General features: G+C 61.8%; 59 protein-coding genes, 1 CRISPR repeat array and 2 riboswitches (2 of these 62 running past the window's edge). Of the genes, 45 read left to right on the top strand and 14 right to left on the bottom strand.

The window, feature by feature from the left end; genetic code table 11:
* The 16 genes from secY to AMA01_RS01850 all read left to right on the top strand — a co-directional run.
* Positions 1-256, top strand: partial view of a preprotein translocase subunit SecY gene (secY, locus tag AMA01_RS01925; RefSeq protein WP_067846468.1) — the final stretch only. 1037 nt of this gene lie to the left of the window's left edge; only the last 256 of its 1293 coding nucleotides appear in the window; the start codon falls outside the window, past its left edge; the stop codon is at positions 254-256.
* A gap of 39 nt (positions 257-295) precedes the next feature.
* The gene (locus AMA01_RS01920; protein ID WP_067846465.1) at positions 296-946 is read left to right on the top strand and encodes an adenylate kinase; all 651 of its coding nucleotides are present in this window, start codon (positions 296-298) and stop codon (positions 944-946) included.
* Between the two features lie 11 nt (positions 947-957).
* A complete protein-coding gene (locus tag AMA01_RS01915; RefSeq protein WP_067846890.1) occupies positions 958-1278 on the top strand; it encodes a KOW domain-containing RNA-binding protein in 321 nt (106 codons plus the stop codon).
* A gap of 1 nt (position 1279) precedes the next feature.
* Entirely contained in the window at positions 1280-1498 is a 219-nt protein-coding gene (gene infA, locus AMA01_RS01910) for a translation initiation factor IF-1 (protein ID WP_006445797.1), read from the top strand.
* Positions 1499-1559: 61 nt separating this feature from the next.
* Positions 1560-1673 carry a 50S ribosomal protein L36 gene (gene rpmJ, locus AMA01_RS01905; protein WP_008339738.1) on the top strand — a complete coding sequence of 38 codons (114 nt, stop codon included), beginning with the start codon at positions 1560-1562 and terminating at the stop codon, positions 1671-1673.
* Between the two features lie 232 nt (positions 1674-1905).
* Positions 1906-2274 carry a 30S ribosomal protein S13 gene (gene rpsM, locus AMA01_RS01900; protein WP_067846462.1) on the top strand — a complete coding sequence of 123 codons (369 nt, stop codon included), beginning with the start codon at positions 1906-1908 and terminating at the stop codon, positions 2272-2274.
* A gap of 18 nt (positions 2275-2292) precedes the next feature.
* The gene (rpsK, locus tag AMA01_RS01895; RefSeq protein ID WP_067846458.1) at positions 2293-2709 is read left to right on the top strand and encodes a 30S ribosomal protein S11; all 417 of its coding nucleotides are present in this window, start codon (positions 2293-2295) and stop codon (positions 2707-2709) included.
* Positions 2710-2771: 62 nt separating this feature from the next.
* Positions 2772-3398, top strand: a complete 627-nt coding sequence (gene rpsD / locus AMA01_RS01890) for a 30S ribosomal protein S4 (RefSeq protein ID WP_067846456.1) — start codon at positions 2772-2774, stop codon at positions 3396-3398.
* A gap of 71 nt (positions 3399-3469) precedes the next feature.
* Positions 3470-4408, top strand: coding sequence for a DNA-directed RNA polymerase subunit alpha (locus AMA01_RS01885; protein WP_067846455.1), 939 nt, complete (start codon positions 3470-3472; stop codon positions 4406-4408).
* A gap of 27 nt (positions 4409-4435) precedes the next feature.
* On the top strand, positions 4436-4801 hold the full coding sequence (gene rplQ / locus AMA01_RS01880; RefSeq protein ID WP_067846452.1) for a 50S ribosomal protein L17: 366 nt from the start codon (positions 4436-4438) through the stop codon (positions 4799-4801).
* An 11-nt stretch (positions 4802-4812) separates the two neighbouring features.
* On the top strand, positions 4813-5601 hold the full coding sequence (truA, locus tag AMA01_RS01875) for a tRNA pseudouridine(38-40) synthase TruA (RefSeq protein WP_067846449.1): 789 nt from the start codon (positions 4813-4815) through the stop codon (positions 5599-5601).
* A gap of 80 nt (positions 5602-5681) precedes the next feature.
* Positions 5682-6128 (top strand): 50S ribosomal protein L13, encoded by a 447-nt coding sequence (gene rplM, locus AMA01_RS01870; RefSeq protein WP_067846448.1) that lies wholly within the window; start codon positions 5682-5684, stop codon positions 6126-6128.
* A gap of 15 nt (positions 6129-6143) precedes the next feature.
* Positions 6144-6536 carry a 30S ribosomal protein S9 gene (rpsI, locus tag AMA01_RS01865; protein WP_067846446.1) on the top strand — a complete coding sequence of 131 codons (393 nt, stop codon included), beginning with the start codon at positions 6144-6146 and terminating at the stop codon, positions 6534-6536.
* Between the two features lie 219 nt (positions 6537-6755).
* Positions 6756-7529: an N-acetylmuramoyl-L-alanine amidase gene (locus tag AMA01_RS01860; RefSeq protein ID WP_067846443.1), complete on the top strand. Its 774-nt coding sequence runs from the start codon at positions 6756-6758 to the stop codon at positions 7527-7529.
* A gap of 21 nt (positions 7530-7550) precedes the next feature.
* Positions 7551-8012 carry a hypothetical protein gene (locus AMA01_RS01855; RefSeq protein WP_231862778.1) on the top strand — a complete coding sequence of 154 codons (462 nt, stop codon included), beginning with the start codon at positions 7551-7553 and terminating at the stop codon, positions 8010-8012.
* Positions 8013-8081: 69 nt separating this feature from the next.
* Entirely contained in the window at positions 8082-9179 is a 1098-nt protein-coding gene (locus AMA01_RS01850; RefSeq protein ID WP_067846440.1) for an Mrp/NBP35 family ATP-binding protein, read from the top strand.
* A gap of 100 nt (positions 9180-9279) precedes the next feature.
* Here the strand turns inward: AMA01_RS01850 and gerD are convergent, their stop codons facing one another.
* Both gerD and pdaB read right to left on the bottom strand, forming a co-directional pair.
* Positions 9280-9954 (bottom strand): spore germination lipoprotein GerD, encoded by a 675-nt coding sequence (gene gerD, locus AMA01_RS01845; RefSeq protein ID WP_067846437.1) that lies wholly within the window; start codon positions 9952-9954, stop codon positions 9280-9282.
* An 88-nt stretch (positions 9955-10042) separates the two neighbouring features.
* Complete coding sequence (gene pdaB / locus AMA01_RS01840) at positions 10043-10795, bottom strand: polysaccharide deacetylase family sporulation protein PdaB (protein WP_067846434.1); 753 nt, start codon at positions 10793-10795, stop codon at positions 10043-10045.
* A 150-nt stretch (positions 10796-10945) separates the two neighbouring features.
* Here pdaB and AMA01_RS01835 point away from each other — a divergent pair, with 150 nt between their 5' ends.
* From AMA01_RS01835 to AMA01_RS01810, 6 genes are all read left to right on the top strand, one after another.
* The gene (locus tag AMA01_RS01835) at positions 10946-11629 is read left to right on the top strand and encodes an SGNH/GDSL hydrolase family protein (protein WP_067846431.1); all 684 of its coding nucleotides are present in this window, start codon (positions 10946-10948) and stop codon (positions 11627-11629) included.
* Between the two features lie 87 nt (positions 11630-11716).
* A complete protein-coding gene (gene cdaA, locus AMA01_RS01830; protein ID WP_067846428.1) occupies positions 11717-12538 on the top strand; it encodes a diadenylate cyclase CdaA in 822 nt (273 codons plus the stop codon).
* Positions 12535-13740: a CdaR family protein gene (locus AMA01_RS01825; RefSeq protein WP_067846425.1), complete on the top strand. Its 1206-nt coding sequence runs from the start codon at positions 12535-12537 to the stop codon at positions 13738-13740. The genes cdaA and AMA01_RS01825 overlap by 4 nt, the downstream gene beginning before the upstream one ends.
* Positions 13741-13817: 77 nt before the next feature.
* A complete protein-coding gene (gene glmM, locus AMA01_RS01820) occupies positions 13818-15158 on the top strand; it encodes a phosphoglucosamine mutase (RefSeq protein ID WP_067846423.1) in 1341 nt (446 codons plus the stop codon).
* A 272-nt stretch (positions 15159-15430) separates the two neighbouring features.
* On the top strand, positions 15431-17260 hold the full coding sequence (gene glmS / locus AMA01_RS01815; protein WP_067846420.1) for a glutamine--fructose-6-phosphate transaminase (isomerizing): 1830 nt from the start codon (positions 15431-15433) through the stop codon (positions 17258-17260).
* A 180-nt stretch (positions 17261-17440) separates the two neighbouring features.
* Positions 17441-18328: a phosphotransferase enzyme family protein gene (locus AMA01_RS01810; RefSeq protein ID WP_067846417.1), complete on the top strand. Its 888-nt coding sequence runs from the start codon at positions 17441-17443 to the stop codon at positions 18326-18328.
* 42 nt (positions 18329-18370) lie between these two features.
* Here AMA01_RS01810 and AMA01_RS01805 read toward each other — a convergent pair whose 3' ends face one another.
* Positions 18371-18940, bottom strand: coding sequence for a hypothetical protein (locus AMA01_RS01805; protein WP_067846414.1), 570 nt, complete (start codon positions 18938-18940; stop codon positions 18371-18373).
* A 222-nt stretch (positions 18941-19162) separates the two neighbouring features.
* Between AMA01_RS01805 and AMA01_RS01800 the strand changes: the two genes are divergently transcribed.
* From AMA01_RS01800 to AMA01_RS01780, 5 genes are read left to right on the top strand one after another with little or no spacing between them, the layout of a single operon-like run.
* Entirely contained in the window at positions 19163-20206 is a 1044-nt protein-coding gene (locus tag AMA01_RS01800; RefSeq protein ID WP_067846411.1) for an XdhC family protein, read from the top strand.
* Positions 20197-20883, top strand: a complete 687-nt coding sequence (locus AMA01_RS01795) for a nucleotidyltransferase family protein (RefSeq protein WP_082743878.1) — start codon at positions 20197-20199, stop codon at positions 20881-20883. Before AMA01_RS01800 ends, AMA01_RS01795 begins: the two co-directional genes overlap by 10 nt.
* Positions 20810-21655 carry an FAD binding domain-containing protein gene (locus AMA01_RS01790; RefSeq protein ID WP_197459965.1) on the top strand — a complete coding sequence of 282 codons (846 nt, stop codon included), beginning with the start codon at positions 20810-20812 and terminating at the stop codon, positions 21653-21655. Before AMA01_RS01795 ends, AMA01_RS01790 begins: the two co-directional genes overlap by 74 nt.
* A 3-nt stretch (positions 21656-21658) precedes the next feature.
* On the top strand, positions 21659-24004 hold the full coding sequence (gene pucD / locus AMA01_RS01785) for a xanthine dehydrogenase subunit D (protein WP_067846402.1): 2346 nt from the start codon (positions 21659-21661) through the stop codon (positions 24002-24004).
* Positions 23926-24456, top strand: coding sequence for a (2Fe-2S)-binding protein (locus AMA01_RS01780; protein WP_197459971.1), 531 nt, complete (start codon positions 23926-23928; stop codon positions 24454-24456). The genes pucD and AMA01_RS01780 overlap by 79 nt, the downstream gene beginning before the upstream one ends.
* A 63-nt stretch (positions 24457-24519) precedes the next feature.
* On the opposite strand, the gene AMA01_RS01775 is transcribed toward AMA01_RS01780, so the two are convergent.
* Positions 24520-25797 carry a Zn-dependent hydrolase gene (locus AMA01_RS01775; RefSeq protein ID WP_067846399.1) on the bottom strand — a complete coding sequence of 426 codons (1278 nt, stop codon included), beginning with the start codon at positions 25795-25797 and terminating at the stop codon, positions 24520-24522.
* Positions 25798-25801: 4 nt separating this feature from the next.
* Positions 25802-27196 carry an allantoinase AllB gene (allB, locus tag AMA01_RS01770; protein WP_067846396.1) on the bottom strand — a complete coding sequence of 465 codons (1395 nt, stop codon included), beginning with the start codon at positions 27194-27196 and terminating at the stop codon, positions 25802-25804.
* Positions 27197-27380: 184 nt separating this feature from the next.
* Here allB and AMA01_RS01765 point away from each other — a divergent pair, with 184 nt between their 5' ends.
* Positions 27381-29030 carry a PucR family transcriptional regulator gene (locus AMA01_RS01765; RefSeq protein ID WP_067846393.1) on the top strand — a complete coding sequence of 550 codons (1650 nt, stop codon included), beginning with the start codon at positions 27381-27383 and terminating at the stop codon, positions 29028-29030.
* Here AMA01_RS01765 and uraH read toward each other — a convergent pair.
* Genes uraH through uraD form a run of 3 tightly spaced genes read right to left on the bottom strand, consistent with a single transcriptional unit; the run spans position 29027 to position 30887 of the window.
* Positions 29027-29386: a hydroxyisourate hydrolase gene (uraH, locus tag AMA01_RS14230; RefSeq protein ID WP_376738329.1), complete on the bottom strand. Its 360-nt coding sequence runs from the start codon at positions 29384-29386 to the stop codon at positions 29027-29029. The two genes, AMA01_RS01765 and uraH, sit on opposite strands and share 4 nt — an antisense overlap.
* Positions 29386-30369 carry a factor-independent urate hydroxylase gene (gene pucL / locus AMA01_RS01755; RefSeq protein WP_067846387.1) on the bottom strand — a complete coding sequence of 328 codons (984 nt, stop codon included), beginning with the start codon at positions 30367-30369 and terminating at the stop codon, positions 29386-29388. Before pucL ends, uraH begins: the two co-directional genes overlap by 1 nt.
* A gap of 14 nt (positions 30370-30383) precedes the next feature.
* Complete coding sequence (uraD, locus tag AMA01_RS01750) at positions 30384-30887, bottom strand: 2-oxo-4-hydroxy-4-carboxy-5-ureidoimidazoline decarboxylase (RefSeq protein ID WP_067846384.1); 504 nt, start codon at positions 30885-30887, stop codon at positions 30384-30386.
* A gap of 196 nt (positions 30888-31083) precedes the next feature.
* On the opposite strand from uraD, the gene AMA01_RS01745 reads away from it, so the two are divergent.
* From AMA01_RS01745 to AMA01_RS01710, 8 genes are all read left to right on the top strand, one after another.
* On the top strand, positions 31084-32445 hold the full coding sequence (locus tag AMA01_RS01745; protein WP_067846381.1) for a 5'-deoxyadenosine deaminase: 1362 nt from the start codon (positions 31084-31086) through the stop codon (positions 32443-32445).
* Positions 32429-33673 carry a M20/M25/M40 family metallo-hydrolase gene (locus AMA01_RS01740; RefSeq protein ID WP_067846379.1) on the top strand — a complete coding sequence of 415 codons (1245 nt, stop codon included), beginning with the start codon at positions 32429-32431 and terminating at the stop codon, positions 33671-33673. The genes AMA01_RS01745 and AMA01_RS01740 overlap by 17 nt, the downstream gene beginning before the upstream one ends.
* Before the next feature lie 176 nt (positions 33674-33849).
* The gene (locus AMA01_RS01735; protein WP_231862776.1) at positions 33850-35325 is read left to right on the top strand and encodes an NCS1 family nucleobase:cation symporter-1; all 1476 of its coding nucleotides are present in this window, start codon (positions 33850-33852) and stop codon (positions 35323-35325) included.
* 16 nt (positions 35326-35341) lie between these two features.
* The gene (gene hydA / locus AMA01_RS01730) at positions 35342-36781 is read left to right on the top strand and encodes a dihydropyrimidinase (RefSeq protein WP_156468396.1); all 1440 of its coding nucleotides are present in this window, start codon (positions 35342-35344) and stop codon (positions 36779-36781) included.
* Positions 36782-36804: 23 nt separating this feature from the next.
* Complete coding sequence (locus tag AMA01_RS01725) at positions 36805-38145, top strand: FAD-dependent oxidoreductase (RefSeq protein WP_156468395.1); 1341 nt, start codon at positions 36805-36807, stop codon at positions 38143-38145.
* On the top strand, positions 38133-39377 hold the full coding sequence (gene preA, locus AMA01_RS01720) for an NAD-dependent dihydropyrimidine dehydrogenase subunit PreA (RefSeq protein WP_067846376.1): 1245 nt from the start codon (positions 38133-38135) through the stop codon (positions 39375-39377). Before AMA01_RS01725 ends, preA begins: the two co-directional genes overlap by 13 nt.
* Before the next feature lie 18 nt (positions 39378-39395).
* A complete protein-coding gene (locus tag AMA01_RS01715) occupies positions 39396-40283 on the top strand; it encodes a nitrilase-related carbon-nitrogen hydrolase (RefSeq protein WP_067846373.1) in 888 nt (295 codons plus the stop codon).
* Between the two features lie 30 nt (positions 40284-40313).
* Positions 40314-41687 (top strand): aspartate aminotransferase family protein, encoded by a 1374-nt coding sequence (locus AMA01_RS01710; RefSeq protein ID WP_067846370.1) that lies wholly within the window; start codon positions 40314-40316, stop codon positions 41685-41687.
* 67 nt (positions 41688-41754) lie between these two features.
* Here the strand turns inward: AMA01_RS01710 and AMA01_RS01705 are convergent, their stop codons facing one another.
* Positions 41755-42372, bottom strand: coding sequence for a TetR/AcrR family transcriptional regulator (locus AMA01_RS01705; protein WP_067846367.1), 618 nt, complete (start codon positions 42370-42372; stop codon positions 41755-41757).
* 204 nt (positions 42373-42576) lie between these two features.
* Here AMA01_RS01705 and AMA01_RS01700 point away from each other — a divergent pair, with 204 nt between their 5' ends.
* Positions 42577-43620, top strand: a complete 1044-nt coding sequence (locus AMA01_RS01700) for an NAD(P)-dependent alcohol dehydrogenase (RefSeq protein ID WP_067846364.1) — start codon at positions 42577-42579, stop codon at positions 43618-43620.
* 108 nt (positions 43621-43728) lie between these two features.
* Positions 43729-45003, top strand: a complete 1275-nt coding sequence (locus AMA01_RS01695; protein WP_307188446.1) for an MFS transporter — start codon at positions 43729-43731, stop codon at positions 45001-45003.
* 95 nt (positions 45004-45098) lie between these two features.
* On the opposite strand, the gene AMA01_RS01690 is transcribed toward AMA01_RS01695, so the two are convergent.
* Both AMA01_RS01690 and AMA01_RS01685 read right to left on the bottom strand, forming a co-directional pair.
* Complete coding sequence (locus tag AMA01_RS01690; RefSeq protein ID WP_067846361.1) at positions 45099-46280, bottom strand: aminotransferase class I/II-fold pyridoxal phosphate-dependent enzyme; 1182 nt, start codon at positions 46278-46280, stop codon at positions 45099-45101.
* Positions 46277-46771: an Lrp/AsnC family transcriptional regulator gene (locus AMA01_RS01685; protein ID WP_067846358.1), complete on the bottom strand. Its 495-nt coding sequence runs from the start codon at positions 46769-46771 to the stop codon at positions 46277-46279. Before AMA01_RS01685 ends, AMA01_RS01690 begins: the two co-directional genes overlap by 4 nt.
* A gap of 189 nt (positions 46772-46960) precedes the next feature.
* On the opposite strand from AMA01_RS01685, the gene AMA01_RS01680 reads away from it, so the two are divergent.
* On the top strand, positions 46961-47335 hold the full coding sequence (locus tag AMA01_RS01680; RefSeq protein ID WP_067846355.1) for an Asp23/Gls24 family envelope stress response protein: 375 nt from the start codon (positions 46961-46963) through the stop codon (positions 47333-47335).
* Between the two features lie 55 nt (positions 47336-47390).
* Here AMA01_RS01680 and AMA01_RS01675 read toward each other — a convergent pair whose 3' ends face one another.
* From AMA01_RS01675 to AMA01_RS01665, 3 genes are read right to left on the bottom strand one after another with little or no spacing between them, the layout of a single operon-like run.
* Entirely contained in the window at positions 47391-47645 is a 255-nt protein-coding gene (locus tag AMA01_RS01675; RefSeq protein ID WP_067846352.1) for a DUF2273 domain-containing protein, read from the bottom strand.
* Positions 47638-48192: an alkaline shock response membrane anchor protein AmaP gene (gene amaP, locus AMA01_RS01670; RefSeq protein ID WP_231862775.1), complete on the bottom strand. Its 555-nt coding sequence runs from the start codon at positions 48190-48192 to the stop codon at positions 47638-47640. The genes AMA01_RS01675 and amaP overlap by 8 nt, the downstream gene beginning before the upstream one ends.
* Positions 48193-48214: 22 nt before the next feature.
* Positions 48215-49177, bottom strand: coding sequence for an Asp23/Gls24 family envelope stress response protein (locus tag AMA01_RS01665; RefSeq protein ID WP_067846349.1), 963 nt, complete (start codon positions 49175-49177; stop codon positions 48215-48217).
* A 631-nt stretch (positions 49178-49808) separates the two neighbouring features.
* On the opposite strand from AMA01_RS01665, the gene AMA01_RS01660 reads away from it, so the two are divergent.
* The 6 genes from AMA01_RS01660 to thiC all read left to right on the top strand — a co-directional run bounded on the left by AMA01_RS01660 (position 49809) and on the right by thiC (position 56175).
* The gene (locus AMA01_RS01660; RefSeq protein WP_067846346.1) at positions 49809-50108 is read left to right on the top strand and encodes a metal-sensitive transcriptional regulator; all 300 of its coding nucleotides are present in this window, start codon (positions 49809-49811) and stop codon (positions 50106-50108) included.
* Between the two features lie 40 nt (positions 50109-50148).
* Complete coding sequence (locus AMA01_RS01655; RefSeq protein ID WP_067846343.1) at positions 50149-50352, top strand: heavy-metal-associated domain-containing protein; 204 nt, start codon at positions 50149-50151, stop codon at positions 50350-50352.
* A gap of 149 nt (positions 50353-50501) precedes the next feature.
* Positions 50502-51314, top strand: coding sequence for a Dam family site-specific DNA-(adenine-N6)-methyltransferase (locus tag AMA01_RS01650; RefSeq protein WP_067846340.1), 813 nt, complete (start codon positions 50502-50504; stop codon positions 51312-51314).
* Positions 51315-51391: 77 nt separating this feature from the next.
* Positions 51392-52183 carry a COG4705 family protein gene (locus AMA01_RS01645; RefSeq protein ID WP_067846337.1) on the top strand — a complete coding sequence of 264 codons (792 nt, stop codon included), beginning with the start codon at positions 51392-51394 and terminating at the stop codon, positions 52181-52183.
* A 78-nt stretch (positions 52184-52261) separates the two neighbouring features.
* Positions 52262-52364, top strand: a riboswitch (purine riboswitch).
* A 163-nt stretch (positions 52365-52527) separates the two neighbouring features.
* The gene (locus tag AMA01_RS01640; protein ID WP_067846333.1) at positions 52528-53997 is read left to right on the top strand and encodes a purine-cytosine permease family protein; all 1470 of its coding nucleotides are present in this window, start codon (positions 52528-52530) and stop codon (positions 53995-53997) included.
* A 171-nt stretch (positions 53998-54168) separates the two neighbouring features.
* A riboswitch (TPP riboswitch) is annotated at positions 54169-54280 on the top strand.
* A gap of 173 nt (positions 54281-54453) precedes the next feature.
* On the top strand, positions 54454-56175 hold the full coding sequence (gene thiC, locus AMA01_RS01635; RefSeq protein WP_067846330.1) for a phosphomethylpyrimidine synthase ThiC: 1722 nt from the start codon (positions 54454-54456) through the stop codon (positions 56173-56175).
* Positions 56176-56261: 86 nt separating this feature from the next.
* Positions 56262-56727: direct repeats of the CRISPR family, unit length 37 nt; unit sequence GCTTCAATGGGGCCGCCGACGATCTCGGCGGATCAAG (it continues 891 nt past the right edge of the window).

The raw sequence follows: 56727 nt of genomic DNA, 5'->3' as shown, positions 1-56727 counted from the left end.
CATTCCGGGCGTGCGGCCGGGACACGAAACCGAGGTGTACATCATCAAGGTCATCAACCGAGTCACGGTGTTCGGGTCCGTGTTTCTGGGTGTGATATCCGTACTGCCGTTCGTTCTTCTGGGCGCCATGAATCTCACCGATTACAACATTCAGGGCACGTCGCTGATCATTCTCGTCGGCGTTGCGCTGCAGACGATGCAGCAGATGGAAGGCCAGTTGCTCCAGCGCCAGTACCGGGGATTCATCCGCGAGTGACCGGGTGCACTGGTCGCTCGCGCAAGGAGGAGGATGTCCGTGCAGGTCATTTTGATTGGATTGCCGGGCGCCGGAAAGGGAACGCAGGCCGCGAAAATTCAAGCGGAGTTCGGCATCCCCCACGTTTCGACGGGAGACATGTTCCGGCAAGCTATTGCTTCAGGGAGCGATCTCGGCCGACAGGTGAAGGCGTATCTCGACTCCGGGCGCTTGGTGCCTGATGAGACCACTGTCGCAGTGGTGCGCGACAGGCTGCTGCAACCGGACGCGGAGAAGGGATTCCTTTTGGACGGCTTTCCGCGTACGGTTCCGCAGGCGCGGGCACTCGATGATTTGCTGCAGGAACTCGGCAAGCCGCTCGACTGCGTCCTGTACATCCACGTCGATCCTTCGGTCCTGAAGGAACGCTTGACAGGACGGCGCATATGTCGTTCGTGTGGGGCGACATACCACGTCAAGTTCCAGCCGCCGAAGGTGGAAGGGGTCTGCGACGTGTGCGGCGGCGAACTGTATCAGCGCGCTGACGACTCCGAGGAGGCGGTCGCGACGCGGCTTGAGCAGTTTAAGCAGACGGAGCCGCTCATTGCGTACTATGAGGAGCGGGGATTGCTCAAGCGGATCGACGGCGAGCAGCCGATTGACAAGGTTCACGAGGACGTCGTCGCGGCCCTGAAGCCGTATCAGAGGTGAAACAGAGCGCGATGGGTGCACCCCGGGAGCTCCCTCCGATTGGTTCGTACGTCGAGGTAATTCAAGGCCGTGATGCAGGGCTCGTCGCGGTGGTTCTGGCCCATGAGGGCGATCGATTCCTGCGCATCGCAGACGGCGATGTGCGCCGTGTCGAGAAGCCGAAGAAGAAGAACGTGGCCCACATTCGGCGAATCCATCGGATGGCTGACGTTGTTGCCCAGAAGCTGGCGGAGGGTGGCCGCGTGACGAATGCGGACCTCCGCCATGCGGTGAGAATGTTGATAGAGGCGCAGACGGCAAACGGAGAAGAACGTGAGCAAGGGGGGACATGAGATGGCAAAGGACGATGTGATTGAGGTCGAAGGCACCGTCATCGAGCCGCTGCCGAACGCGATGTTCCGCGTTGAGTTGGAGAACGGGCACAAGGTGCTGGCACACGTGTCGGGGAAGATCAGGATGCACTACATCAAAATCCTCCCGGGCGATCGCGTCACGGTGGAGCTTTCGCCGTACGACCTGACCCGTGGCAGGATTACGTACCGCTACAAGTAATGGAGTGCTGGCATTTGCGGAGTCGTTGCGGTATGATACCGCAAGTGGAGGAGGGGTAACCGTGAAAGTCCGTCCTTCCGTGAAGCCCATGTGCGAAAAGTGCAAGGTGATTCGCCGCAAGGGCAACGTGATGGTCATCTGCGAGAACCCGAAACACAAACAGCGCCAAGGCTGACCATGTGAGCCGTCACGGCGGGAAACTTGGGGCTTCCACGAAGACAGCGCGGCTGGTCCTTCCACGCGGCCTGCGGCCGCATACGAGATGCGCCCGTGGGTGAGCGTGAAGGGACTGTCTTCGTGTTTGCATACAAATTCATGGATGAAGGCGCTGGTCTCGACGGAGCGCGCGAGGCGCGGTCCTGTACAAGCCCAGCGTGCACGAAGCACATTGGAGGTGTAGTCTCTACATGGCACGTATTGCCGGCGTCGACTTGCCGCGCGAGAAGCGCGTCGAGATCGGACTGACGTACATCTACGGCATCGGCCGCACGACCTCGAACAAGATCCTCGCCGCCACGGGCATTGATCCGAACAAGCGCGTGCGGGATCTGACGGAGGACGAGGTCGTTCGTCTGCGCGACGAAATTGAGCGCAACTACAAGGTCGAGGGTGATCTCCGCCGCGAAGTGGCGATGAACATCAAGCGGCTCATCGATATCGGCTGTTATCGGGGTATCCGGCACCGCCGCGGGCTACCGGTTCGCGGTCAGCGGACGAAGACGAACGCGCGCACGCGGAAGGGTCCCCGCCGCACGGTCGCAGGCAAGAAGAAGTAATCTCTGGAGGTGTCATCGTTGGCAAACAAGGTCACCAAGCGCCGTGGCTCGTCGACGAGTGCACGCCCGCGCCGCCGAGACCGCAAGAACATCGAGGTGGGCGTGGCCCACATCAAGTCGACGTTCAACAATACCATCGTGAGCATCACCGATCCAACCGGAAACGTGATCTCCTGGGCGTCCGCCGGTACCGTGGGCTTCAAAGGATCGCGCAAGAGCACGCCGTACGCGGCGCAGCTCGCGGCTGAGGCCGCCGCGCGTACCGCGATGGAGCACGGCATGAAGTCGGTTGAGGTGCTCGTGAAGGGGCCGGGCGCGGGCCGCGAGGCCGCGATTCGCTCGCTTCAGGCGGCCGGGCTCGAAATCACAGGAATTCGAGACGTAACGCCCATTCCGCACAACGGGTGCCGTCCTCCGAAGCGCCGCCGTGTCTGATGGGGCGTCGGGATTCTTCGGGTTGAACAGGTATAACAACTATTGGAGGTGTCCATCCTAGAATGGCAAGGTATACAGGGCCCGTGTGCCGTCTGTGCCGCCGCGAAGGCATCAAGCTCTACCTGAAGGGTGAGCGGTGCTTCAGCGAGAAATGCGCTGTCGACAAGCGGCCGTACGCGCCGGGACAACATGGACAAGGTCGCAAGCGCACCACGGAGTATGGTATGCAGCTTCGCGAGAAGCAAAAGGCTCGCCGTTACTACGGGGTGCTGGAGAACCAGTTTGAGCGGTATTACGAGGAGGCCGCGCGCCGTCGCGGGGTCACGGGTGAGACGCTGCTCCAGCTCCTTGAGAGCCGCCTGGACAACGTCGTGTATCGCCTGGGCTTGGCGGCGTCCCGCGCAGAGGCTCGCCAGCTGGTGCGCCATGGTCACATTCATGTGAACGGCCATCGCGTGGACATTCCGTCGTTTCTCGTGAAGGAGGGCGACGTGGTGTCGGTTCGAGAGAAGAGCCGCGATAACGCTCGTCTGAAGGAGCTCGCCGAGCTGATTCCGAGCCGCACCATCCCGGCATGGCTTGAACTCGATATCGAAAACTGGACGGCGAAAGTGCTGCGCCGACCTGCACGCGACGAGATCGACGCCCCGGTGCAGGAGCAGCAGATTGTCGAGTTCTACTCGCGTTAATCTGGGGTGAACGCTGGATCGCCTAGCCAGCTCCGAGCGTCGACGAGTACCACTCCCAAGGAGGATTAGGAATGATCGAGATAGAGAAGCCGCGGATCGAGATTGTGGAACAAACCGGCGACTACGGGAAGTTCGTGTGCGAACCGCTGGAGCGCGGCTACGGGACGACGCTCGGCAACTCACTGCGCCGCATTTTGCTGTCCTCCATTCCGGGGGCGGCGGTGCGGTCGGTGAAAATCGAGGGCGTGCTGCACGAGTTCTCCACGATTCCTGGGGTCGTCGAGGATGTCACGGAGATCATTCTCAATCTCAAACGGCTCTCGTTGAAAATTCATTCCGACGAAGAGAAGACGCTGATCATCGACGCCGTGGGCCCGGGAGTGGTGACGGCTGGCGACATCCGCGCGGATTCGGACGTCGACATCATGAATCCTGACCTGCACATCGCGACGCTGACCGAGGGAGCGCGCATCTATATGGAGATGCGCGCAGGCCGGGGGCGCGGATACGTGCCGGCACACCGCAACAAGCTGGAGGAGCAGGAGATTGGGCTTATTCCCATCGACTCGTTGTACTCGCCCATTTCGCGTGTGAATTTCTCTGTCGAGAACACGCGCGTGGGTCAGATCACGGACTACGACAAACTGACGCTCGAGGTGTGGACGGACGGAAGCGTGGCGCCGGACGAGGCCGTCTCGATCGGAGCGAAGATCCTGACGGAACACTTGATGCTGTTTGTCGGTCTGACGGATCGGGCGCGGGACACGGATCTCATGGTCGAGAAGGAGAATGCGCACAACGACAAGATCCTCGACATGCCCATTGAGGAATTGGACCTGTCAGTGCGCTCCTACAACTGCCTCAAGCGCGCGGGCATCAACACGGTGGCGGAGCTCTGCGCGAAGTCGGAAGAAGAGATGATGAAGGTCCGCAACCTCGGACGCAAATCGCTCGAGGAAGTGGTCGAGAAGTTGCATGCACTTGGACTTAGTCTGCGCAAGGACGACTGAGCGATTCGCAGCAAGGGAGGGAGACGTATGGCATATCGCAAGTTGAATCGGACCTCTTCGAGCCGCAAGGCGCTGTTCCGCAGCCTTGTGACGGATCTGTTCCTCTACGAGCGCATTCAGACGACCGAAGCCAAGGCCAAGGAGCTGCGCTCGATTGCGGAGAAGATGATCACGCTGGCGAAGCGGGGCGACCTGCATTCTCGCCGCCTCGTGGCTCGCTATGTGCGGCGCGAACAGCTGTCGCCGCTCGGCGAGGGTCCGGACGCCATTCAGAAGCTGTTTGGGGACATCGCGCTGCGGTACAAAGACCGCAACGGCGGGTACACGCGCATCGTAAAAGTGGGCCCGCGCCGCGGCGACGCCGCGCCGATGGTCGTCATCGAACTCGTGTGAGGGTGGGGCTTGTGAGCCGTGGGCGCCGCATACGACTCGTGTTGGGCTATGACGGGTCGGGCTTCCACGGCTTTGCCCGTCAAGAAGGGCTTCGCACGGTGCAGGGCGTGCTCGAGGCCGAACTGCGCCGTATGCTCGGCGTGGAGATTCCCGTCGAAGGCTCTGGCCGCACGGACAGAGGCGTGCACGCCCGCGCCCAGGTGATTCACTTTGACCTGCCCTATGGCCCGCCTGCGGGCCGCATGGTGCACGTCTTGCGTCGGCGCCTGCCTGTCGATCTGCTGCCCCGCGCGGCAGACGAGGTGGACGAGGGGTTCCATGCCCGCTTTTCCGTCGTTCGAAAGACCTACCGGTATACGCTTGACTTGGCTCCGCACCCGGACCTCTACTGGTATCGGTACAGCTGGCACCTTCCAGAACCGCTCGATCTCGCCGCCATGCAGGACGCGGCGCGCCATCTCCTTGGCGAGCACGATTTCACCTCGTTCTGTGCGGCCGAAGCGCCGCAGCGAGATAAGGTGCGCCGAATCGATCGCGTCGAGTTTCGGCAGGATGGATGGCGCCTTCACATCGAATTCGAGGGAAACGGATTTCTGCAGTACATGGTGCGGATCCTGGTCGGGACGCTGGTGAAGGTCGGTCGCGGGAAGGAGCGGCCGGATCGAATTCCGCTGATTATGGAAGCGCGAGACAGGCGGCTCGCCGGTGAGACGGCACCACCGCACGGCCTGTGCCTGTGGAACGTGGAGTATCCGCCCGAATACGGCGGTAAGGTCATTGATCTGGATGACGATTTATAATAAAATTGTGCAGGTATTTGACCCACTCGATTCCCCCGTTCCATCGGTAGGTCAAATTGCATCGTTCGGAGGGAACGTTGATGCGTACGACATACATGGCGAAGCCCGGCTCCGTCGAGCGCAAGTGGTACGTGATTGATGCCACGGGATGGCGCGTGGGCCGCTTGGCGACGCAGATCGCAATGATACTGCGAGGAAAGAATAAACCCGAGTTCACGCCGCACGTCGACACGGGAGACTTTGTGATCGTCGTCAACGCGGACAAGGTCGTGTTCACGGGTCGCAAACTGGATCAGAAGAAGTACTACCGTCACTCCGGTTACCCGGGTGGTCTCAAGGTGACCACGGCGCGCACCATGCTGAATACGCATCCGGAGCGCGTGCTGTACTATGCCGTGCGCGGCATGTTGCCGCACAACTCGCTCGGCCGTCAGCAGCTGAAGAAGCTCCACATCTACGCAGGGCCCGAGCATCCGCATGCTGCACAAAAACCAATTCCGTTCGTACCCGGCGAGACGCGGGAGTAAAGGAGGGGCTGCAACTTGGCAAGCGTTCAATATTGGGCTGTGGGCCGTCGCAAGACCTCCGTCGCTCGTGTGCGCCTTCTTCCGGGCGACGGCAAAATCGTGGTGAACAAGCGGCCGATGGACGAGTACTTCGGTCTCGAGTCGCTTAAGCTGATTGTCAAGCAACCGCTGCTGCTCACCGACACCGTTGGTCAGTATGATGTGCACGTGAACGTTCGCGGCGGCGGGATCTCCGGGCAGGCGGGAGCTATCCGTCACGGCATTGCGCGTGCCCTGCTGAAGGTGGATCCGAATCTTCGCTCGCCGCTGAAGCGCGCTGGGCTCTTGACGCGCGATGCGCGCATGAAGGAGCGTAAGAAGTACGGACTCAAGGCCGCTCGTCGCGCGCCTCAGTTCTCGAAGCGCTGACTTGTGCGAAACGCGGCGGCGCGTTGTATTGGAGGGCTGTTTCCGCCCAGCTTTCGCTGGGATGGAAACGGCCCTTTTATGCGTTTGGGCGCTCTGGATCCCAGGTCGACGATGGCTGATGCCGGACCGAAATAGCGGACGCCACCAGTGCCGAGGACATGATCTCTCCCTCGTCTGCGCACACTGTGGTCAGCGAGTTGCGCCGGGGGAGGCATGGACATGCACGGGAAACACAGGCACGTGCCGCTCGCCTTCGCCGCAATGGCGATGCTGGTAGGGGCGACGTCGCTGTTCCCGCCTGCTCAGGAGGCGAGGGCGGCATGGTTTCGGCCGCTTCAGCATAAGGTGAATCCAAGCACGCAATCGACCGGTATCCAGGGAAAAGTGATTGTCGTGGACGCCGGCCACGGCGGGCGCGACTCGGGCGCCAGGGGCGTCGGCGGCATCGAGGAGAAGCAAATCACGCTCGCGGTGGCGCAGAAGCTCGCTCGTTACCTGCAGCAGGGCGGCGCCATCGTCATTATGACCAGGACTGCAGACACCGACCTCGCCACAGAGCGCGATCGCGCCATGAAGCAGCGCCACTTGGGCGATCTGCGGGGCAGATTGAACGTGGTCCGCCGCCAGCGAGTCGACGCGTTCGTATCGATACACTGCAACAGCGCGCCTTCTCCGGACTGGCGCGGTGCCCAGGTCCTGTACCTGAAGACCAATCCGCACGCCAAGCAGCTCGCCACGATCATGCAGGAGGCGTTTCGATCCGAGCTTCTGCCGACGCACCGGGACGTACAGTCGAATCGGACACTCTTCCTGCTTAAGCGGATCGAAGGGCCCACGGTACTGGCGGAGATCGGCTTTGTTTCGAATCCTGACGAAGCGCGCGCGCTCACCACGGGCGCCTACCAGGAGCGCGTCGCCTTTGCGATGTATCAGGCGCTGGTTCGCTACTTCAGCGATCCGGCCGCACAGCACGTGGCGGAGGGTGGCGGCTGATCGCATAGGGAGGGAGTCACAGTGCGGCGGCGCGGACGGGCGGGGCTCATGGTCGCTGCACTCGGGGGTCTGGTTCTCATGGCCTGGTCTCCCCTGGTGGCCGACTTTGTAGGGCGACCTGCATCCGCCGCGCGCGCGGAGACGCCCTCGGGCCCCGCGCTGCCGCTTGTCCTTGAACGGGCGCCCTTCGACTGGGAAGGGCGCCCTGTGTACGTCCTGATCAACCGGTCCTCTCTGACGCTCACACACATCGTCATTCAGAGTTGGGAAGGCGATCTCCTCCCTCTGCTCTACATTGGCGAGCGGCCCCCGTCGTCCGTCCCATCGCACCCACTCGCCCATCCGCCATATACGCTCAATCCCGGCTACTCCGTATGGTTCGTGGGGCAGGAGCAGCCGCGGCCCCGCTACGTGATCAACTGGCTGGATCAAGGCGTGAACTCGTACCAGGTGGTCTCCGCGCGTTTGGTTTCCCCCGCCTGATGATGTACACTAAACGCAGTGTCGCCTATGTTTTTCGATGTGTTTGCGGACAAGGGGGTTTTTCGATAGATGGTGACTCGCGAGCAGGTCATCGAGGCGCTCCGGGACGTCAAGGATCCGGAGGTCGGCCGCAGCATCGTGGAATTGGACATGGTGCCGTCGGTCGAGATCGAGGGCGGAAAGGTCACCGTGGACGTGCTGCTCACCATCCGCGGTTGCCCGCTATCGAACGTCATTGAGCGGGAGATCCGGGAGCGCCTGTCGCAACTCGACGGCGTGACCGATATTGAGGTCCGTGTGGGCCACATGACCGACCAACAGCGCGCGCAGTTCGCCGCCAAGGTGCGCGGCATGGGACGTGCGAACGCCGAGGCCCAGCAGGCGGAGCTGCCGCCCATTCTGCGCCAGCAGGGGCGCCAATTCCTCGCCATCGCCTCCGGCAAGGGAGGGGTCGGCAAGTCCACCGTAACGGCCAACTTGGCGGTGGCTCTGGCCCGTAAGGGCTATCGGGTGGCTCTCATCGACGCCGACATCTACGGCTTCAGCATTCCGGTGATCTTCGGCATAGAGGGCGTGAAGCCGGCGACCATCGAAGATTTGATCATGCCCGTGCAGGCTGAGGGCGTGAAGATCATGTCCATGCAGTTCTTCGTGCCTGAGAACACGCCCGTCGTGTGGCGCGGACCCATGCTGGGCAAGACGCTGCGCAGCTTCTTCGGGCAGGTCCACTGGGGCGACGTGGATATCGTGCTGCTGGATCTGCCGCCCGGCACAGGGGACGTGGCACTGGACGTTCACACGCTTCTGCCACAGAGCAAGCAACTTATCGTCACCACGCCACAGGCCGCCGCGGCCGAGGTTGCGGTGCGCGCGGGCCTGATGGGCGTGCGCACGAACCACCAGGTCATCGGCGTGGTCGAAAACATGGCCTACTTCGTGTGCGACTCGTGCGGCGAGACCTCGTATCTGTTTGGCAGGGGCGGTGGCGAGCGCGTCGCCGCGGCGCTCAACACCACGCTCCTCGCCGAGATCCCGATTGCGAATCAGGAGAAGGAGCGCGCCGACATCTTCTCCGCCGACTCGCTGCACGGCCAGGTTTTCGGTAAGCTGGCCGATCGCGTCGCGGAGGCCATGGGCCTCGCACAGAACCGCGAGCTGCGGGCGTGATCGCGTCGCTCCGGATTGAAATGTCAAACGGCACAAGTGCGCCAGGCGAAGACATGGCACGGCGCGCTTGTGCCGCTTTGCTGTATGGCCGGTCCGGCCATCATGAAGAAGACGATCCCGACTCGTCCGACGAGTTGCTCGACTTGTCCTGAGATCCGCCCTTTTCCCCCTGGCCTTGTCCTCCGGCGGTGGCCTGTCCGGCCTGCATCGCTTTCTGCACGGCATCCTGAACCGTCTGCTGGAACTGGACCTGGAACGTCGGCGAGGCGAGGGTCTGGAGAATCACCTTCTGCAGTTCAGAACGAAATTCAGGTCCCTGCATCATCGTCTGCAGGGACTTCATGAACTCGTTGGACTGCAGCAGCACCAACATGTCCTGCTGAAAGTTTGGATCCTTCATCAGGTTCTCGACTGTATCCTTGAGCTCGGGCTGCGCCGCCTTGGCAAGCGCCGCGGCGAATTGCGGGTCCTTGGCGGCCTCCGTCAGGAAGGTCTGGGTCTGCTTCGACTGGATGAAGTCGGTGAGCGCCTGTTTCACCTCGTCCGGCGACGCGACGAGCTGGCTTTTGAATTCCGGATTTTTCAGGGTGTCCAACAGCGCCTGCTGGCCTTCCTTCGAATTGAGGATGTCCACGACCATCTGCTTCGTTTGTGTGTAATTCCCGCCCCCGCCTTCTCCGCTTGCGCTCACGTCAGCCCCGGCGTTCATGCCACAGCCAGTGACGGCGAGAGCCGCGAGCCCGATTGCCACGAGGCGCGCAAGCCTGCTGTTCACGCGAAGCCCCTCCTCAACACCCGGTTTATCGTCAGTATGCGAATCGCTCCGCCGACCTATCCCTGAGCAAAGCGCCGCGCCGCATGGCTCACTGGACCATGGACTTCACCTTTGCGCCCGCGAGGAGTTCGGAGACCGTCACGAACTGATACCCCTGCTGGCGCAGGTTTTCCACGATCCGCGGCAGCGCTTCCACAATCTGCTTCGACGAATCGCTCGCGTGCATCAGCACGATGTCGCCCGGCACGACCCGCTTCGTCACCCGGTTCACAATGGCGTCCACGCCTGGGTTCTTCCAGTCGAGCGAGTCTGTGTTCCACTGCACCACCGTGTAGCCCATGCTCGTCAGGCAGCGTATGACACGCGGGTTCAGGTCGCCGTTCGGCGTCCGGAACAGCTTCGGTTTGACGCCCGTGACCTGCTGAATGGCCTTGTCCGCAAGCATCGCCTGCTCTCGGATCCAGGAATCCGGGTAATTCGAATAATCCTTGTGCAGGTAGCCGTGGCTCCCGATTTCATACCCCATGGCCTTGATCTTCTTGGCGATCTCGGGATGGTGCATCGTCCAAGGACCGCTCAGAAAGAACGTCGCCTTCGTCACGCCGCATTTCTTCAATGTCTCCAAGACCGGCTCGGGCGTGCGGTGCCCCCACGAGATGTCAAACGTGAGCGCAACCACTTTTTCCTTCGTGTCCACCTTATACACGGCCCTCGGCGCCTGAGCCTTCGTATCGGCGGCCCGCACCGCCGCGGGTTGCAGGCTCATGCATGAGAAGGCGCACACGCATGCGGCCGTGAGCGCGGCCACGCCCGCGCGAAGTCGCTTCCAGAAGCTCCGCATTGGCCAACCTCCCTTTGGATTCTGCCTGCAGTGTTTGCAGCAGCCACACCTCCTATGCGATCTCGCCACTGGCACGTGGGCACCTCCTGTGACCAATCGCGGGGTAAGCCCATAGCTTACGATCAGCGACTCACCCAGGAGGCGATGGTCATGCTGATGCTCGCGCTCGGAGATTCCATTACATACGGCTACGGTGCGAGTGCGCCGGAGAAAAGGTTTGCGGATCGCCTGCGCGCTCGCTTCGCCCGCCAGGTCCGCGCGACGCTGCATATCCAGGCGAAGCCCGGCTGGACAGCGAGGCAGCTGTTCAAATCGCTTCAGGATCTCCCGCCCTGCATCGTCGAGGAAGCCGAGATCGTCACCCTCATGATTGGCGGAAACGATCTCCTACGCAGCGCTCCGGTCCTCCTCACGCGGCGCGCCGACCTTATCCAGGACATCATGCGCCGCTGTGAGGAGGACGTCGAACGCCTCGTGGAGTGGTGCAAGCGGCCGCACAGCACGTTCGGCATTGCGACGCTCTACAATCCCTTTCCGAATTTCGCCCTGGCGGAGGAGGTGACGCAGGAGTATAACGATCGCGTCCGCCGGATCGCGCTGAGACACGGGCTTGTCGTGGTCGAGACGTACAAGGCGTTTCGCGGGCACGAACCGGACTACGTCGAGCACTACCGAAGTGGTCAGTTTCGGGATCTGCGCCTGTTCCGCAATCCGATTCACCCCACGGACGAGGGACACGAGGCGCTCGCGAAGGCGTTCTTTCGCGCGCTGCAGCGGGCGCGATCGAAGGAACGGGCGAGGGCCGCACGGAGGCGGGCTGCGTGGCGGGCGTGAACACGCGGATGGAAGTGACTGTCTTGACTCGGGGGCTCGGGTAGGAAACAATGGGAACGAGACTCCCCGACGGGCAGGGGGCTTTGTATGGACGCGTGGCTCACGGCAATCCGGGACTTTGGCTTCAAGGACGTCATCGACATCCTGTTCGTGGCTTTCATGATTTACTATCTGCTGCTTCTCATTCGGGGCACTCGGGCCGTTCAGCTCCTGAAGGGCGTCATTGTCGTCGTGGTCGTGACCATGGTCTCGAGCCTGCTCAACCTGTCCGCCTCCAACTGGCTCCTGAACCGGATCATTGAAATAGGGCTGTTTGCAATTCCCGTCGTCTTTCAGCCGGAACTCCGGCGCGCGCTCGAACAACTCGGGCGCGGAAGCCTGTGGAACTTCAATCTCCTGCTGCACGAGGAACCGAATATGGTGCACACGGTGAATGAGATTGTCAAGGCCTGTCAGGTGCTTGCGAAGACGAAAACGGGCGCGCTCATCGTCATCGAGCGCCAGACGGGCCTCAACGAATACATCGAGACGGGTACGCGCCTCGAGGCGCGCGTGAGTACAGAGCTGTTCATCAACCTGTTCATTCCCAACACGCCGCTCCACGACGGCGCCGTGGTTGTGCGCGGGACGCAGATCATGGCTGCCGGATGCGTGCTGCCACTGACTGAGAATCGCAACCTGGACAAGCAACTCGGCACGAGGCACCGCGCTGGGCTCGGCATCACGGAGCAGTCTGACGGGGTGAGCGTCATTGTGTCCGAGGAGACGGGGCAGGTATCCGTGTGCGTCGATGGCGTGATGCACGGCCATCTCGACGAGGAAGCGCTCAACGAACTTTTGATGAAGCTGCTCGTCCCGCAGAAGACGAGCGCGCTTTCTTTCTGGAATCGAAAGGCGGAGTCGCGATGATGGACCGTCTGCTCAACAACAACGTGGCGCTTCGGATCATCGCGCTCGTGCTCGCGTGTATTCTTTGGCTGGCCGTTCACGCCGAGCAGGCCGGCAGTCAGCAGACCTCGACGGGCGTCACCGAGTCGTTCGAACTGCCCGTTCGGGTGGAGACCTCGGCGGATGAGGTGCTGGTCTCGCAGGTGCCGACGGTCACGGCTCGGGTGACCACCACGCTTCTGCGCCTGCCGACGCTCGCGAGCGATATGATGAAGGCCGAGATCGTCGCGAATGCGCAGGATCTTGGCCCTGGCACGTACACCCTGCACGTAGCGGCCATCAACATGCCGGCCAGCGTGCGCACTTACACACTCGCGCCTGCCACCATCACGGTGACGCTCGAGCCGAAGGTCACCGTGGAGAGGACGGTGCGAATCAGCGTCGTCGGCGCGCCAAGCCAAGGATACGTGCTCGGCAAGCCGCAGTTTGGTGCGGGCATGGTGGAGATCTCGGGTGCAGCATCGAGCGTGCAGTCGGTGGCCGAAGTGGCGGGCGTGGTGGACGCGAGCGGGTTGTCCCAAACGGAGACGAAACTCGTGGATCTTCTGCCGCTGGATGGCGCGGGTAAGGCGGTGCCAGGAGTGACGGTCACGCCGTCCGCCGTCGCGGTGACGCTGCCGGTGACGTCGGCCAGTCAGTCCGTGACCCTGACACCTGCGGTGACGGGAAATCCGGCGGCGGGGTACGCCATCGCGTCGGTGCGCCTGGAACCGACGAGCGCCGTGGAACAGGGGTTGCCGGCAGGGCAGCTTCCGCGAGGTGGACTGCGCGTGCCCATTGATGTGACCGGCCTTGCCAAGTCGACGACGGTGTCGGTTCCGATTCCCCTTCTGCCGGGAATGACGAGCGTGTCGCCCGCGGCGGTGACGGCCGTGATCGACGTGGAGCCGTCCGCGGTGGCCACGCTGTCGAACATCCCGGTGACCATCACGGGAGCGACGGGCGTCCGCCTAATTGGGCCGCGGACGGTGACGGTCACGGTGACGGGCGCGCAGTCGGCCGTCCAGGCCGTCGAGAAGGACGCGAGTGCGGTTCAGGCGTACGTGGACGCGTCCGGCATGAGCCGTGGCACGGCCTCGTTGCCCATCCAGGTCCACCTGCCCGCGGGGCTGTCCGCGGTGAGCATCTCCGCGCGCACGGCTACGGTGCAGACCATGCCGTGACCCGCCAAAGACTGCATCTTTGCACGGACGGTCTTCTGTGGCACAATGTTTGCGTTGTGAGAGAGGAGCGTGCATCGGTGGGCAAGTGGTTTGGCACGGACGGCGTGCGCGGCGTGGCGAATCAGGAGCTCACGCCGGAGCTTGCGTTCCGGCTGGGGCGCGTCGGTGCGTATGTGCTGACGGCGCGCCGGCCGGGATCGCGCATCGTCGTCGGCAAGGACACCCGGATCTCCGGTGACATGTTGGAAACGGCGCTGGTGAGTGGCATTCTGTCGATGGGCGTGGATGCGCTCCGCCTCGGCGTCATCTCCACGCCTGGCGTGGCTCATCTGACGCGGCTTCTGCGGGCCGACGCGGGCGTGATGATCTCGGCGTCCCACAACCCGGTGGCGGACAACGGCATCAAATTTTTCGGTGGCGACGGATTTAAGCTCCTGGACGAGATGGAGGAGCGGATGGAGGCCCTGCTCACCGAAGGAACCGATACGCTGCCGAGGCCCATCGGCGACGGCGTGGGCCGGATGTACGACGAGCCAGCGGCGGAGGCGTACACCCGCTTTCTGGTGCAGGCCGCTCGCGTGCGGTTCGACGGGCTCAAGGTGGTGCTCGACTGCGCGAACGGCGCAGCATCGTTCATCGCGCCCGAGGTGTTCCGGCGGCTCGGCGCGGACGTCATGGTCATCCACGCGAACCCGGACGGCGTGAACATCAACGTCGACTGCGGCTCGACGCATCCGCACATCGTGCAGCGCGCGGTGCTGCAGCACGGGGCGGACGTGGGGCTCGCGTTCGACGGGGATGCGGATCGGTGCATCGCGGTGGACGAGAATGGCGAAGTGGCGGACGGCGACTTCATTATGGCCATTCTCGCACGTGCCATGAAGGAAAAGGGAGAATTGCGCGGGGACAAGGTCGTCGCCACGGTCATGTCGAACCTCGGTTTTGTGAAGGCCATGAGCGATCTCGGCATCACCGTGTTGCGCACGGCCGTGGGAGATCGGTACGTCATGGAGCGGATGCGAGAGGAGGGCGCGTCCCTCGGCGGCGAGCAGAGCGGCCACATCATCCTCCTCGATCACACCACCACCGGCGATGGCATGCTGACCGCCGTGAAGCTGGTGGAGACCATGGTGGAGAGCGGCAAGCGGCTGTCTGAGCTGTCCCGCGTCATGACCCGCTACCCGCAGATCCTGGAGAACGTGCGCGTGCGCGACAAGCGCGCCTGGCGCGACAACGCGTCCATTCAGGACGCGCTGCGCAGAGCGGAGGTCGATCTCGGCGAGAGCGGGCGCGTGCTCGTGCGCGAGTCCGGGACCGAGAACCTCGTGCGCGTCATGGTCGAGGGGCTGGACGAGAAGCTTCTGCGCCGCGTGGTGGGCGACATTGTCCAGGTCATCCAGGCGGAACTCGGCGCGTGACCCTATGTGAGGTCCGCTGAAGGGAGGGATGCCAGGCGAGGAACCGGATGGGCGTTTTCTCGTAGAATGTCACATGGGCTGTGAATCTGATACGCAGCGCATGTCAAGCGCCTGGACTCGGCTATGGCCGAGTTGACGCGGAGGAGGTCGGCGAAAGATTCGGCGGATGCCTCCCGGCGCCAATCCGATCGCGCCGCAAGCGAAGCCTGAAATCCATCGGGCGACCGGTGGGACAGAGGCGAGCAGATCGGATGAAGGAGGATACCTGCTTCATGTGTGGAATCGTCGGCTATATCGGCCCAAGGAATGTCAAGGATGTCGTCGTCGGTGGCTTGGCGAAGCTCGAATATCGAGGCTACGACTCGGCCGGCGTGGCTGCGCTGGCGGACGGGAACATCCGGATCGTGAAGGCGGTGGGCCGCCTGTCGAATCTGGAAGAAAAGCTCGCGGAGATGCCCATCTCGGGCCACGTCGCCATCGGCCACACGCGCTGGGCGACGCACGGCAAGCCGTCGGACGAAAACGCGCATCCGCATCAGGACTGCAGCGGCCGATTCGCCATCGTGCACAACGGTATTGTGGAAAACTACCTCTCGTTGCGCGAAGAGCTGATGGCGCTCGGGCACGAGTTCCGGTCGGAGACCGACACGGAGGTCGTGGCGCACCTCATTGAAGAGATGTATAACGGCGATCTGTTCGAGACCATGGTCGCAGTGGGCAAGCGGATCCGCGGCGCGTACGCGCTCGTCGTCATGGCGAAGGACCATCCAGACGAGATTGTCGCCATTCGCCGCGCAAGCCCGATGATCATCGGCCTCGGCGAGAAGGAGAACTTTGTGGCCTCGGACATCCCTGCCATTCTCGAATACACGCGCGACATCTACGTGATGGAAGACGGCGAAATGGCCGTTCTGCGGCGCGACGGGGTCGAGTGCTTCACGTTGGACGGCGAGCCCGTAAAGAAAGAAGTGTATCACGTCACCTGGGACGCCGTCAGCGCGGAGCGCGGGGGCTATCCGCACTTCATGCTGAAGGAGATCCACGAGCAGCCGCGCGCGGTTCGGGATACCCTTCGCGGCCGGGTGTCGGACGATCTCAGCCGCGTGGAGCTTCCGGAACTCGGCCTTGAGGACGAGGACATCCAGGCCATCGACCGGATTCACATCGTCGCGTGCGGCACGTCGTGGCACGCGGGCCTCGTGGGCAAGGCCGCCATTGAGGCATTCGCGCGCATTCCTGTCAACGTCGAGATCGCGTCCGAGTATCGGTATTCCGATCCCATCGTGACAGACAACACGCTCGTCATCACCATCACGCAGTCGGGTGAGACGGCGGACACACTGGCGGCGATGCGGGAGATGAAGAAGCGCGGCGTGCGCGTGGTGGCCATTACGAACGTGGTCGGCAGCTCAGCCGCGCGCGAGGCAGACAGCACCATCATCACGTGGGCGGGGCCGGAGATCGCCGTGGCTTCCACGAAGGCGTACACCACGCAGCTCGTGGCGCTGTATCTGTTGGCCGTGCGGTTTGGCCTGAGCCGCGGCACCCTCGCAGAGGAGAAGGCGCGCGAGGTGCTGGCGGCGCTCGACGACCTGCCGCAGGTCGTGGAGCAGGTGCTGGACACGGCGCCGCAAATTGAGTCGTTTGCGAAGCGGTACAAGGATGCGCACGACACGTTCTTCATCGGCCGAGGCATTGACTACGCGGTGTCGCTCGAAGGCGCGCTGAAGCTCAAGGAAATCTCCTACATTCACGCGGAGGCGTACGCGGCAGGCGAGCTGAAGCACGGGACGCTGGCGCTCATCACGGATGGCGTGCCGGTCATTGCGCTCGCGATGCAGTCGGAACTGTACGAGAAGACGCTGTCGAACATCGTCGAGGTGAAGGCGCGCGGCGCGTTCGTCCTCGGGCTCACGTGGGTGGGCAACGAGGACCTCGAGAAGACGGTGGACGAAGTGATCTATTTGCCCAAGACAATGCCGCTTCTCGCGCCCGTGGCGGCGGTGATTCCGCTGCAACTGCTGGCGTACTACGCCGCGGTGGCGCGGGGGAACGACGTCGACAAGCCGCGGAACCTGGCGAAGAGCGTGACGGTGGAATGAAGACGAGAGGCGGACCGGGAGAGCCCCGGTTCGCCTTTTGCTTGGCTTGCCCGCCCCACGCGAGTTACCGCGATTCTGTCGCGCACGGATTCGCGCCATCGCCTGAGGAATAGAGGTGACGACATGTTTTCGTGCAGCTCGGGTCATTTAGGCCATCCAGAAAGGCTGAGGCTTGCAACCTTGTATGGCTGGCATCAGGACGACACGGACTTTCAGTTGCTTCATCAGGGGGAGAACGATACGTTTCTCGTTCGAACCCGAGGGATGCGATACATTCTGAGGCGCTATCGACGGGAAAGGTACCGTGAACAGGAGATACTGGCCGAACTTGCGTGGATGTGTGCGCTGCGCAATGACATCAACGTGCCCAACGTGATTGCGAATACAGCAGGAGACTTCGCCACACGGCTCGTCGGTTCAGACGGTGAACGCTTGTACGCGGTCTTTGAGTTCATTGAAGGGGAATCGCCTGAGAGACCCTCCAGCGAAGACTATCGCCGTCTTGGGGAATTGATGAAAGCGCTCCACAGCGGCGCGGACGCCATCATGCAATCGAAGCCCGAGAATTGGGCTTTGAATCGGCCCGTGTACGATATTCAACGCGCGGTGCGAGAGCCGCTTCGCCATTTGCTTCAGTTCGAGTCACTGAGCGCGGTGAACAAAAGGCGTTGTGTCTCCGTGGCGAAGGAAATCGAGAAGAGATTCCGCGCTCTCGAGCCGGATCGACGCTTCATCCACGCGGATCTTCATTTCGGAAACATTGTCGCGCGGGAGCCGAGCTGGTATTGTCTTGATTTCGACGAATGCGGATACGGACACAGGGCCCTCGATCTCGGCGTGGTCAAACTGCACCTCAAAAATCGGCCCGACGCCTTGGAATGCTGGGCGCATTTTGAACACGGCTACGGCGATATGCCGTCGCAGGACGCTTTGGCTGTCGGGACGGCGGCCCGCATCTTCTATATGGCAGGGAAGATTCCCGTGCGGCAGGACATCGAGTCCTTGCGCCACAACCCGGATGCCCGCATTGGCAAGTACCTGACTTGGATCGAGGACGAACTGGCGTGACCGGTGAGCGACCGCGTTTGCCGGGTCGTTCAGCGTTTCGAATCAAATGAACACGCGCATCCGCTCCGCACCGCGCCGCAAGGTCACCACGTGTCGAAAGGGCTTCGCACGGAATGGCCAGTTCAAGAGAATCAGCAGGCTGGGGCCCGCCGCATCACACAGCGTCTGAAGGCCCTGCGCCATCCCGTGGACATCATGCGCCTGCACAAGCTCCTTGACGCCCAAGGCTGCTATGCCTGCGGCACACGCCGTGAGGAACATCACTGCGGCCACCCAGTCGCTCGAGCTGCTCGACTTGCCCAACACCGTCCAAGTCCCCTGATGGGAACCTCCCGCGATCTCGCAGGTAGGCGAACCTTCTTGCCAACGGATCGCGATTTCTTCGCCATCGCCTCGCCACATGGCATACGCGGCCGCGACCCAAGCCAGCAGTGCGAAACCAGGAAGGTCTAACCAGTACCATTCTGGAGAACGAGCCGGTAGGTTGCGGATGAGTGTTCCGACGGCCACATAGGTGGCGCAGATCAGGCCGAGTGTAGAGCACATCACGATGGCCTGAAGCCGCGTCACGCGGGAGTGCACCACCCCGCGGCGCATGTCATGCGTTTCCATGGGTTCACCTCACCATCCTCTTACATTTTACGCCTCATTGTCAACCCCGACCATTGAAAGTTTCGAAAGGTAACTTCCGAACTCGGTGGATCTCACAAAAGTGCAGCCGACCTTTTTGTTAAGAATTGCGACGTATAGTGATTGAAATGTCGAGGGTTCACGCGTAAAATGACGCGAAAGCGTCGCCTTCATGTTAGATTTCATACCTTCAGGGTGAGTGCGATGTATGTGCCTCGCTTTCTCTCCAGTCTGCACGCTGAATCGAACTGGGCTGTCGCGAGCCTCGTGCACGTCGCCGGATCGTCCTACTTGCCTTCCGGTGCGCTGATGGCCTTTCATCCCGACGGCCGCAGCTTGGGCGTCATCTCGGGAGGATGCCTTGAGGCAGATCTGCGCGCACGAGTGGAGTCCGATGGTGTCCGCGACACCGCCCAACTTCTTGTCTACGACCTCCGCCGGACGGACGATCTCGGCTTTGGACCGGGCGCCGGTTGCGACGGCGTTCTGACCGTCCTATTGGAGCCGTGGACCGATGATCTCGCGCACATGTTTGAAGGCATCCTGGCAACGTGGGCCCTACAAAGCGCGGATGCGGGATGGCCATCTCCGTCGTCCATTCCTCTTGCGCGCGTCCGCCGCGTGTGGCATCGAGGGCTTGGATGCGTGACTGTCATGTGCGACGTCGGAGGTCACCTCGTGGCTCGCTACAGCGTTCCCGTCAAACCTGCGGTAGGCGTGCCTGCCGAAACCGAATGGGACGTGTACTATGAGCCCCGTCCTCGCCTGGTGATCTTCGGAGCCGACCCGGATGTGCCGCCGATTGTGTCTCTCGCGCACCGCGCGGGCTTCGACGTGGTGGTGTGGGATTGGCGGGAGGAACTCCTGCGCCGGGCGCGCTTTCCGCACGCAAAGCTCCTTCTGACCGGCACAGAGGAAGCGGTCGCGGCCGCCAGGGTGTCGTCCTACGATCACGTCCTCGTGATCACGCATCAGTATGAGCGCGATCTCGCGATTTTGCGCCACCTCGCCCGCGTTTCACCGTTCTACACGGGGCTCCTCGCGTCGCGCAAGCGCGCAGCGCGAATGCTCTCTGATCTTCCGGATGGGCACCGCGTTCACGCGCCGGTGGGACTGCCCATCGGTGCAGAGGGGCCCGACGAGATCGCCGTGAGCATCGTGGCAGAACTCATTCACACCCAAAGTGGGCGCAGGCAGGCTCACGCCCGCGGCGTTCTGATGGATACGGCGGAGGCTGGATGGAAATGAAAGTCGTCGGCGTGTATCTCGCTGCAGGTCGAAGCACACGAATGGGCTGTGACAAACTGTCGCTGCCGCTCGGGGATGCCCCGCTCGGCGAGTGGGGGCTGCGGTCGCTCCTGCAGAGCGAGGTCAACGAGGTCGTCTGGGTTCAAACTCGGCGCGCTTCACTGACGCTACCCTTCAGTCGCAAGCCGGTGCATGTTCGCGTCGTGCCCGTCGGTCTGCCCTTGTCGGCATCCGTGCGCTGCGGAGTCGAAGTCGCGCGCGGTTTAGGCGCGGATGCGCTCCTCTTCGCCCTCGCCGATCAGCCTTTCGTGACGTCCGCCCTGTTGGACGATCTCGTCCACGCGCTCTCGCGACATGCCGAAGCGGGGTATGTCTCGTTTGGCCACGGCCCGCCGATGCCGCCCCTCATCGTGCGAACGGAGCTTGTTTGGGAGCTTCGCGCCGAGCTCGCGGGCGATCGCGGCCTAGGTCCGCTGCTCGCTCAGAGCCTTGTGTCCAACGTGCGCAGGGCGTTGTCGGACGATTACCTGATTTTCGACGTCGACACGCCGGCGGATTACGCCCGTGCGACGTCACTTTGGATGTCGCTGGGAGGTGATGGGCGTGACAGAGCTACGGGTATGGCTGCCGACCTCGTTCGCCGAGGCGTGGGCATGCAAACAAGCATTCGGGGATAGCGCATGCTACGTGGCCGGTTCGACGTGGTTACAGCTGCGCGCTGCTTCTGGAGATGCCGTGCCGAGCGAATGGATCTGCGTCGATGACATTGCCAACGAGGACCGCGCGCCTGTCGAAGCAGACGACGCGCTCCAAGTGGGACTGCGGGTGACGCTGGCGGAGGCGATACGAAGTTCCGCCGTCCGCAGACGTTGGCCTCATCTGCACGAGGTGTGTCGCTTTGTCGGTGCTCCAGCTCTGCGCGAACAGGCAACCTTGATTGGAAACCTCGCGGCACAGGGCGACTTGGTGCCTTACCTCCTCGTCTCCCAAGCAAGTTTACTTACTTGGAATGAAGGCGAGATGGAGGAAAAGTCAGTTTCCGAATGGTTGAACTCTCGCGACACTGCTGCCGATGTGTTGATCACAAGGTTGAACATTCCGAAGGAATCGGAGCGCGTTCGGTACTTTGTGCGGAAGGTCGGCCGGAGGGCTGGTTTTCAACCCGCGCTCGTGACCATTGCCGCCTCCCTTGAAGTCGACGATGCTTGCACAGTCGGTGCCCTGCGTGTAGCTGTGGGCGGAGGCGCACACTGGCCGCACCGGCTCCCGAAGGTCGAAGCTCTGGCTCGCGGAGAGCGACTGCGGCCGTCTCTCCTGCGCGAACTTCACCACGTGATTCAGTCGGAAATGTGGACCTATGACGACGCGTTCGCCACTGCCGAATATCGGCGAGTCGTAGTGGCGAATCTGGTGACCGCGTTTGTGGCAAGTGCGCTGGAGGAGGGGTGAGCGGTGGATCGCGACCAACTTCGCAGCTTACCAACATGGATTCCGCGCCCGGACGGCTGGGAAAAGGCCCGCGGACGTATGCGGTATCTGACGGATCTGCATCATCCCGGCATGCTGATTGGCGGCGTGCTGCGAAGTGACTATCCCCATGCGCGCATCCGCCATATCGATACATCTCGTGCGCAGCAGATCCCAGGAGTTCGCGCTGTGCTCACATGGCGCGACGTCCCAGGACTGAATCGATACGGAATCGTGATCCAGGATCAACCTGTGTTCTGTGAAGACCGCATTCGGTACGTGGGCGACGTTCTCGCCGCGGTTGCGGCGGATTCCCGTGCTTCGCTCGAACAAGCGCTCGCGGCCATCCAAGTGGAATACGAGCCTCTTCCGGTGGTCGCCCAGCCAGAGCAAGCGCTGAGGCGAACGTCCGTCAAACTCCATCCGACAGGCAACCTGCTGCATCGCAGGACATTTTCGCGAGGCGACGTGACGCAAGGGTTTGCCGCGTCGGCCGTGATCGTCGAAGCGGTGTACGAGACGCCCCGCCAAATGCACACCTATATGGAGACCGAGGGCGGCATGTGTATACCCGAGCCGGATGGGTCACTCACGTTGTACGCCCCAACGCAGCACGGCTATGGCGATCGCGCCCAGTTGGCCCGCATCCTTGGCTGGCCTGAGGAACGCATTCGCATCGTGTCGAGCCCCATTGGCGGTTCGTTTGGGGGCAAAGATGAGCTGAACGTCCAGCCGTATCTGGCACTGCTCGCGCTCGCAACCGGGAAGCCCGTGAAAATTCACCAATCCCGGGCGGAGTCCGTTCGCTCGGGGCTGAAGCGCCATCCCATGCGAATCTGGATGCGCACGGGAGCCGCTCGGGACGGCCGCATCCTCGCGCACGACGTCCGCATCGTGGCTGACACGGGCGCGTACGCGACGCTGGGCCCGGCGGTGCTTGATTTCGCGGTGGAGCATGCCACCGGTCCTTACATCATCGATCACGTCCGCGTGCGCGGTTACTCGGTGCATACCAATTGCGGCGTGGCCGGAGAGTTTCGCGGCTTCGGCGGGAACCAGGTGACGTTTGCACTTGAAGGACAGATGGACCGGTTGGCGGACGCACTGGGCATAGACCCGCTCGAAGTTCGCAGGCGCAACTTTCGCGCCCATTCGGATTGCGGGCCACTTGGCCAAACCATCGCGCCGACGGAAGGTGCGGACGAAGTCCTCGCCTTTGTGGAGCGGAAGCGCGCGGAGGTTCAGTCGCGGCATACCGTAACCAGTGCGTCCGCCTACCATCGCCGAGGGATAGGCATCGCTGTCACGATGCACGGCGGGGGGCTGGGACTGCGGCGGCCGGATCACACTGGGGGCCGGGTGCGTTTGACGCGTCATGGGAAGATTGAACTCGCGTTTGGGTTTGAGGAGTGCGGTCAAGGCGTCATTGCCGCCATCCCGCTCCTGGCCGCGGAGTTGCTCGATTGTGCGGTTGAAGACGTGGAGGTGGTGCTCGGCGATACGTCTCGGGTGCCGCGATCAGGTTCATCCACGGCCTCTCGGGCGACGGGCATGGTGTGGCACACGCTCAAGCGTATTCGACCCGACTGGGAGTCGAAGATGTTGTCCCTCGCGGCTCGTGTTGCCGAGCGCCGCGAGTCAGACCTCCGCCTGGGACCCGGAGGCGTGCACGAGCGCAACGCCGGGCGCCTCGTGGCGTCGTACGCGGATCTCGCGGCCGCCGCAGGAGACGACTTGCCGGAGGTCGAGATTGCATCCCATTTTCCCGTGACGCCGGACACGTGGGCTCAGGATGGCGCTCACTACCTCTACTCGTTCGCCGGGGTGGTGGCCGAGGTCGACGTGGATCTGCTGACCGCAGAGGTGCGCGTGACTGGCCTGCACCAAGGCGTGTGGGCTGGCGGCGTGGTGAACCCAATGGGGTATGTGGGGCAGATTGAAGGCGGTGGCGTCATGGGGATGGGATTCGCGCTCATGGAAGATGCGCTGATGGACGAGGGGCGTTACGTCACGCGCAATCTGGATACGTACCTCATTCCCACGGCGTTGGATGTGCCGGAGATGGAACTGGAGGCTATCATCCCAAAGGTGGAGGACGGTCACGGACCGCGCGGCGTGGGGGAGATCGGCACGGTGGCCGTCGCACCGGCCATTGCGGCGGCCATTCACGACGCGATAGGCGTATGGATTACGGCGTTGCCGGTTCGTCAGGATGTGCTTCTCGCCGAGATGGCGAAGAGGGGGGAGACCTTGTGGCGGTGGATGCCAAGCGATGCCTCGAAGGAATCGACGTCCTGGGGCCGGGAGCGGATCGCGTCGAGTTCGTCCTGAATGGAAAGCCGGTGATGGTGAAGGCGCCGCCCTGTACGTCGCTCGTGCGCGTGTTGCGGGACGAACTTGGAATGATGGGCACTAAGATTTCGTGCGGGATCGGAAGATGTGGAGCTTGCACCGTCGAGGTGGATGGGCGCCCCGCACTCGCCTGCATGACGCCGATGTTTCGGCTGCGGGGGCGGTCTGTGGTCACCATCGAAGGCGCGGGCGATCCCGAAGCTGACCGCATTGTGCATGCGTTTGTGGAGGAAGGGGCCCTTCAGTGTGGCTACTGCACGCCGGGGATGGTAATGGCGGTTCGGGCCCTGCTTCACGCCTTGCCGTCGCCAAGCGAAGAGGATATACGCGTTTGGCTGTCCGGAAACCTGTGCCGATGCACCGGATATCTACCGATTCTGCGCGCGGTGCGACGTGTGATTGAGGAAACGGACCACGGGGACAAAGGATAGCGGCTGGAAACATGACAGTGGGCCGCCGGAAGGCGGCCCGCGTCGCTGACAAGGGCGCTTGGTTTAGGGGAGATACGTCTCGTACGCCAGCGCGTAGAGCACGCGGATGAGGACCTCAATTCCGCGCCCGAGCGCGTCGCTCGATGTGAATTCATCCGGCGCATGGCTGACGCCGCCTCGACTCGGGACAAAAATCATCCCGCTCGGCACGCTGCCAGCAAACGTCTGCGCGTCGTGGCCCGCTCCACTGAGAAGGGGCATGGAGCTCCACCCCGCGTCGTTGCCGGCGCTTGAGATCAATGCGATGATGGTTGGATCCATCGGCACGGGGGACTGCTTCATCCACGAGGTCAAGCGCACCGATGCTCGGCGCTCGGCGGCGATATTCGAGCACACGCTTTCGATTTCGCAGGCAAACAGATCAAGCTGCCGTTCGGAGGGATGGCGCACATCTAAGGAAAATGTCACGCGTCCAGGGATGACGTTGACCGCGTTAGGTTCGACATGCCACTGTCCCGCCGTCAGCGTAAGGTCTGGAATGGCCGCGGCCCGTTCGAGCAGTTCGTTCAGCAGACTGCAAGCGCATGCCATCGCATCGACTCTCGCTTGCATCGACATCGTCCCCGCGTGCCCCGCGCGTCCCACGACTTCGACCCAATAACGCCGTTGGCCGACGATCGCCGTGACGACACCAATATCCACGCCGGCCTCCTCGAGCTTCGAGCCCTGCTCCACGTGAAGTTCCACATAGGCGCCGACCGGTTGTCGGGATCGCTGGGATGAGGGAGGTAGATTCGCGTCCCGGATGGCGCGCTCGATGTCGATCCCGTACTCATCGAGCACGCGAGGCAGGGGAGTAGGTTCGCGGCCTTCTGCCGCTGCCAAGGCGTTCGACGATCCCCAAAAGGCGACGGGGAAGCGCACCCCCTCTTCTTCCGCAAAGGACACGACATCCAACGGCAAGTGGGGCGGGCCGTAAGTGGCTCGGAGCCAACTGACTGCGATGAGACTCGCCACGATTCCGGCAGCGCCGTCAAAGCATCCGCCTTGGCGGACCGTGTCGACGTGAGAGCCTGTGAGGATGCGGGGTCCACCGGGAGAGGCCGGTTCGGAGCGGCCGTAGAGGTTGCCCACGTCGTCCCAGAACGTCAGGAGTCCTCTGGACGTCATCTCTCGTTCCAACCACGCCTGTGCCTCCCGCCACGCGGGGGTGTAGACGAGGCGCGTGATACCGCCCTCCGGCACGCTGCCGAATTGGGCCAACGAATGCAGCAGTTGCACCGCTTCGTGGCCCAAGGATTGAGCGCTCGGCCGCAAGTTCGGTTTGTGAGAAATGGACATGCTTTCACGCCCTTTCCGCATGAGATGAGTGTGCGGACCGAATCCATTGGCCAATGCCTGCGGTTGGAAACGTGGGCTCTCCGTGTGCCTGATACACCAAATGGCCACGGCACCACGTTTGCACCACGCGCGAAGAGAACGTCCGGCCGATATAGGGGCTGTGGCGATGGCGTTGGAACAGGTGTTCAGGTCTCAGCGTATAGCGCTCGGCCGGGTTGACGATGGCGAGATCGGCATCGGATCCAATTTGAATTACACCTTTTCGGGGATATACGCCCAGCCGCTTGGCGGGATGCGCCGCGGTGAGGCGGGCCACGTCTACAAGTCGCAGTCCTTGTCGCAGGCCTTCGTCGAGCATGACCTCCAGGGTCGACTGTCCTCCGGCGATTCCACCCCAAACCTCGAAGTAATTGCCGGATGCGGACCGTTTCATGTCCATTGGACACGGCGAGTGATCCGACGCCACGTCGTCGATGAGTCCTCGACGAAGGCGATCCCAAAGTGCGAGGCGCGTCTGTTCATCGCGGAGGGGTGGTGCGCACTTGGCCACGGGTCCGAGCCGTTCAAAGTCGTCGACCGTCAGCGCAAGGTAGTGAGGGCATGTTTCCAGTGTTACGTCCAAGCCCTTTCGCTTGGCCGCTTGAATTCGATGCACAGACTCCGGGGTGCTGATATGTACGAAATGCAGTCGGCAGCCCGTCGCCTCGGCGAGTGTGAGCGCTCGTTGCACCGCTTCCCACTCCACTTCGGGGGGCCGCGAGGCTGCGTAGTCGCGGGCTGTCAGGCGCCCCTCCCGTTCCAACTGACTCCGGATTGCGTCGGCAATGGCCCCGTTCTCCGCGTGCAAGAGCAAGGGAAGGCCCACTCTGGCCAGAATGCGCATCCCTTCATACAACGTTGCGTCATCGACTTGCACATAGCCGTGATCTGCGCTGGGACCACCTGGCGCGGAGAGGAACGCCTTGAACCCGAGAACGCCTGCGTCGGCGAGCGGCTCGAGCTGGTCCAAGCGACGAGGCACCAGCCCACCCCAGAATGCGAAGTCGATGACGGACTTACCCGTTGCGCACGCTACCTTCTCCGTGAGCGCCGACGGGTCGATCGTCGGAGGGACGCCATTCAACGGCATGTCCACGAACAGCGTGCACCCTCCTGCGGCCAGCGCGCGGGAGCCTGTTTCAAATCCCTCCCAGTCCGTGCCAGGTTCGTTGAGGTGCACGTGTGCATCGATGACGCCGGGCATCACCCAGTGCCCCGATACGTCCACCTGCACCGCCGCGCGGCCCTCAATGGAGCCAATTGCTGCAATCCGCCCATTGGTAATGGCTAAATCCATCATCAGCGCACTGGATTCCGTCACGACGAGCCCGTTGCGCAGAACGACGTCGTACACTGGCATCGTCCTTTCATGAAGATGTAAATGATCATGACAAAGTTTGAGTTCAGCCTCATTGTAATCGGATGAATGTGAGAAAATCGATAGATCTTATACTCAAATTCCGCGAAAATCATCGTATAATTCGCATATAGCCGTTGGGTTCCTGATTTTTGCGTTATGTTTTATAACATAAGGAGGAAGGGCAATGCGCGTCTCGGAATTGTTCGCACTTCCGGTTTTTGAAGGCGCCCGTTGGCTTGCTGGGAAAGATGGAGGTTGGCGTACGGTCGAGTCCGTCAACATGATGGATGCGCCTGATATTCTCGACTTCCTAAAACCTCATGAACTTCTCGTTACAACGGCTTACGCTCTCCGAGGAGATACCGAGAAGCTAGTCGAACTGGTCCGCCAGATGGCGAAGAAGGGGTGCGCAGGACTTGCATTAAAAACCCAGCGCTTTTGGTTCTCGATCCCTGAAGAAGTTGTGGCCGCAGCACGTGAAGCGGCGTTTCCGCTGATCGAATTGCCGAACACATACGCTTTGGGGGAGATTGTGTCGGCTTGTATTGCCCATCTGATGGACCGGCGGGCAGCTGAATGGTTGGAATCGATGCGAGCGCAGAAGGAGTTTGCCAGATGGATGATGGAGGGGAGGAGCCTGGACGACCTCCTGAACTCGTTGGAAAGGGCTATCGGTCGCCCGTTCGCCTTGTTGGAATGGACGGGAGAACGTTTGGTGGCGAGTGACGGGGCGGGAGAGACGGAGGTGTTGTCAGCTCGTTGGGCGGCGGTGTCTGCCGAACCCGGAAAGTGCATCTGGATGTGCGTGCGAGGTGGCAGTCGAGGAACCGAGATTGAGGCCTTTCCTGTGTGGATTGATCACCCATGTGCGTATCTTATCGCTATCGGAGGACGCGTGAGTCATCTGCCCGGCTTTCAGCGCATGATGGCTGAGGTCATGCCCGTCCTCTCTGTGGAAATGGGGAAGCGCCAGGCGGTTCGCGACGGCGCGCGCCGTGCCTCGGAATCGTATTTCGAAGCGGTGGTTTCCGCTGAACTCGCGACCGAAGCCGAGATCGTCACGGCGGGCAAGCCATACGGAATTCACCGCGCCGCGCTGCACCAATGTGTTCTTCTCAGACCGTTCGCGATGTCTCGCGACAGGCAGGTCCGGCCGGCCATCCCGCGGTCGCGTGAAATGGAGCGGCTCGCGGAGTGGAGCAAGCGCTGGCTTGTGGAAGCGGGGGAAGACGTGTCCGTTTTCCTGTGGAATCGACACGTGGCCGTCGTCCGCCATCTTCCCAGTCAGGACCAGGCGGGAAAAGAGGGGACGTTTCGCGCCCTCCAGGCGCAGGTCTGGATGGCCATGGGATACCCCGTGTCGATTGGGATTGGCAATCCAGTGGGCAATGTGGAAGGCTTGGCGCGCTCGCTGAAAGAAGCATGGAGCACCTTGGAAGAAGAACAGCGCCGAGCGGGAGATCGCCCCGTCATTGCGAGGGCCGGCGTGCGAAACCTCTCGGATCTCGTACATCTTCTTCCGTACGAAAAGTTGTGCGAATTCCGCGAGGCTGTCCTGGGGCCCATTCTTGCGCTACCAGCGGACGAGCGAGATGTACTGCTTCACACGTTGGCAACGTTTCTGGATTTGCACGGAAACGTGGCGGAAACAGGAAAGCAGCTGTACTTGCATCGAAATACAGTTTTATACCGCCTCGGCAAATGCGAGCAGTTGTGTAAGCTGTCGCTGAAAGACCCTGATGCGACGCTGCAGATCCGGTTGGCGCTGCACATTCATCGGCTGATGACTCGCGTGGATCCACAGGCCCAGCGAGTGTCCGGCGTATGGGGCTAACTGCCCCGATACGCCGTGAAGCTGGATGGGGTGATGAGGACAGGGATGTGATAGTGCTGTGAAGGATCGTTGACGTGGAATCGAACGCGCGCGACGGGGAATATGGTTTCTGCGCTGAATAACCCGCCTGTTGCTGCGTAGTACGCCTTCGTGTGAAGAACGATTTCGTACTCGCCTGTTTCGATAGCGTGCCCTTCTGACAAGGGCTGGGGTGGACGGCCATCGGGTCCGGTCCTGCACTTGCACACTCGATAAGGTTCCCTCTGTGGCACAAGACGCCAGAGTTCCACCTCGATCCCGCCCGCGGGAAGCCCTCGGGCGAGATCGAGAATGTGCGTTGTGATGCATCCGCTCATCATGTCGCGGTCTCCCATTCTGCCTCGAAGTGTGGCCACTGTTCCGCTAGGTCGGCTCGCGTCATGGTGATCCCCTGAAAGCCGAAAGGCGGGCGGGGCTCGGTATAGACTTGTCCGCGTCCGTCTGCTGTTTCGACAATGCGCTCCCACGTCCGGTTCTGCGATTGGAACGTGATGGACTCGAGCTGCGGGAAACGGAGCAGCGCCAGCGCGCAGATCCGGTGGATCAGGTGTTGGATGGACCGGGTGTCCAGGGCGTGGAAGACGGCTCCTGCGAGGTCGCGGATTTGCTCCGCAAGGATGTACCCTGTCGCTTGATTCGAAAGCGCGCTCAGCGGATCGACGTACGTCCATCGAGCGCTGAGAAACACGTACAGCGGTCGGTTGGAGTCCTCGGGCAAGGTGGTGTATTCGTCGCGGATGTAGCCGACGAACGAGTTGCCGCGAATCTTAATCAGGTGCAGACCGTCTAGGCCGGAGCGATGCCACACCACGAATGGGCTCCCGTCCGGATGACGTTCCATGCGGAGTTCGGCGGTGGACCATTCGTTGCGGCTGTGGAGAAAGACGAGGGTGCTGTCCTCGAATCCTTCCGCTCCAGGCACGGGGACCGGACGAAACACTTGTTCGTCCGCGTAGAGCTCTACGGCGCGCACGTGAGGATACGTTTCGAGAAAGCAGCGCCCTGCAAACGCCAGATAACCGTCGAGCGAAGGGCCTTCATACAGTGCGGCGTGCCGAAGCAGAAAATTTTTCATCGAGTCCGTGGCGATCACGTCCCGATTGTCTCCGTCGCGAAACGACGGCAGGAACGCGTCGCCTTCGACGGCCATTCGGACCCGAGCGCCAAAGACGGTCTGATCGCGGAATTCGACAGGCGATTCGTGAATCCGCGTCCAGGCGCGAAGGGGTGTGTGGCACGTGCGATACACGTAGACATCGTCTTTTCCGTAGTAGATGCCGAGCGGAGAGTGGCTCTCCATCCTCATGACCTCCTTCACGATCGCGTCACAGCGCTTCGCGCCTTCAGGCGTTGAAGTGCGATACAACATATTTCTTCCAAGGCTCGCTGAAATTCGGCTTCCTGTGTCTGGTTCAGGCGCTCGCGGACGGATTCGAGGATTTCCTCGGTTTGCTTTCCGTGTACGCAGAGGACGAAGGGGAATCCGAACTTTTCTTCGTACGTTCGCGTCAGCTGTTGAAGTTCGGCTGCTCGCTCGGGGTCAAGGCTCGCGAGTCCCGACCTGCGCTGCTCTTGTGAGGACAACGCGCTCATGGGACTTTGTTCGCCGAGGCGAGGGTGCGCCTGAATCAGCGCCTCCTGCTCAGGCTGCGGGGCCTGGAACACGACGGAACGCACGGCGCGATCGACCTCCGCCCAATCGGAGAATGGGCCGAGGTCATACAAGCGGGCGGCGAAGTGCGGGGAGTGTTCGAAGCAGTCTCCGTAGATCTCCAAGAAGGAGGCTTTCTTCAGTTCTTGCCACGCACCTGGTGTCATACTCGTTGTCCTCACCTCGCCACGCAACTTGCTGCGATTGTACAGAGCGACGATTGTTTGCGTCAATACATCTCACGCAATGCGGATTCCAAAAACGAAGAGCCTCATTTTGGTCAATATATCTCACGCAAGGTGCTCACCATCTGCTATCCTCGACGGAAATCGGTTTGCGCCACTGGCGCGCAGGAGGTCGGCCATGCGGATTTGGATTCACGACGCGCAGATCATCACGATGAATGCTCGTGACGAGATCGTCCAAGGAGACTTGCTCATCGATGGCTCGCGAATCGCTGCTGTGGGCGATGTGGGACACCCGGGCGATGTCGATCGCGTCATCTCGGCGAAGGGGCTCGTCGCGATGCCGGGATTTGTGCAGACGCACGTTCACCTTTGTCAGACCTTGTTCCGCGGCATGGCGGATGACCTGGAACTCTTGGATTGGCTCAGAACGAGAATTTGGCCGCTCGAAGCGGCGCACGACGAGGAGTCGGTCTATGACTCCGCCATGCTCGGAATCGGCGAATTGATTCGGAGCGGGACCACGACCATCGTGGACATGGAGACGGTGCACCACACGGAGGCTGCTTTTCACGCCATTCGAGAGACGGGCATTCGTGCCGTCTCTGGCAAGGCCATGATGGATGACGGAGAAGGCGTGCCACCCGGGCTGCAGGAGACGACGGAGGCTTCGCTGGAGGAGAGTGTGCGCCTGCTTGAGGCGTGGCACGGCCGAGACGAGTCGCGCATTCGGTACGCGTTCTGCCCGCGCTTCGTGTTGTCGTGCACAGAGCCATTGCTCACGGCGGTTCGCGATTTGTCCCTCAAGTACCAGGTCGACGTCCACACGCACGCGGCCGAAAATCGGGACGAGATCGCACTCGTGGAGGCCAGCCGAGGCATGCGCAACGTGGCCTATCTGGACCACCTGGGTCTGGCGAACGAACGGCTCATCCTGGCTCACTGCGTCTGGCTGGATGAGCATGAGCGCCAAATACTGGTGCGCCGCGGCGTGCGCGTCGCTCATTGCCCCGGTTCCAATTGCAAATTGGCTTCTGGGATCGCCGATGTTCCCGCGCTCTTGTCGTCGGGCTGCCAAACGGGCCTGGGTGCCGATGGAGCGCCCTGCAATAACAATCTCGACATGTTCCACGAGATGCGGTATGCCGCGATGTTGCAGAAGGTGACGCGCGGTGCGCTGGCGCTGTCGGCGTGCGACGTTTTGCGCATGGCAACCGTGGGAGGTGCGCACGTGGCCGGTCTCGCGAGCGAAATTGGGAGCCTCGAACCCGGCAAGCTCGCGGACATCATTCTGTTGGATCTCCGCGACTTTCACACCTATCCCTCCGTCGGCGTGGATCCCGTGAGCCGCGTGGTCTACTCGGCGACGCGCGACAACGTGGTCATGAGCATCATTCACGGGCGGATCGTGATGGAGGGCGGCGTGGTTCTGACGCTCGATCGCGGCGACGTTCTGAAGCGAGCCGACCGATCCGCCAAGCGGGTGATGCGGCGGGCCTTTGGGGAAACGGGGGTGCCGAGCCATGCCGTGCAAGCCTGATCTGTGGCGGCTGGTCGACGACGCGATGAGCGAGGAGGTGGCGTTTCTTCAGTCCCTGGTGCAAACGCCGACGGACAATCCGCCTGGCGACGCGCGATCCATGCTGGAGATGTTGAAGGTGTCCTTGGAGCGGCTCGGCATCGAATCCGTAGAGGTCGATCTCGTCGAGGGAGAAGAGGCTGCTCGTTATGGGCAGGTGGCCGCCGGCAGTGTCGTCGCCAGGCTGTCGTTCGGGGGCGGAGGGCCTGAAGTGGTCCTGAACGCGCATGGCGACGTGGTGCCTCCGGGCCTTGGCTGGACGTACCCACCCTATGGAGGCGTGATCGACGGCGGCTATCTCTACGGGCGGGGAGCGGCCGTATCCAAATCCGACATCGCGGTCTACACGTTTGCGGCGCTCGCGGTGAAACGCCTCGGCGCGGCGGGGTGCGGGCGAGTCGCGCTGGTCTTCAATATGGACGAGGAGACTGGCGGTCATCTCGGCCCTCGCCGGCTGTTGGAGCGGGGCGCGATTGCGCCCGATTACGCCCTGTGCGCGGGTTCGACGTACACCCTGGGCGTGGCACACAACGGCTGTTTGCACCTGGAAGTCCGGCTCACGGGGCGATCCGCCCATGCGGCCATGCCCCATCTCGGCGCGGATGCGCTGGAGGCGGGGAACGCCTTGTTGACTCGCCTGTATCGGTATCGGGACGAGATCGGCACCCTTCGTTCGCGCGTGCCGGGCATTGAACGGCCCACGCTGGTGGTGGGCACCTGCCACGCCGGCATCCACACCAACGTCGTGCCAGACGCGTGCGTGATCCGGCTGGATCGCCGTGTCATTCCCGAAGAGGATCTGGATCTCGTCGAGGCAGAGCTGCGAGCTGTCATCGCGGAGAGCGTTCGTCCGTTCCCGGACGTCCGCTGTGAGGTGACGCAGCTGTTGCGCGCCGAAAGCTTACGCCCCCTTGCCCTTGGCACGCCACTTCACGAAGCGCTTGAACGGAATGCCCTCGCTGTCATCGGCGAACACCTTCCGGCAGAGGGGGTGCCGCTGTACACGGACGCGCGGCACTTCGCATCCTTCGGCATTCCGGTCATCATGTACGGTGCGGGGCCGCGCCACCTCGCGGATGCGCGCGGACATCGTGCGGACGAGCGCGTGAGCCTGCGCGATCTCGCCCTCGCCACGCGTGTGGTGGCAGGAACGCTGGCGGATCTCCTGGGCATTGCATGTGTATGGTAGATAGCATGACATTTGGGTTGTGAATGGCGCACAAACGTCGAAGGGTCACTTCGGAAACATCGCACGAAAACACAGTCTAGGTAAGATAACATTACATATCTGGTTGCTCATGTTCGGTTCTCTCACTAAGATTCGAAGCAAGATCACATTCTCGATTTCGAAAGGGGAGAGAATCCGTGGCGCAACCGGTCGAAAGCGTGACGTCGTTCACACAGCCGTACGATCCGTCGCTATACAACGAGGACTTGGCCCCCGTTTCTCCCGAGAAAAAGACGTGGAGTTGGGTCAACTTCACCACCGTGTGGATGGGCATGGTGCACAACATCGTCTCGTACGAGACGGCCGCGAGTCTCCTGGGGCTTGGCATGAGCGTTTCGCAAGCCATCTTCACCGTGGTGGTGGCCAACGCCATCCTCATCCTCGCGATGTGCCTGAACAGCGTTGCGGGAGCCAAATATGGATTGCCTTTTCCCGTGCTCGCTCGGGCCGCGTTTGGGCACCGAGGTGCTCAAATACCCGTGTTTTTCCGGGCGTTCGTGGCCATCTTTTGGTTCTCGATTCAGGCGTACGCCGGCAGCGAGGCGCTGTCCACCGTTCTCGGCGCGCTCATTCCCGGCTGGAATCACCTCGGCGCTCACCACGTCATCGGCATGGGCTTGAACATGCTGATTGCTGTGCTCGCATTTTGGCTGTTACACGCGTGGATCGTGTCGCATGGCATTGAACGGGTTCGCCACTTCGAACTCTGGGCTGGGCCACTCGTCATTGTCCTGGGGCTCGGACTTGTCGGCTGGGCGTTGTCCGTCGCCCACGGGTTCGGACCGGCGTTCTCGGAGCCGTCTCGACTGCACGGCGCGAAGTTTTGGAGTGTATTCGGACTCACCGTGACGGGGCTCATCGGCTCGTGGAGCACGCTCGTGTTGAATATCCCGGATTTCACGCGCTTTGCACGTTCTCAAAAGGACCAGGTGGTCGGGCAAGCCGTGGGACTTCCAGGCACGGCCATCCTGTTCTCGTTCATGAGCATCGTCATCACCTCGGGTACCTTGATCGCGTTCGGCAAGGCCGTGATTGACCCGGTTCAACTCATCGGCCATTTTCACAGTCCAGTGGTGCAGGTGCTCGGTTGTCTCGCGCTCGTCGTCGCTACGTTGTCGGTCAATGTCGCCGCCAATCTCGTGTCGCCCGCCTACGATCTCGTCAACATGTTCCCCAAGCGGCTCAACTTCGTGCGAGCAGGGCTCATTGCGATTGTCGTGGGATTTCTGTTTGCGCCTTGGGCGTGGTACGACAACGCCGGTGTCATTTTCAGCGTGCTGAATGCGATAGGAGGTGGGCTGGGACCTGTTGCAGGCATCATGATGGCGGACTTCTACTTGGTGCGAAAGCGGCAGTACGAAGTCGACGCCTTTTACACGGCGGACGGCGGGTTCCGCTACCGCGCCGGATGGAATCCAAAGGCCTTGGTTTCGTTGGGGGCAGGGCTCTTGGCATCGTTCATCGGGCTGCTGGCGCCTTCGCTGTCGGAATTGTACAACTACTCTTGGTTCTTGGGGCTTTTCGTGGGAGGTCTCTGTTACGCGATGCTCATGACATTGGGTGAAGATCCGGTGCGCCACGAGGACGACTGGCTCGTCGGGGACATCGAGTAGGCAGGAGGCGAGCGACGTGACGGCAGTTTGGGTTCGCGGTGGGATGATTGTGACGGCGTCGGACGTGTTTGCAGGAGATGTGTGGATTGAGGACGGCGTCATCCGCCAGGTGGGTGTTGTAAGGCCTTCGGGCGAAGCTCACATCATCGATGCGCCGGGTATGTACGTCATGCCCGGCGCCATCGACGAGCACACGCACATGGGAATGCCGTTCAACGGCACAGTGAGCGCGGATTGGGACACGGAAACGATTGCGGCTGCTATCGGGGGCACTACAACGATTGTGGACTTCGCCATTCAGCGGCGTGGGGGCACGCTGGTGGAGGCCATTGAAACATGGCGAAACAAGGCCGATGGTCGCACCGCCATTGACTATGGCCTTCACGTTGCCATCACGGACCCTCGGCCGGAGGTGATTGCGGAAATCCCCGAGGCAGTGAAACGCGGCGTCACAACCGTCAAGGTGTTCATGGCGTACAAGGGCGAGATGATGGTGGACGATACGGCGCTATTCCAGACGCTCTTGGCCGCGCGCGAGGTCGGTGCGCTCGTCATGATACACGCAGAAAACGGAGATGCGGTCGTGCTGTTGCAAGATCGTCTGTATGAAGCCAACAAACGAGCGCCTCGATATCACGCAGAAAGTCGTCCGCTGGAAGTGGAGGCCGAGGCGACGCGGCGAGCCATTGCGCTCGCGAAACTCGCCGACGCACCGCTCTTCATCGTGCACGTGACTGGGCGCGAGCCAATGGAAGAGATTCGGCGGGCGCGTCACCGTGGACAGCGCGTGTACGGAGAGACCTGCCCACAGTATCTGCTGCTCGACGAATCTTATCTGGTGCTGCCTGGATTTGAGGGTGCCAAGTACGTGTGTTCGCCTCCTCTCCGCCATGCGTCGCATCAGGAGGCGCTTTGGACGGCCTTGGCCGAAGGCGTTCTGCAGACCATCGGGACGGATCACTGCTCGTTCAATTTCCGCGAGCAAAAGCACATGGGCAGAGACGACTTCCGCAAGATCCCGAACGGACTGAATGGCATTGAAAACTGGGTGCAGCTCATCTACACCTACGGCGTGTGCCAAGGAAGAATCTCGTTGTCTCGCATGGTGGATCTCATCTCCACCCAGCCCGCAAAACTGATGGGCCTATACCCGCGAAAAGGGACGCTCGCCGTGGGCGCAGACGCGGATCTTCTCATCTACGATCCGTCCGGCAGCACCACGATCACGGCACAAACGCAGCATCAAAACAGCGACTACAACGCGTACGAAGGGTTTGTCGTGCAGGGAAAGCCGCAATGGGTCCTGCTTCGAGGAAACGTGATCGTCCAAGAGGGGAAGCACGTGGGTACCTTGCAGGACGGGCGATTTGTACCATGCAGCCCGTATTCCGCCGCGTACGGGGAGAAAGCGCCGTTCGACTCGCGCCAGCTTCAGGCGGAACTCGTCGACGCATGAACGGGCGAATGGAGGTGGCGCAGATGATGGGTGCAGAGGCCGTCCAAGGACCTTGGTCTTCGACGATAAGCGACGTGGAAGCGATGGCGGAGGCCGCGCGGTGCCTGTTCTGCGAGGATCCGCCCTGTGTTCGGGCCTGCCCGACCGGGATCGACATTCCGCTGTTCATTCGCAAAATTGCGTCGGGCAACCGAGTGGGCGCGGCCAAGACCATTTTTGACGCGAACCCGCTTGGTTCGAGTTGCGCGCGGGTGTGTCCGACGGACGAACTGTGCGAAGGCGCTTGTGTTTGGGGGAAATCCTCGCGACCTGTGGAAATCGGCCGTCTGCAACAGTACGCGACGGATGCGGTACTCGAGCGTGGTGTGGCGCTGTATGATCCGCCGTCTCAGCCCATTCCGTATCGATTTGCCATTATTGGCGCCGGGCCGGCGGGCCTGGCTGCCGCGAGGGAACTCGCGCTCGCCGGTGCGCAGGTCACTGTCTACGAGCGTGAACAATCTCCGGGAGGTCTCAACACGTACGGCATTCCTCCGTTTCGGCTTTCGGAGGGCGTGGCAGTTGCCGAAGCGGAGATGATTCTCTCGCTGGGTGTTCGTTTCGAAAGAGGGGTGGACGTGGGGATGCATGTGCGACCCGAACAGCTTGTGGATTCGTGCGACGGTGTTCTGCTCGCGTGCGGGCTTGGCGCAGGTAAACGGTTGGGCATCGAGGGCGAAGAGCTTGATGGCGTCATGGACGCCATCACGTTTCTCCGGATGGCCAAGGAGGGGCGCGCGCGTGCGGGCCGCGAGGTGGTGGTGATTGGAGCGGGAAACACCGCGATGGATGCTGCGACCACGGCGCGCCGCCTGGGTGCGGAACGCGTGACCATCGTATACCGGCGTTCGGAGAAGGAAATGACGGCATATCGCTTCGAGTATGCGTTTGCGAAATCGGAAGGTGTGCAATTCCGCTGGAAGTTAATGCCCGTAAGATTCGTCGGCGAGGGCGCGGTCCAGGAAGTCAGATGCCGTCAGACTGAGCTCGATCCGTCCGGTGCATGGCGACTTGCGGAACGTGAGGAGCGATTGTCGGCCGATCAGGTCATTGTCGCCATTGGGCAAGCGCGTCGATGGGATCTGCTCGACGCCTTCCAAGTCCCGCACCGCGACGGCGCCGTCACAGTGGATGAACAAGGGCGCACGCGTCGCCCCAAGGTGTATGCCGCTGGAGACTGCGTGTGGAGCGGGAAAGGTGCAGAAGCAACGGTCGTTGTTGCCGTTGAACAAGGGAAACGGGCTGCGCTAGCTATGCTGAAAGACGCACGGTCGCGGCGTGTTGAACATGGACTAGCGACGGAGGGATCTGCATGGCCGACTTGACGGTCGAAATGGCAGGCATTCGCTCGCCCAATCCCTTTTGGCTCGCGTCCGCTCCTCCCACTAACACGGGCTTTCAGGTGGAGCGCGCGTTTGAAGCGGGATGGGGAGGGGCTGTATGGAAGACACTCACGGATCGGCCGGTGCGCAATGTGTCTTCGCGCTTCGGGTCGCTTCATCTTGCAGATAAGCGGATGGTGGGTTTCAACAATATCGAACTCATCTCGGATCGCCCGTTCGAAGACAATCTGGCGGAAATTCGGCAAGTCAAGCGCCGATTCCCCGATAGAGCTGTCGTGGCGTCCCTGATGATTGAACCGGACAAGAAGCAGTGGCAAGAAGCGGTGCGCAAGGTCGAGGATGCGGGCGTGGACGGGATCGAGCTGAACTTCGGCTGTCCGCACGGCATGGTGGAGCGCGGGATGGGCGCAGCTGTCGGGCAACACCCGGATCTCATTGAGCGCCAAACTTCGTGGGTCAAGTCCGCTGCGACGGTGCCTGTCATTGCCAAACTGACCCCGAATGTGACCGACATTCGCGCATCCGCAAGGGCCGCGGTGGCAGGCGGAGCGGACGCCATCAGTCTCATCAACACCATCAACTCCATCATCGGTGTGGATCTGAAGGCGTGCGTGCCCCGGCCAACGGTTGCGGGGCTCGGGACGCACGGCGGGTACTGTGGGCCCGCGGTCAAGCCCATTGCGCTGTACATGGTGGCTGAGTGTGCCAAGGACGACACCGTCGGCGTGCCCATTTCGGGCATTGGCGGCATTGCCACGTGGCAAGACGCAGTGGAGTTCCTATTGCTGGGGGCTTGGGCGGTGCAGGTGTGCACGGCGGTGATGCAACACGGCTTTCGCATCATCGAAGATCTGGTCGACGGCCTGAACCGCTTTCTGGACGACAATGGAATTGGTGGCGTGCGCGATATCGTGGGGAAGGCGCTGCCGAACTATGTGCCGTTTGGGTCGCTCGATCTCGACCACCGTGTAGTGGCTGCTATCGATGCTGACCGATGCATCGGCTGCTACAAGTGTTACATCGCGTGCCTGGACGCAGCTCATCAAGCCATCGCACCGGGTGATGCCGAGGCCCGCGTGCCGAGTGTGCTGGTGGATGAGTGCGTGGGTTGTAATCTCTGCGAAGCGGTGTGTCCGGTTGCATGCATTGAGATGGTTCCCATGGCTGAACTCGCCGGGGCGCATCCATTGACGAGTGTCAGCGCACACCCATGACAGCGAGGAGGGGCTCAAGTGTCGAGGTACGTCCGAATTGCGCTCATTCAAGCGAAGCATGAGCTTCCCGGCGATCGAAGCGTGGAGGAGCACAAACAGGCGGCTATTGAGAAGCACGTGGCGATGATCGAGGAGGCTGCCGCGGAGGGAGCCGAGATTGCGTGTCTGCAGGAGCTGTTTTTTGCTCCGTACTTCTGCGCGGAACAGTCGCCGAAGTGGTATCAGGCTGCCGAACCTGTGCCAGGCGGACCCACGGTTCAACGGATGCAGGAGGTGGCCAAGCGGCACGAGATGGTGCTCGTGGTTCCACTATATGAGGAAGCGATGCCCGGGGTCTACTACAATACAGCGGCCGTGATCGACGCGGACGGAACTTATTTAGGGAAGTACAGGAAGCACCACATTCCACACGTGCAGGCTGGCGACCGTCCGGAAACGGGGTTTTGGGAAAAGTATTACTTCAAGCCTGGCACTGGAGGATATCCTGTCTTCGCCACGCGGTACGGGAAGGTGGGCGTGTACATCTGTTACGACCGTCATTTCCCGGAAGGAGCCCGCATTCTCGGCCTCAACGGTGCCGAGATTGTGTTCAATCCGTCCGCAACGGTTGCAGGGCTGTCCGAATACCTTTGGAAGTTGGAACAGCCTGCGCACGCGGTGGCAAACGGCTACTATGTGGGTGCCATCAATCGCGTAGGCTGGGAAGCGCCATGGAACATGGGGGAGTTTTACGGGCAGTCGTATCTCGTCGATCCGCGGGGAAATTTCGTGAAGGTAGCTGCTCGAGACCAGGATGAGATTGTCATCGCGGATATGGACCGTGAGGTCATTCGCGAGGTGCGCGAGACCTGGCAATTCTACCGGGATCGCAGGCCAGAGACGTATGATACACTGGTCTCAACCTGATTCATCCAAGGACGCGAAAGAGGGATGGTCATGGCGGTCGAAGATGGGGTGCTGAAGGCGGGCGCATCGGCGTGGCTTGAGAAGGACAGGCGCTACGTGTGGCACGGAATGGTGGCGCACGAGGCGGCGAGGCACCCGATGGCGGTGGTTGGCGGCGACGGCGCATACGTTCTCGACGCCGAGGGGCGCCGGTACCTGGACGCGATGTCAGGGCTCTGGTGTGTCAACCTGGGCTATTCGCGAAAGGAGCTCGCAGAGGCGGCCTATCGTCAGATGACGGAGATGCCGTATTATCCGCTGACTCACACGCACCTGCCCGCCATCGCGTTGGCGGAGCGGCTTTCCACGTGGCTTGGGGGCGAGTACCGCATCTTCTTCTCCAACAGCGGCTCCGAGGCGAACGAGGTGGCTTTCAAAATTGCGCGGCAGTACCATGCCCAACGAGGCGAGCCTCACCGATGGAAGGTGGTCTCCCGGTACCGCGCGTACCACGGGAACACGATGGGGGCACTCGCCGCGTCGGGGCAGTTTGACCGCAAGTTTCGCTATGAGCCACTCGCGCCCGGTTTCGTCCACGTTCCGCCGCCGGATTGCTACCGCTGCCCGTTTGGAAAGGAGCCGTCGACGTGTGCGATGGAGTGCGCGCAATACGTGGACGACGTGATGCGATGGGAAGTGGACGAGACGGTCGTGGCCGTGATCGCCGAGCCCGTCATCACGGGCGGCGGTGTCCTGGTGCCGCCCGACGGGTACTTGCCCAAACTGCGCGAGATCTGCGACCGGCACGGCGCGCTGCTCATCGTGGACGAGGTGATCTGCGGCTTTGGGCGGACGGGCGCGCCGTTTGGGCATCAGCGCTATGGCGTGCGCCCCGACATCGTCACCATGGCCAAGGGGATCACGAGCGGTTATCTCCCGCTCGCGGCGACGGCGGTTCGGGCGGAACTGTTTGAGGAGGCGTTCGCGAGGGACGAGGCGTACGCGCATCTTCGCCACGTAAACACCTTTGGCGGCCATCCGGCCTCCTGCGCGGTGGGCCTCGCGACGCTCGATATCATGGAGCGAGAGAACATGGTCGATCGCGCTCGAATCCTCGGGGATCTGCTCGCGGCGGAACTGAAACGCCTGCAGGGCCTGCCACACGTGGGCGACATCCGCGCGTTTGGCCTGTTGGCGGGGGTGGAATTGGTGGAAGATGGCGCGACGCGGGCGCCGCTTGCGCCAGAACTCGTCGGGCGCGTGGTCGCGGCGTGTCGGCAGCGCGGCGTGATCGTCGGGAAAAACGGGGACACCACGCCGGGCGGCAACAACGTCGTCACCCTGTGTCCGCCGTTCGTGGTCTCCGAGGCCGAGGTGCAGCGCATCGTCGACGTTCTGGGAGAAGCCATCCTGGCCCTTTCGTGATCTGCGGGCATCGCCGACGCTCCCTCTCCGCCGCTCGACGCCCGAGGAGGGGGAGCGCCATCTGCCATCACGCGCCGGCCTCGAGCTTGGTGAGCGAGGTGGGCGACTTCTCGCTCGTCTGCACGGGTTGCCGCAGCGACGGCAGCTGTGCGTAAACCGCTTCGAGCATGCGCCCCACGCGATCCGCCATCACCCTGGGCGAGTGGGGCATCCCCTGCTGCAACCACCACTCCACCGTTCCCACGTAGGCGTGCACCACGAACTGAAGGATGGCATCCTCCTCCGGCAGGGGATGGCGCCCCACGACTTTGCGAATCTCCTCTCGGAATGAGGTCATACACGATTCCACATATCGCCGGCGAAAGTACGGAGCGCCTGCCTGCGTGAGCATGGTGCCAAAGAAGTCGTACCGATCCGCCAGGTACTGAAAGCAATGTTCCGTGGCGGGAACCCAGTCGAGCTCGCACACGCATTGGCCAAACTCATCCATCTCGCGGATGGCGTCTTCGATGACGCGATCCAGCAGGTCGTATTTATCGAGAAAGTGCAGATAGAAGGTTTTTCGGCTCACATTGGCGCGGTCGGTGATGTCCTGAACCGTGATGTGATCGAAATCCTTCTCCTTCATGAGGGCCACAAACGCCTGGCGAATGGCCTGGCGCGATTTCAGCACACGGCGGTCCATAGGGGAAACCGATGCCTCCTCATTGCATGCATGATGGGCATTCGCAAAACACAGCGTCGGATTCGAAACAACGTTGTCGAGAGTGTGTACTAATGCGCAGCGCGACTCGATGTGTCCATCGCGCAAAGCCCGGCTTGCGCTACAATGGTACACGATTGCAGCTTACTACATCCATGTGTAATAGGGAAGCGAGGAGGTCTTCACATGAAGGCACAGGCTCGCGGTGTGTTGAGCAAGGAGAGTCCATTTCACGCCATCGAGATTGAGCGTCGCGAACTTCAGCCCGACGATGTGCTGATTGAGATTCAGTACTGCGGCATTTGCCACTCCGATATCCACGCGGCCCGCGGTGAGTGGGGCGAGGTGCGCTATCCGTTCGTCCCCGGACACGAGATCACCGGCGTCGTGTCGCGAGTCGGCACCCAGGTGACCAAGTTCAAGCCGGGCGATCGCGTCGGCGTCGGCTGCATGGTCGACTCGTGCGGCGAATGCGAGAACTGTAGGCGCGGCGACGAGCAGTACTGCGTGCAGGGCAACATCCAGACCTACGGCAGCGTCGATCGTTATGGGCAGTACACCATGGGCGGGTACTCCACGCACATCGTGGTGAAGGAGGACTTCGTCCTTCGCATTCCCGACGCACTCCCTCTCGACAAGGCCGCGCCGCTTCTGTGCGCGGGCATCACAACGTACTCGCCACTGCGCCACTGGCAGGCGGGACCTGGCAAGGAAGTCGCCGTGATCGGCCTGGGCGGGCTCGGTCACATGGCTGTAAAGCTCGCGAAGGCCATGGGAGCCGAAGTCACCGTGCTGTCCCAGTCGCTGCGCAAGAAGGAAGATGGGCTGCGCCTCGGGGCGAAGGCGTACCACGCGACGAGCGACCCCGAGACGTTCCGCCAACTCGCCGGCCGGTTTGATCTCATCATCAACACCGTCTCGGCGCAGATCCCCATCACGGCGTATCTGGGCCTTCTGAAGACCGATGGCGCGCTGGTCAATGTCGGTGCGCCGCCGGAGCCGCTCGAGGTGAACGCGTTTGCGCTCATCACGCAGCGCCGCACGTTTGCGGGCTCCTGCATCGGCGGCATCCGCGAGACGCAGGAGATGCTCGACTTCTGCGCGAACCACGGGGTGACGCCTGAGATCGAAACCATCTCGGCGGACGAGATCGACGCGGCCTGGGAGCGCGTGCTGAAGTCGGACGTTCGGTATCGATTCGTGATCGACATCAGCACGATGCGCAAGTGATGTCACTCGCCGACTGGCCCATCCGCTGGTCGCGCGATACAATGGAACGCGGAAGATGAGTGAACGGAGGCGTTGTCGGGCCTCCGTTTTCTCTCGTTTATCGAGGGAGTGACGAGATTGACCCGTCAGGAAAGCCCATACCGGTGGGTGGTATTCTTCACCGCGCTCGCGGCGTATTACCTTATCGTCAGTCAGCGCACGGCCCCGGGACTGGTGACAAACCAGTGGATGAACCAGTTTCACATTTCGGCTGGCGCGCTCGGCCTGATGGACAGCGTTCAGTTTCTGGCGTACGCCATCCTCCAGGTGCCAGTCGGCATCTTGGCGGATCGGTTTGGGCCGAATCGATTTTTGATCGTCGGGACCATGATCAACGCCCTCGGCACGCTGCTCACGGGAGTGGCCCCGCACGCGTGGGTGTTGTTTGTGGCTCGCTTTCTTGTGGGCGTGGGAGACGCCACCATCTTCGTCAACCTGGTCGCCGTCATCAACGAATGGTTTCGAGCGCAGGAGTTCGTCGCGCTGCTCGGCGTCATCGGCGTCGGGGCGGGGCTCGGATCTCTGACTGCGACCGTGCCGTACGCGCTCTGGATCCGCGCGTGGGGCTGGCGCAGCCTGTTTGTGGGCGTGAGCCTCATCCTGTTCGCACTTTGCGTGGCGCTTTATGCGGTGTTGGTGCGACGGCCGAGGCGAATGTTTGCGGGGGAGATTCAGCGGGCGGGCGAGCCGGTGCGCCCGGCGAGCGTCGGCGAGGCCATCCGCCAGACGTTCACCTCGCGGCAGGCGTACGCGCTCGCCATGTGTCACTTCGGCCTCGTCGGCACGTACGTGGGCTTCATGGGATCGTGGGGTGTGGCCTACTTCATGCAGGTGTTTCACATGGCGAGATCGGCGGCTAGCGCCATGATCATGGTGGGGCTTGTGGGCGCCATGGTCGGTGGGCCGCTCACCAGTTGGCTCGCCAGCCGATTTGGCCAGGTGAAGCGGCTCTACGCGCTCGTGCACGCCGTCACGTTCCTGAGTTGGCTCGCGTGGTTTGCCATGGGCATGCGCCCATGGTTTGCCCTTGTGCCCGTCCTGCTCGCCCTGATTGGCTTTGGCAACGGCGGCAGTTCGCTGACGTTCGCCATCGTCCGGCAGACGTTTCCCGTCGAGCGCGTCGGCGTGGTATCCGGCTTTGCCAACATGGGCGGGTTTGTGAGCGCCGTGCTCCTGCCCTCACTGTTCGGCGCGGCCCTCGACCAGTTTCCGGGCGATCGCGCCCTCGGGTTCCACGTGGGCTTGCTCATTCCTGTGCTGTTCACGGCCATCGGCGTGACCGGAGCCCTCCTGGCGCGTGACGTGAAGCGCGCCGCGGCGGTTCCGGTCGAGGAGACGGTATGAGAGCGCTGGGCTGGCGCAGGTCGCGCCCGCGGAGGACAGCTGCACAGCGCGCTTTGGCTGTGCCGTGCGCTCCACCGGCGCGCCTGCGCCGCGATCTACCGCACCGGGTGATACGCGAGGTTTTGCACAAACGCGCGCATTCGCCGGAGCGCTTCTTCAATCAGTTCCACGGAGGTGGCGTAGGAACAGCGGACAAACCCCTCGCCGGGATCGCCAAAGACATTGCCGGGGACCACGGCCACGCCCTGCTCCAGAAGCAGGCGCTCCGCGAACTGCTCCGAGCTGAGCCCGGTGGGGCGGATGTCGGGGAACGCGTAGAACGCGCCGCGCGGCTCGTGGCACGGAAGCCCGATTTCGTTCAGACCCGCGACAATGAGTTTTCTCCGCCTGTCATAGCTCTCCACCATGCGATCCCGCTCGTCGTCCCCGTTTCGTAGCGCCTCAAGCGCGGCCCGCTGCGCCATGTGGGGCGCGCACATGATGGTGTACTGGTGAATCTTGAGCATGGCTGAGATGATGGGCTCTGGGCCGGCCGCGTAGCCGATGCGCCAGCCCGTCATGGCGTACGCCTTGGACATGCCGCTCACCACCACGGTCCTCTCGCGCATCCCAGGGATGGCGGCAATGCTCACGTGCTGGCCGCCATAGGTCAGCTCCGCGTAAATCTCGTCGGACACCACAAACAGGTCGTGGCGGCGGACGACGTCCGCGATGGCCTGGAGGTCCTCCTTGTCCATCACGGCGCCGGTCGGATTGTTCGGGAAGCACAGGACGAGCACCTTGCTGCGCGGGGTGATGGCTCGCTCCAGGGCATCTGCGGTGAGTCGAAATCCGTCCTCCGCGTAGGTGGGCAGTTCCACCACATCGGCGCCCGCGAGCAGCGCGCACGGCTTGTAGCTTACATACGTTGGCACGGGGATGAGGACCTCATCGCCCGGGCACACCATCGCGCGAAGCGCGAGATCGATGGCTTCGCTGCCCCCAACGGTGACGAGGATTTCGTGAGACGGATCGTACGCCAGCCCGAATTTCGTGAGGTATTTGGCGATCTCCACGCACAGTTCAGGGAGCCCCCTGTTGGGCGTGTACGTGGTGTAACCCTGCTCCAGCGAATACATGCACGCCTCGCGGACGTGCCAAGGCGTCACAAAATCGGGCTCGCCGACGCCGAGCGAAATGACATCTTGCATCTGGCTGGCGAGATCGAAGAAGCGGCGGATGCCGGACGGGGCGAGGTTGCGAACGACGGGCGACAAACGGTCATACAGCGTGTTCATGGCGTGATCATCAGTCGCCTTTCTCCATCTGTATCGTCGTAGATGACGCCATCCGATTTGTACGTCTTGAGCAGAAAGTGCGTCGCCGTGGACGTGACGTTTTCGAGCGTCGCGAGTTTCTCGGACACAAATCGAGAGACCTCGCGGATGTCGCGGCCTACGACCGTCACTTGGAGATCATAACCTCCTGACATGAGGGCGACGGATTTGACCTCATCGAAGCGATAGATCTTGCGCGCGATGGCGTCGAAGCCGACCTCCCGCTGGGGGAGCACCTTGACGTCGATCACGGCCGTCACCTGATTCACAGGGAGCTTATCCCAGTTGACGACAGCCGAATAGCGCAGGATGATCTTCTCCTGCTCCAATTCGCGGATGGCGCTTTCGATCACGTCCGGCGTCTCGCCGAGCATGCGCGCGATGGTTTCAGGGCTGAGTTTCGCGTTTTCGTGAAGGAGATCACAAATTTTCAAGCGGAGCGCGTCGTTCATGAAAATCCCCTCTGCGGCCGCGATATGGCCGACATTCGCATGTGGTTCTCATTGTAGCACAGTTTCGCCAGATGTGCCGGAAGATTTCGATGTACGAGCACTGGATTGAAATCGATGAAAAATCCTTTGCGACATGCCAAAATACATGGTACAATAGAGGAAAGTTATGAATCCTGTAGGAGTGATAGGATGCCGAAGACGGTGGAGACCAGCCTGGGTAAGGTGCAGATTGCGGAAGAAGTCGTCGCGAAGATCGCCGGCATGGCCGCGCTGGAGTGCCCCGGGTTGGCCGGCATGGCCCCGCGCCGCCAGGTGATGGATCGCCTGAACGAGGTGCTGAGGCGTGAGAATCTGGAGCGCGGCGTGGACGTCCAAATTGGTCCGAATGGCGATGACGTCAAGGTGGGCCTGTACATCATCGTGCAGTACGGCGTCAACATCTACGATACCTCGGTGAACGTGCAGGAGCGTGTGGCGGACGCGCTCAATCGGTACATTGGCATGGACAACACGCAGATCCATGTGTTCGTCCAAGGCGTCGACTTCGGCGATGCCAACCGTTGACGGAAGCACGAAGACGAAACACGCCGCCGAGCACAGGCTCGGCGGCTTTTCGCGATCACATGCCGTCGCGAGGGCGCCTGCGACTGGCCAATTGAGCCAGCAGCCGCTCCGCAATCCCGGCGATGGAGCCTTCTTGCTCCCAGAGGCGCCCGAACCAATAGAACAGGGCTGCCAACACGGCGAGCAGCACCATGTGCCAGAATCCCACAATCATCCACACAATCCACACAGCGATGCCCAGCATGAGGCCATGATACCGATGAGGCAGCGTCACAAACCATTCCCAGGCTTCCCTCAGTGTCTCACGCACCGGTACCACTCCAAACCCGCATGGATCGGTTGTTGTCGCCGAGCTCTGTGACCTGGACGAGGACGCGCTCCACGGGGACATGCGTGGTCTCCTCGAGGTACGACTTGACTGCGTTCTGTGCTTCCTTGGCGAGCGCAGCCACGTCGATGTCCGGCAGCACGCGCATGCGCAACGTCAGAACCAGTCCTCCCTGGCCCTGGCGCACGACCGTCTCGAATGAGGCCACGCCCTTGAGTTGCGACCCGCGCCGGTTGGCCAACTGCACGATGGTGTCATACGCAATGCGGATGGGGCCGTGATCGCCCGCCACCATCACGGAGTCCAGCTTTGGATCCCGCCGCCGCCGGAAGAACAGGAACCGGATGGCGATGAGGGCGGTCACGCCGCCCACCACCATCGTCACGATGTTGTACGGGTGCCGGGTGAGTTCCATTTGGGCCCAGCCAATGGGAACAGCCGCGCCGACGAGCACCACGGCGACGCCGAGGACCAGTGCCACGACGGACAGGACGAACAAGAGCAAGCGGTCAAACAGATTCACCTTCATTCCCCCCAAGTGTCATTTCGCGTTACTCGCGCATCTGTTCCTTGGCCTTGTCGGCTGCTCGATCCGTCGCGTCCTTCGCCGCGTCGGCGCCCCGTTCCACAGCTTGTTTGGCTTGTTCCAATCCGCGCTGGACGGCGTCCTTCGCTGATTCTACGCCTTCCTTCACGGTCTGCTTCGCGTCTTCCACCCGCGCCTCCGAAGGGGTGGCAGGCTCCGCGCTTGAACCCACCTTGTCTTTCACGTGCTCGACCGCGTTCTTCGTCGCCTCGGTTGCCTTCTGCGCCGCATCCTTGGTGGCTTCCGCCGCCCGATTCGCCGCGTCCTTCACCGTTTCGGCGCCTTGTTGCGCCGCGTCTTTCGACGCTTCGTATGCGGACTGCGCCGTGTCCTTCACGGCCTCCATACCCTGCTGCGCCTTGTCGGCCGCCGCGTCCATGACTTGCTGTGTCTTTTCCTTCGCCGTTCCGATGGCGTCAGCGGCCGCGTCTTTGGTCGCCTGTGCGGCGGACTGAACCTTGTTTTTCGCCGTATCGTAGCCCTGTTTCACGAGATCCGTTCCTTGTTGAATCAGATTGGAAACCTTGCCCGGCAAGCCAAACCCATCGCTTTCATCGTCTTCGTCGCGAAGCGACAATCCCACGACGTGCACGTTCACTGCGGCGACGCGGAGTCCCGTATACTGCTCGACCGACGCCTGCACGTGCTCCTGAATCTGAGCCGCGACGTCGGGAATGCGGACGCCGTAGCGCAACACCACCTGGGCTGTGAGGGTGCACGCCTGCTCCTCGTTGGAGAACTCCACCTTCACCCCGCGTGTGAGGTTGCGACGGCCCGTGATCTGCTCGGCGAGGCCGCTCACGGCTGAACCAGCCATCTTCGCCACGCCGTCAATCTCCGACAGCGCTACGCCTGCAATGGTCTGAATCACGTCCTCCGCGATGTGAATCGTGCCGCTCTCGGTGAGGGTGTACTCCAGATTGGCCATGCATCTCTTCCCCTTTCACGAATGAGAATCTCACGACATCCATCAGACCGGACATTTTGTCAGGTTGGCCGCAGGAAAGTCGACCCACATTCCTTTCGAAGAGGTTTGTTTGTGCGCGATTGTATCAGAGAATAGATAAAAAGGAAAGCAAATAATGAATTCTATTGTATCTGTATAACTATACATGTTGTGTAAATACATCTTTTCGCTTCCTTGCTACCTGCTGTCGAAATCCGTGAGCAAGTTCGGCTGAACGCATTCTTGGTGGGTTAAATCCAAGGGAGTTTTCGCAATTGAGAACGTGCCTGAGGTTGTTCTGGGTGTCGTTGTCGTTCTGGATGGCTGTGCACTTCGAGGAAGTCAGGCTCCTGTGCCGTTTGCGGGACTGGTGACCCGTCGCATCGCGGCGTTCGGATGCCCTACAGGCTTTGGTATTCTGACACCAGCATAACCCATTGAGCAGGCCAGGACAAGCTTTCCTGTCGATCACGCGCGAAATCGGTCGATTGCGCGCGTGCGTTGGGGCGTGATCGCATAACTGAGGCTGGATACCTTACAGGGGTGTGGTATACAATACAGATTGAGAAGACGAATGCCGCTCGCGCGGCGGCTCTGCTCCGGAGGGGGAAACGTGGAAGAATCGCACGAACACACGCACAGCTATGGACCTATGAAGGCCGACTTGGCCCGGCGCCTCCGCCGAATCGAAGGCCAAGTGCGCGGGTTGCAGAAAATGGTGGAGGAAGATCGCTACTGCGTGGATATTCTCGTTCAGATTGCCGCCGTGAAAAGTGCGCTCCATCAGGTGGGGCTGTCGATCCTGGAGTCTCACACACGGGGCTGTGTGGCGGAGGCACTGCAGCAGCGGGACCGCGAACAGGAGAAGGTGGACGAGCTCATTCAGGTGCTTCGCCAGTTCACGAAGCTGTGACTCTCACCGCGAACATGCGGCCCGGAGAGGGGGTGAGACCATGGCCATCACGACGATTCGCGTCAAGGGTATGACTTGTGACGGCTGCGTTCGCTCTGTGACACGCGCGCTGTCCGCCGTCGAAGGCGTCTCCCAAGTGGACGTCAGCCTTGAGAAGGGAGAGGCTGTCGTGACCCACGCCGATTCGACGCCGGTTTCTGCTATTCGAGCTGCCGTCGAAGAGGCTGGGTATGATGTGGAATAAGGCATCGATCCTCCGCCAGCTCCGGCATCGATCCACTCCTTGGCCGAGATCGATCTCGTCTTCCTCTTGCGGTAGACGGCGGATCTGACTCCGATTAGAATGAGGGGAGATGAGCCGCCGCGCGCGGCCGCGACGAGGAGGCGGCGTGCATGAAGCCATTTCTGAAGTGGGCGGGAGGCAAGTACCGCCTTCTACCATACATTCAGCGCGCGCTGCCACCTGGCCGGAGGCTGATAGAGCCGTTTGTCGGCTCTGGGGCTGTATTTCTGAACACGAGCTACGACGCCTATGTGCTGTCGGATATCAACGCGGACGTGATCGCCGTGTACCGCGCGTTGAGCGTGTACGGCGAGGCGTTCATCGAGGACTGCAGGCGGCTGTTTGTTCCGGAGAACAACTGTCCTGAGGCGTACTATGCGCTGAGGGAGGAGTTCAATGCCTCCCGCGATCCGGTGCGCCGCGCCGTCCTGTTTGTCTACCTGAATCGCCACGGGTATAACGGGCTCTGCAGATACAACACGGAAGGGCGCTTCAACGTGCCGTTTGGAAGGTACCGGCGCCCCTACTTTCCCGAGGGCGAGATGCGATATTTTCGCGAGAAAGCGAGGCGCGCGGAGTTCCTTTGCGTCGATTTTCGCGCGGTGATGCGCATGGCGGAGCCCGGCGACGTGGTTTATTGCGATCCGCCGTATGTCCCGCTGTCGAAGACGGCAAACTTTCGCCAGTACGCGGCACAGGGCTTCGGGGAAGGCGAACAGCGCGATCTCGCCCGCATTGCGGAGGAACTCGCCGACCGCGGGATTCCGGTGCTCATCTCCAACCACCTGACGCCTTTTACGGAGCGGGCGTACCGCCGTGCAGAGTGCCGTCAACTCCAGGTCCGCCGCGCCATCAGCTGCCAGGGAGCTCGGCGCGGCTACGCACCGGAAGTTCTCGCGCTGTTTACGCCGAGATCGCGTTGAACCTGCGGCTCCCCTCGGGCGTCCATGACCGTTGGAACGGACGGCGCCTGTGAGGCGCCTGCACAGGAGGGATTCGCATGTCCACCGCGCGCGTGAGTACGCGGCGCATACGCCCGATGGTCAGCAAGGTGCCCGAGATCACCGTGTGGTTCTGGATTGTAAAGCTCCTCACGACGGCGATGGGAGAAGCGACTTCGGACTTCTTGGTCCTGCACCTCAACAAGTACTTGGCGGTGCTGCTCGGCGCCGTCGCGTTTGGGGTTGCCTTTTGGTTTCAATACCGCGCCAAGCGATATGTTCCCTACATCTATTGGACCTTCGTGACGATGGTGGCGGTGTTTGGAACCATGGTGGCCGACGCCATCCACATCGTCCTGGGGGTGCCCTACTGGGCTTCGACCTCTGCGTTTGCCATTTTCCTGGCCGCGGTATTTATCACCTGGTATCGCACGGAGCGCACGCTCGACATTCACAGCATTGTGACGCGGCGCCGAGAGCTGTTCTACTGGGCTGCGGTTCTTGCCACTTTTGCCATGGGAACGGCGTGCGGGGATATGACGGCGACGACGCTTCACCTCGGGTACTTCGCTTCTGGCATTCTGTTCATCGTGCTGTTCGGCGCGCCCTTCCTGCTGAAGCGCTGGGCGGGTATGAATGAGATCTTCGCGTTTTGGTTCTCCTATGTCATGACGAGGCCGCTTGGCGCTTCCTTCGCGGACTGGCTGGGCGTCGAGAAAGCATACGGGGGGCTCGGGTTTGGCCGAGGGGCCGTTGCGCTCGTCACGACACTCTTCATCGTCGTGCTTGTCGCGTATCTCACGATCACGTCGAAAGATCGCCCGAACGAAACCCTCGTGTCGAATTTGTAACAATTGCACAAACGTCACCGTTTCGCCGCCTGTGTGAGATAACTTCCATTGATTCGCGTGTCAGCGCTCGATACACTAGGCGTGTGATCGAAAAGGCCTCGTATAATGCCGGGAATATGGCTCGGCAGTTTCTACCAAGCGACCGAAAATCGCTTGCGCTACGAGGCCGTTGTCATAGAGCGGTGCCGCGCTGGCTGCCCCTGCGAGAATCGAGTCCATCGATCGCCGTGGGTGGCCGCGTGCCCGATCTCTCCGTCAACGGCCTCTTGGCGAGACGAACCTCCAGGTTCGGTCGCCCGAGGTCTTTTTTGTTTTCATCATTCAATAGAGGGGGAGTTCGGCCCATGGCCACCGCGGACGAGCTTCGTCATACGGCGCAGGTCGACGAGGCATTTCGGCTTGAGACAGAGGGCAACGGCATCATCGCGGAGCATCGCCGGCATGGAATGCCTCGAGAATTATTCTATGTGTGGTTTGCTGCAGTCCTGACCTTCACCGGTGTCGTGACCGGGCAGCTCTTCACCGGCGTCTTCGGACTCAACGTGTGGGAGAGCCTGTTGATTGTTCTCCTGTGCTCTATCTCGTTTGCGGCGCTCGGACTGTACGTGGCGACGGGCCCGCGCGCGGGAACGGTGACGCTCACCATCTCTCGCGCGGCATTCGGGGTGCACGGCGGCAAAATTCCGGCGTTTTTCAGCTGGTTTACTGCCGTCGGCTGGGAGAGCGTGACCATGGTGCTCACGGTCTGGGCGATGCTGAGCCTCGCGCAGTATGTTGGCCTGCCATCGACAGGCGTTGGACCGACGCTCGTTGCGCTCGTCATCACGCTCTTTCTCACGTATCTGGTGCCTATCCTGGGGCACGCGACGCTCGTGGTCATGCAGCGCGTCCTTGCTATCGTTCTTGCGGCGTGCACGGTGCTCGTGCTCTTCGCCGTATTGCCCGACGTCAAATGGAACTTCAATCCTCCCGCGAGCGCGCTTGCAGCGCACGGTGTGTTCCCGACGTTCTTGCTCGCGCTCTCCGTCGGGCTGGCGAGCACGTTCTACGGTTGGGCGAATTTCGCCGCTGATTACTCCCGCTATCTGCCGAAGGACACTAAGACGAGCCGAATGGTATGGGCGACCTTCCTCGGCGGAGGGCTTGCCAACTTCATCATGATGGGTCTTGGCGTGGTGCTCGGCACGATAATCAACGCCAAAACTTTCTCCGAAAATCCGGTGATGGCGATTGCAAAGGCCATTCCAGAATGGGCTGCAATTCCGTTCCTGATTGTGGTGGTGCTCGGCGACGTCTGCGCTAACTACCTGAACGCTTACAGCTCCGGGATGAGCTTTTTGTCCATGGGAATCCGTTTGAAACGCCATTTTGCGGTCGCGTTGGACGGCGCCATCTGCACGGCCATCGGTATTTATGCCTTGTTTTTCTCCAACAACTTCGTGGACTTCTTTGAGAACTTCCTCGACCTCATGATCACGGTCATGGGGCCCTGGGCGGCGATTTACATCGTTCACCACTTCGTTGTGCGCGGACGTTATGCTGCCGACGATCTCGTCGATACGTCACCGTCGTCCGTGTACTGGTACAACGGGGGATTTAACTGGCGCGCAATTCTCGCGTTCGTGGTCGGTGCGGTGGCGACGTTCCTGTCCGTCAATAGTGCGCTGTGGCAGAGCCCGCTCACCAATGCGTGGTTCGGGGGAGCCGATGTCTCGGCGTACGCGGCGCCCATTGTGACGGGGATTGTGTATCTTCTCATTTCTCCGCGGCGCGAACGCGCCAATCACCGCAAGGTGGAGGCGAAAGCGTCGTAAACGGCACAAATCACGCTTAGCCGTGCGCAAACCCTGCGCGCGGCTTTTTTAGTTGCGCCCGGCATGGGCAATAGATTGGCGTCGGTCTATCATCTGGATTTGAGCGCTTGAATTCGAAAGTTCGGAATACCGGTTGCTCCTGAGGCATACAAGTCCTATGATGAAACTGAATTCTGCACAAACGGGAGCTCGGTGACACCGGGCTGAGAGGGCGGCTTTGGAGCTGCCGACCGTCGGACCTGATCTGGGTAATACCAGCGTAGGGATGTTGGATTGCGTGCAGACGCGATTGATTCGGTGCTTGCGGCGCAGGACCGCTCTTCATGCCTGTTTCCCCCATTTGTGGAGCCGAGCTTCTGGTCTGCTGTGGCAAGCGCTAGAACCCCTGCGAATTCCCCAAAGGTTACGGCCATGAGCGCCCCATCCGCCCCTCCCGTGCGAGGAGGGTGAATCAAGATGAGCACAGGTTTTGCCCCGTATTTTCCTTCAAGTCGAAAGGTCTACGCCGTAGGCTCGCGGCCAGATTTACGCGTTCCCATGCGAGAAGTGACCTTGGAGCCAACGCGCACTCCTTCCCAGAGCACGGACAACCCGCCCCTGCGCGTCTACGACACCAGCGGTCCTTATACGGACGCCGATGTGGACGTCGATCCACGCCGCGGGCTTCCAGCACTTCGCGCGACTTGGATCGAAGAGCGCGGAGACACGGAGTGGAAGGAACCCACTCGGCCGACCGACGTGGATCCGACACTTGTCCCTTTCCGCCGTCAAGCTCGGCGCGCAAAACCCGGCCGGATCGTCACGCAGATGCATTATGCGAAACGCGGCATCGTCACGCCGGAAATGGAGTTTGTGGCCATCCGCGAAGGGATGGACCCGGAGTTTGTTCGCCAGGAGGTGGCGAGCGGACGGGCCATCATTCCGGCCAACGTCAATCATCCGGAATTGGAGCCCATGATCATCGGGCGGAAGTTTCACGTCAAAGTCAATGCCAACATCGGCAATTCCGTCGTCTCTTCGTCGCTCGAGGAAGAGGTAGAGAAAATGCGCTGGGCCATCCTGTGGGGCGCCGACACGGTGATGGACCTGTCGACGGGCAGGCACATCCACGAGACGCGCGAGTGGATCCTGCGCAATTCCCCCGTGCCCATCGGCACGGTGCCCATCTACCAGGCGCTGGAGAAGGTGGGCGGGAGCATTCCGGATCTGTCGTGGGAAGTGTATCGCGACACGCTCATCGAGCAGGCGGAGCAAGGCGTCGATTATTTCACCATCCATGCCGGCGTGCTGCTTCGGTACATCCCGCTCACGGTCAACCGCGTGACGGGCATCGTCTCGCGCGGCGGATCGATCATGGCTGCGTGGTGCCTTGCCCATCACAAAGAAAACTTTCTCTATACGCACTTCGACGAAATCTGCGAGATTCTGGCCGCGTACGACGTCTCGGTTTCGCTCGGCGACGGCCTGAGGCCGGGATCGATTGCGGATGCGAACGACGAAGCCCAGTTCGCCGAACTCGAGACCCTCGGCGAACTGACGAAGCAGGCGTGGGCCCACGACGTCCAGGTGATGATTGAGGGGCCTGGGCACATTCCGATGCACCTCATTGAAGAGAACGTCGTGCGCGAGCGCGAGCTGTGTCATGACGCACCCTTTTACACCCTGGGGCCCATCGTGACGGACATCGCGCCGGGCTACGATCACATCACATCGGCCATCGGCGCGGCGATGATCGCTTGGCACGGCACCGCGATGCTGTGTTATGTGACACCGAAGGAACACCTTGGGCTGCCCAACCGGGACGATGTGAAGGAGGGCGTGATCGCGTACAAGATTGCCGCGCACGCAGCAGACGTGGCGAAGGGCCATCCACGAGCGCAGCAGTGGGACGATGCGCTTTCCAAGGCGCGATTTGAGTTTCGCTGGCGTGACCAATTCCACCTGGCGCTCGATCCTGTCCGGGCCGAGAGCTTTCACGACGAGACGCTGCCGGCGGAGCCCGCGAAGACCGCGCACTTCTGCTCCATGTGCGGGCCGAAGTTCTGCAGCATGCGGATCACGCAGGACATACGCGCGTACGCACAAGAGCGGGGGCTCGAGCCCGAGGAGGCGATCGCCGAAGGCATGCGCGAGAAGGCCGAGGCGTTCCGGACCGGCGGGGGAGACGTCTATCGGTGAGATGGGTTTGCACAGGAAGGCCGTTCCGATGCGGAGCGGCTTTTTCCATGGTGCGAGACAGCGGTAGACATGTAGAGGAGAGCAGGCTACGAATGAGGCCGCCGACGATCTCGGCGGATCAAGTGCCCAATGGCGTTTTTTCCGTCTGTCCCATAATGCTTCAATGGGGCCGCCGACGATCTCGGCGGATCAAGATCGCGTCGTCGTGTACGACACGCCGGAGGCAGGCGTCGCTTCAATGGGGCCGCCGACGATCTCGGCGGATCAAGTTAAGTTTAAGGTTTTCGATCACTATGATATTTATGGGCTTCAATGGGGCCGCCGACGATCTCGGCGGATCAAGGTGATATGCTTCAGACATCGACGGACCACAACAGCGCTTCAATGGGGCCGCCGACGATCTCGGCGGATCAAGGGCGTATTTCGCGCGTAAAGGGTTCTAGGAGCGTTTAGCTTCAATGGGGCCGCCGACGATCTCGGCGGATCAAGTGGATTGTCGAGATCGCTGAACTCCAAGCGTTTAAGCTTCAATGGGGCCGCCGACGATCTCGG

Source organism: Alicyclobacillus mali NBRC 102425 (assembly GCF_001570745.1).
Taxonomy (GTDB): Bacteria; Bacillota; Bacilli; order Alicyclobacillales; family Alicyclobacillaceae; genus Alicyclobacillus; species Alicyclobacillus mali.
This window is presented reverse-complemented; position numbering and strand designations above follow the sequence as displayed.

Excerpts from the sequence above, each read along its gene's own strand:
- AMA01_RS01915 (WP_067846890.1), top strand. The coding sequence starts at position 958 with ATGGGTGCACCCCGGGAGCTCCCTCCGATTGGTTCGTACGTCGAGGTA.
- infA (WP_006445797.1), top strand. The coding sequence starts at position 1,280 with ATGGCAAAGGACGATGTGATTGAGGTCGAAGGCACCGTCATCGAGCCG.
- rpsM (WP_067846462.1), top strand. The coding sequence starts at position 1,906 with ATGGCACGTATTGCCGGCGTCGACTTGCCGCGCGAGAAGCGCGTCGAG.
- rpsD (WP_067846456.1), top strand. The coding sequence starts at position 2,772 with ATGGCAAGGTATACAGGGCCCGTGTGCCGTCTGTGCCGCCGCGAAGGC.
- AMA01_RS01885 (WP_067846455.1), top strand. The coding sequence starts at position 3,470 with ATGATCGAGATAGAGAAGCCGCGGATCGAGATTGTGGAACAAACCGGC.
- rplQ (WP_067846452.1), top strand. The coding sequence starts at position 4,436 with ATGGCATATCGCAAGTTGAATCGGACCTCTTCGAGCCGCAAGGCGCTG.
- rplM (WP_067846448.1), top strand. The coding sequence starts at position 5,682 with ATGCGTACGACATACATGGCGAAGCCCGGCTCCGTCGAGCGCAAGTGG.
- AMA01_RS01860 (WP_067846443.1), top strand. The coding sequence starts at position 6,756 with ATGCACGGGAAACACAGGCACGTGCCGCTCGCCTTCGCCGCAATGGCG.
- AMA01_RS01850 (WP_067846440.1), top strand. The coding sequence starts at position 8,082 with ATGGTGACTCGCGAGCAGGTCATCGAGGCGCTCCGGGACGTCAAGGAT.
- pdaB (WP_067846434.1), bottom strand. The coding sequence starts at position 10,795 with ATGCGGAGCTTCTGGAAGCGACTTCGCGCGGGCGTGGCCGCGCTCACG.
- AMA01_RS01835 (WP_067846431.1), top strand. The coding sequence starts at position 10,946 with ATGCTGATGCTCGCGCTCGGAGATTCCATTACATACGGCTACGGTGCG.
- cdaA (WP_067846428.1), top strand. The coding sequence starts at position 11,717 with ATGGACGCGTGGCTCACGGCAATCCGGGACTTTGGCTTCAAGGACGTC.
- AMA01_RS01825 (WP_067846425.1), top strand. The coding sequence starts at position 12,535 with ATGATGGACCGTCTGCTCAACAACAACGTGGCGCTTCGGATCATCGCG.
- glmS (WP_067846420.1), top strand. The coding sequence starts at position 15,431 with ATGTGTGGAATCGTCGGCTATATCGGCCCAAGGAATGTCAAGGATGTC.
- AMA01_RS01805 (WP_067846414.1), bottom strand. The coding sequence starts at position 18,940 with ATGGAAACGCATGACATGCGCCGCGGGGTGGTGCACTCCCGCGTGACG.
- AMA01_RS01800 (WP_067846411.1), top strand. The coding sequence starts at position 19,163 with ATGTATGTGCCTCGCTTTCTCTCCAGTCTGCACGCTGAATCGAACTGG.
- AMA01_RS01795 (WP_082743878.1), top strand. The coding sequence starts at position 20,197 with ATGGAAATGAAAGTCGTCGGCGTGTATCTCGCTGCAGGTCGAAGCACA.
- AMA01_RS01775 (WP_067846399.1), bottom strand. The coding sequence starts at position 25,797 with ATGTCCATTTCTCACAAACCGAACTTGCGGCCGAGCGCTCAATCCTTG.
- allB (WP_067846396.1), bottom strand. The coding sequence starts at position 27,196 with ATGCCAGTGTACGACGTCGTTCTGCGCAACGGGCTCGTCGTGACGGAA.
- AMA01_RS01765 (WP_067846393.1), top strand. The coding sequence starts at position 27,381 with ATGCGCGTCTCGGAATTGTTCGCACTTCCGGTTTTTGAAGGCGCCCGT.
- uraH (WP_376738329.1), bottom strand. The coding sequence starts at position 29,386 with ATGAGCGGATGCATCACAACGCACATTCTCGATCTCGCCCGAGGGCTT.
- pucL (WP_067846387.1), bottom strand. The coding sequence starts at position 30,369 with ATGGAGAGCCACTCTCCGCTCGGCATCTACTACGGAAAAGACGATGTC.
- uraD (WP_067846384.1), bottom strand. The coding sequence starts at position 30,887 with ATGACACCAGGTGCGTGGCAAGAACTGAAGAAAGCCTCCTTCTTGGAG.
- AMA01_RS01745 (WP_067846381.1), top strand. The coding sequence starts at position 31,084 with ATGCGGATTTGGATTCACGACGCGCAGATCATCACGATGAATGCTCGT.
- AMA01_RS01740 (WP_067846379.1), top strand. The coding sequence starts at position 32,429 with ATGCCGTGCAAGCCTGATCTGTGGCGGCTGGTCGACGACGCGATGAGC.
- AMA01_RS01725 (WP_156468395.1), top strand. The coding sequence starts at position 36,805 with ATGATGGGTGCAGAGGCCGTCCAAGGACCTTGGTCTTCGACGATAAGC.
- preA (WP_067846376.1), top strand. The coding sequence starts at position 38,133 with ATGGCCGACTTGACGGTCGAAATGGCAGGCATTCGCTCGCCCAATCCC.
- AMA01_RS01710 (WP_067846370.1), top strand. The coding sequence starts at position 40,314 with ATGGCGGTCGAAGATGGGGTGCTGAAGGCGGGCGCATCGGCGTGGCTT.
- AMA01_RS01705 (WP_067846367.1), bottom strand. The coding sequence starts at position 42,372 with ATGGACCGCCGTGTGCTGAAATCGCGCCAGGCCATTCGCCAGGCGTTT.
- AMA01_RS01700 (WP_067846364.1), top strand. The coding sequence starts at position 42,577 with ATGAAGGCACAGGCTCGCGGTGTGTTGAGCAAGGAGAGTCCATTTCAC.
- AMA01_RS01690 (WP_067846361.1), bottom strand. The coding sequence starts at position 46,280 with ATGAACACGCTGTATGACCGTTTGTCGCCCGTCGTTCGCAACCTCGCC.
- AMA01_RS01685 (WP_067846358.1), bottom strand. The coding sequence starts at position 46,771 with ATGAACGACGCGCTCCGCTTGAAAATTTGTGATCTCCTTCACGAAAAC.
- AMA01_RS01680 (WP_067846355.1), top strand. The coding sequence starts at position 46,961 with ATGCCGAAGACGGTGGAGACCAGCCTGGGTAAGGTGCAGATTGCGGAA.
- amaP (WP_231862775.1), bottom strand. The coding sequence starts at position 48,192 with ATGAAGGTGAATCTGTTTGACCGCTTGCTCTTGTTCGTCCTGTCCGTC.
- AMA01_RS01665 (WP_067846349.1), bottom strand. The coding sequence starts at position 49,177 with ATGGCCAATCTGGAGTACACCCTCACCGAGAGCGGCACGATTCACATC.
- AMA01_RS01655 (WP_067846343.1), top strand. The coding sequence starts at position 50,149 with ATGGCCATCACGACGATTCGCGTCAAGGGTATGACTTGTGACGGCTGC.
- AMA01_RS01650 (WP_067846340.1), top strand. The coding sequence starts at position 50,502 with ATGAAGCCATTTCTGAAGTGGGCGGGAGGCAAGTACCGCCTTCTACCA.
- AMA01_RS01645 (WP_067846337.1), top strand. The coding sequence starts at position 51,392 with ATGTCCACCGCGCGCGTGAGTACGCGGCGCATACGCCCGATGGTCAGC.
- AMA01_RS01640 (WP_067846333.1), top strand. The coding sequence starts at position 52,528 with ATGGCCACCGCGGACGAGCTTCGTCATACGGCGCAGGTCGACGAGGCA.
- thiC (WP_067846330.1), top strand. The coding sequence starts at position 54,454 with ATGAGCACAGGTTTTGCCCCGTATTTTCCTTCAAGTCGAAAGGTCTAC.